General features: G+C 65.0%; 50 protein-coding genes and 1 pseudogene (1 of these 51 running past the window's edge). 31 read left to right on the top strand and 20 right to left on the bottom strand.

Features of this window, described 5'->3' with window-relative positions:
* Positions 1-453, top strand: partial view of a glutamate 5-kinase gene (proB, locus tag B0684_RS09550; RefSeq protein WP_018650434.1) — the final stretch only. It extends 681 nt beyond the left edge of the window; the window shows 453 of its 1134 coding nt (coding positions 682-1134); its start codon lies beyond the left edge, outside the window; the stop codon is at positions 451-453.
* A gap of 361 nt (positions 454-814) precedes the next feature.
* Here the strand turns inward: proB and xseA are convergent, their stop codons facing one another.
* Together xseA and B0684_RS09540 are read right to left on the bottom strand one after the other, a co-directional pair.
* On the bottom strand, positions 815-2224 hold the full coding sequence (gene xseA, locus B0684_RS09545; protein ID WP_018650433.1) for an exodeoxyribonuclease VII large subunit: 1410 nt from the start codon (positions 2222-2224) through the stop codon (positions 815-817).
* Positions 2225-2238: 14 nt separating this feature from the next.
* Positions 2239-3012: a DUF4197 domain-containing protein gene (locus tag B0684_RS09540; protein ID WP_018167972.1), complete on the bottom strand. Its 774-nt coding sequence runs from the start codon at positions 3010-3012 to the stop codon at positions 2239-2241.
* Positions 3013-3202: 190 nt separating this feature from the next.
* Between B0684_RS09540 and guaB the strand changes: the two genes are divergently transcribed.
* The 11 genes and pseudogenes from guaB to B0684_RS09480 all read left to right on the top strand — a co-directional run bounded on the left by guaB (position 3203) and on the right by B0684_RS09480 (position 19496).
* Positions 3203-4663, top strand: a complete 1461-nt coding sequence (gene guaB, locus B0684_RS09535; protein WP_018650432.1) for an IMP dehydrogenase — start codon at positions 3203-3205, stop codon at positions 4661-4663.
* 71 nt (positions 4664-4734) lie between these two features.
* On the top strand, positions 4735-6312 hold the full coding sequence (gene guaA / locus B0684_RS09530; RefSeq protein ID WP_018650431.1) for a glutamine-hydrolyzing GMP synthase: 1578 nt from the start codon (positions 4735-4737) through the stop codon (positions 6310-6312).
* A gap of 203 nt (positions 6313-6515) precedes the next feature.
* On the top strand, positions 6516-7814 hold the full coding sequence (locus tag B0684_RS09525) for a ferredoxin reductase family protein (RefSeq protein WP_018650430.1): 1299 nt from the start codon (positions 6516-6518) through the stop codon (positions 7812-7814).
* Entirely contained in the window at positions 7811-8620 is an 810-nt protein-coding gene (locus tag B0684_RS09520; protein WP_018650429.1) for a cytochrome b5 domain-containing protein, read from the top strand. Before B0684_RS09525 ends, B0684_RS09520 begins: the two co-directional genes overlap by 4 nt.
* A 7-nt stretch (positions 8621-8627) precedes the next feature.
* Positions 8628-9074 (top strand): annotated as a pseudogene (locus tag B0684_RS09515) (GMP synthase (glutamine-hydrolyzing)); the annotation flags it as partial.
* Between the two features lie 196 nt (positions 9075-9270).
* Positions 9271-12609: a PAS domain S-box protein gene (locus B0684_RS09510; protein ID WP_077277020.1), complete on the top strand. Its 3339-nt coding sequence runs from the start codon at positions 9271-9273 to the stop codon at positions 12607-12609.
* A gap of 20 nt (positions 12610-12629) precedes the next feature.
* The gene (locus B0684_RS09505) at positions 12630-15839 is read left to right on the top strand and encodes a PAS domain S-box protein (RefSeq protein WP_018650427.1); all 3210 of its coding nucleotides are present in this window, start codon (positions 12630-12632) and stop codon (positions 15837-15839) included.
* A 58-nt stretch (positions 15840-15897) separates the two neighbouring features.
* Complete coding sequence (locus B0684_RS09500) at positions 15898-16281, top strand: response regulator (RefSeq protein ID WP_018650426.1); 384 nt, start codon at positions 15898-15900, stop codon at positions 16279-16281.
* Complete coding sequence (locus tag B0684_RS09495; RefSeq protein ID WP_077277019.1) at positions 16278-17969, top strand: diguanylate cyclase; 1692 nt, start codon at positions 16278-16280, stop codon at positions 17967-17969. The genes B0684_RS09500 and B0684_RS09495 overlap by 4 nt, the downstream gene beginning before the upstream one ends.
* Before the next feature lie 967 nt (positions 17970-18936).
* Positions 18937-19221, top strand: a complete 285-nt coding sequence (locus B0684_RS09485) for an ElaB/YgaM/YqjD family protein (RefSeq protein WP_018650424.1) — start codon at positions 18937-18939, stop codon at positions 19219-19221.
* A 41-nt stretch (positions 19222-19262) separates the two neighbouring features.
* Positions 19263-19496 carry a hypothetical protein gene (locus B0684_RS09480; RefSeq protein WP_018650423.1) on the top strand — a complete coding sequence of 78 codons (234 nt, stop codon included), beginning with the start codon at positions 19263-19265 and terminating at the stop codon, positions 19494-19496.
* Between the two features lie 7 nt (positions 19497-19503).
* On the opposite strand, the gene B0684_RS09475 is transcribed toward B0684_RS09480, so the two are convergent.
* From B0684_RS09475 to B0684_RS09440, 8 genes are all read right to left on the bottom strand, one after another.
* Positions 19504-19953, bottom strand: coding sequence for a hypothetical protein (locus tag B0684_RS09475; RefSeq protein WP_018167967.1), 450 nt, complete (start codon positions 19951-19953; stop codon positions 19504-19506).
* The gene (locus tag B0684_RS09470; RefSeq protein WP_018176498.1) at positions 19950-21131 is read right to left on the bottom strand and encodes an AI-2E family transporter; all 1182 of its coding nucleotides are present in this window, start codon (positions 21129-21131) and stop codon (positions 19950-19952) included. Before B0684_RS09470 ends, B0684_RS09475 begins: the two co-directional genes overlap by 4 nt.
* 15 nt (positions 21132-21146) lie before the next feature.
* Positions 21147-21380: a DUF3185 family protein gene (locus B0684_RS09465; RefSeq protein WP_018167965.1), complete on the bottom strand. Its 234-nt coding sequence runs from the start codon at positions 21378-21380 to the stop codon at positions 21147-21149.
* Between the two features lie 163 nt (positions 21381-21543).
* Positions 21544-21951 carry a PRC-barrel domain-containing protein gene (locus tag B0684_RS09460; RefSeq protein WP_018167964.1) on the bottom strand — a complete coding sequence of 136 codons (408 nt, stop codon included), beginning with the start codon at positions 21949-21951 and terminating at the stop codon, positions 21544-21546.
* Positions 21948-22127, bottom strand: coding sequence for a CsbD family protein (locus tag B0684_RS09455; RefSeq protein ID WP_018146287.1), 180 nt, complete (start codon positions 22125-22127; stop codon positions 21948-21950). The genes B0684_RS09460 and B0684_RS09455 overlap by 4 nt, the downstream gene beginning before the upstream one ends.
* A 296-nt stretch (positions 22128-22423) precedes the next feature.
* The gene (locus B0684_RS09450) at positions 22424-23689 is read right to left on the bottom strand and encodes a phospholipase D-like domain-containing protein (RefSeq protein ID WP_018650422.1); all 1266 of its coding nucleotides are present in this window, start codon (positions 23687-23689) and stop codon (positions 22424-22426) included.
* Between the two features lie 323 nt (positions 23690-24012).
* Positions 24013-25320 carry a GGDEF domain-containing protein gene (locus B0684_RS09445; protein WP_018650421.1) on the bottom strand — a complete coding sequence of 436 codons (1308 nt, stop codon included), beginning with the start codon at positions 25318-25320 and terminating at the stop codon, positions 24013-24015.
* 356 nt (positions 25321-25676) lie between these two features.
* Positions 25677-26951, bottom strand: a complete 1275-nt coding sequence (locus B0684_RS09440) for a DUF2254 family protein (RefSeq protein ID WP_018167961.1) — start codon at positions 26949-26951, stop codon at positions 25677-25679.
* A gap of 315 nt (positions 26952-27266) precedes the next feature.
* Here B0684_RS09440 and B0684_RS09435 point away from each other — a divergent pair, with 315 nt between their 5' ends.
* The 8 genes from B0684_RS09435 to B0684_RS09400 all read left to right on the top strand — a co-directional run bounded on the left by B0684_RS09435 (position 27267) and on the right by B0684_RS09400 (position 35906).
* Positions 27267-28421 carry a baeRF3 domain-containing protein gene (locus B0684_RS09435; RefSeq protein WP_018167960.1) on the top strand — a complete coding sequence of 385 codons (1155 nt, stop codon included), beginning with the start codon at positions 27267-27269 and terminating at the stop codon, positions 28419-28421.
* A gap of 10 nt (positions 28422-28431) precedes the next feature.
* Positions 28432-28749: an HPF/RaiA family ribosome-associated protein gene (locus B0684_RS09430; RefSeq protein WP_018167959.1), complete on the top strand. Its 318-nt coding sequence runs from the start codon at positions 28432-28434 to the stop codon at positions 28747-28749.
* A 54-nt stretch (positions 28750-28803) separates the two neighbouring features.
* Entirely contained in the window at positions 28804-29520 is a 717-nt protein-coding gene (gntA, locus tag B0684_RS09425; RefSeq protein ID WP_231362621.1) for a guanitoxin biosynthesis heme-dependent pre-guanitoxin N-hydroxylase GntA, read from the top strand.
* On the top strand, positions 29517-30143 hold the full coding sequence (locus B0684_RS09420; RefSeq protein WP_018650420.1) for a DUF1989 domain-containing protein: 627 nt from the start codon (positions 29517-29519) through the stop codon (positions 30141-30143). Before gntA ends, B0684_RS09420 begins: the two co-directional genes overlap by 4 nt.
* Positions 30128-30580, top strand: a complete 453-nt coding sequence (locus B0684_RS09415; protein ID WP_018167956.1) for an MgtC/SapB family protein — start codon at positions 30128-30130, stop codon at positions 30578-30580. The genes B0684_RS09420 and B0684_RS09415 overlap by 16 nt, the downstream gene beginning before the upstream one ends.
* A gap of 93 nt (positions 30581-30673) precedes the next feature.
* Positions 30674-31960: a mechanosensitive ion channel family protein gene (locus tag B0684_RS09410; protein WP_018650419.1), complete on the top strand. Its 1287-nt coding sequence runs from the start codon at positions 30674-30676 to the stop codon at positions 31958-31960.
* Between the two features lie 129 nt (positions 31961-32089).
* Entirely contained in the window at positions 32090-34459 is a 2370-nt protein-coding gene (locus B0684_RS09405; RefSeq protein WP_233123425.1) for a catalase, read from the top strand.
* Between the two features lie 172 nt (positions 34460-34631).
* On the top strand, positions 34632-35906 hold the full coding sequence (locus B0684_RS09400; protein ID WP_026313085.1) for a DUF2254 domain-containing protein: 1275 nt from the start codon (positions 34632-34634) through the stop codon (positions 35904-35906).
* Positions 35907-36065: 159 nt separating this feature from the next.
* On the opposite strand, the gene B0684_RS09395 is transcribed toward B0684_RS09400, so the two are convergent.
* The 3 genes from B0684_RS09395 to B0684_RS09385 all read right to left on the bottom strand — a co-directional run bounded on the left by B0684_RS09395 (position 36066) and on the right by B0684_RS09385 (position 38600).
* Positions 36066-36578: a PRC-barrel domain-containing protein gene (locus B0684_RS09395; protein WP_018650416.1), complete on the bottom strand. Its 513-nt coding sequence runs from the start codon at positions 36576-36578 to the stop codon at positions 36066-36068.
* Between the two features lie 536 nt (positions 36579-37114).
* Positions 37115-37696, bottom strand: a complete 582-nt coding sequence (locus tag B0684_RS09390) for a BLUF domain-containing protein (protein WP_018650415.1) — start codon at positions 37694-37696, stop codon at positions 37115-37117.
* Positions 37697-37748: 52 nt separating this feature from the next.
* Entirely contained in the window at positions 37749-38600 is an 852-nt protein-coding gene (locus tag B0684_RS09385; RefSeq protein WP_018167949.1) for an HDOD domain-containing protein, read from the bottom strand.
* A 130-nt stretch (positions 38601-38730) separates the two neighbouring features.
* On the opposite strand from B0684_RS09385, the gene B0684_RS09380 reads away from it, so the two are divergent.
* Positions 38731-39327, top strand: a complete 597-nt coding sequence (locus tag B0684_RS09380) for an RNA ligase partner protein (RefSeq protein ID WP_018167948.1) — start codon at positions 38731-38733, stop codon at positions 39325-39327.
* A gap of 13 nt (positions 39328-39340) precedes the next feature.
* Here the strand turns inward: B0684_RS09380 and B0684_RS09375 are convergent, their stop codons facing one another.
* The 3 genes from B0684_RS09375 to B0684_RS09365 are packed head-to-tail and all read right to left on the bottom strand — an operon-like array spanning position 39341 to position 43521.
* Entirely contained in the window at positions 39341-40444 is a 1104-nt protein-coding gene (locus tag B0684_RS09375) for an RNA ligase (protein ID WP_018650414.1), read from the bottom strand.
* Positions 40441-42111 carry a Na/Pi cotransporter family protein gene (locus B0684_RS09370; RefSeq protein ID WP_018650413.1) on the bottom strand — a complete coding sequence of 557 codons (1671 nt, stop codon included), beginning with the start codon at positions 42109-42111 and terminating at the stop codon, positions 40441-40443. The genes B0684_RS09375 and B0684_RS09370 overlap by 4 nt, the downstream gene beginning before the upstream one ends.
* Before the next feature lie 9 nt (positions 42112-42120).
* Positions 42121-43521, bottom strand: a complete 1401-nt coding sequence (locus B0684_RS09365; RefSeq protein WP_018167945.1) for an MBL fold metallo-hydrolase RNA specificity domain-containing protein — start codon at positions 43519-43521, stop codon at positions 42121-42123.
* A gap of 156 nt (positions 43522-43677) precedes the next feature.
* Between B0684_RS09365 and B0684_RS09360 the strand changes: the two genes are divergently transcribed.
* Both B0684_RS09360 and B0684_RS09355 read left to right on the top strand, forming a co-directional pair.
* Positions 43678-44142, top strand: coding sequence for a YbhB/YbcL family Raf kinase inhibitor-like protein (locus tag B0684_RS09360; protein ID WP_018650412.1), 465 nt, complete (start codon positions 43678-43680; stop codon positions 44140-44142).
* 34 nt (positions 44143-44176) lie between these two features.
* The gene (locus tag B0684_RS09355; protein WP_018167943.1) at positions 44177-45721 is read left to right on the top strand and encodes a BCCT family transporter; all 1545 of its coding nucleotides are present in this window, start codon (positions 44177-44179) and stop codon (positions 45719-45721) included.
* A gap of 3 nt (positions 45722-45724) precedes the next feature.
* Here B0684_RS09355 and B0684_RS09350 read toward each other — a convergent pair whose 3' ends face one another.
* Genes B0684_RS09350 through B0684_RS09340 form a run of 3 tightly spaced genes read right to left on the bottom strand, consistent with a single transcriptional unit; the run spans position 45725 to position 47579 of the window.
* A complete protein-coding gene (locus tag B0684_RS09350) occupies positions 45725-46075 on the bottom strand; it encodes a hypothetical protein (protein ID WP_018176488.1) in 351 nt (116 codons plus the stop codon).
* 27 nt (positions 46076-46102) lie between these two features.
* Positions 46103-46432, bottom strand: coding sequence for a hypothetical protein (locus B0684_RS09345; protein ID WP_018650411.1), 330 nt, complete (start codon positions 46430-46432; stop codon positions 46103-46105).
* Between the two features lie 28 nt (positions 46433-46460).
* On the bottom strand, positions 46461-47579 hold the full coding sequence (locus B0684_RS09340) for a transporter substrate-binding domain-containing protein (RefSeq protein WP_018650410.1): 1119 nt from the start codon (positions 47577-47579) through the stop codon (positions 46461-46463).
* Positions 47580-47664: 85 nt separating this feature from the next.
* Between B0684_RS09340 and B0684_RS09335 the strand changes: the two genes are divergently transcribed.
* The 5 genes from B0684_RS09335 to B0684_RS09310 all read left to right on the top strand — a co-directional run bounded on the left by B0684_RS09335 (position 47665) and on the right by B0684_RS09310 (position 54711).
* Complete coding sequence (locus tag B0684_RS09335; protein WP_018650409.1) at positions 47665-48909, top strand: methyltransferase domain-containing protein; 1245 nt, start codon at positions 47665-47667, stop codon at positions 48907-48909.
* A 214-nt stretch (positions 48910-49123) separates the two neighbouring features.
* Positions 49124-51457, top strand: a complete 2334-nt coding sequence (locus tag B0684_RS09330) for a DNA translocase FtsK (protein ID WP_018176484.1) — start codon at positions 49124-49126, stop codon at positions 51455-51457.
* Positions 51458-51597: 140 nt separating this feature from the next.
* Positions 51598-52269, top strand: coding sequence for an outer membrane lipoprotein periplasmic chaperone LolA (gene lolA / locus B0684_RS09325; protein ID WP_018167937.1), 672 nt, complete (start codon positions 51598-51600; stop codon positions 52267-52269).
* 303 nt (positions 52270-52572) lie between these two features.
* Complete coding sequence (locus B0684_RS09315; RefSeq protein WP_018650408.1) at positions 52573-53949, top strand: replication-associated recombination protein A; 1377 nt, start codon at positions 52573-52575, stop codon at positions 53947-53949.
* Positions 53950-53958: 9 nt separating this feature from the next.
* Positions 53959-54711, top strand: coding sequence for a TVP38/TMEM64 family protein (locus B0684_RS09310; protein WP_018650407.1), 753 nt, complete (start codon positions 53959-53961; stop codon positions 54709-54711).
* Here B0684_RS09310 and B0684_RS09305 read toward each other — a convergent pair.
* Positions 54646-55203 carry a TMEM165/GDT1 family protein gene (locus B0684_RS09305; protein ID WP_018167934.1) on the bottom strand — a complete coding sequence of 186 codons (558 nt, stop codon included), beginning with the start codon at positions 55201-55203 and terminating at the stop codon, positions 54646-54648. The two genes, B0684_RS09310 and B0684_RS09305, sit on opposite strands and share 66 nt — an antisense overlap.
* Positions 55204-55367: 164 nt before the next feature.
* On the opposite strand from B0684_RS09305, the gene B0684_RS09300 reads away from it, so the two are divergent.
* From B0684_RS09300 to B0684_RS09290, 3 genes are all read left to right on the top strand, one after another.
* On the top strand, positions 55368-55610 hold the full coding sequence (locus tag B0684_RS09300; protein WP_018650406.1) for a hypothetical protein: 243 nt from the start codon (positions 55368-55370) through the stop codon (positions 55608-55610).
* Positions 55611-55701: 91 nt separating this feature from the next.
* Entirely contained in the window at positions 55702-56058 is a 357-nt protein-coding gene (locus tag B0684_RS09295; protein ID WP_018167932.1) for a DsrE family protein, read from the top strand.
* Positions 56059-56184: 126 nt separating this feature from the next.
* Entirely contained in the window at positions 56185-57510 is a 1326-nt protein-coding gene (locus tag B0684_RS09290; protein ID WP_018650405.1) for a nitrate regulatory protein, read from the top strand.
* Positions 57511-57527: the final 17 nt, after the last annotated feature.

The raw sequence follows: 57527 nt of genomic DNA, 5'->3' as shown, positions 1-57527 counted from the left end.
GCTGCCGAACGCGCGGCACGTTCGGGCACGCATACCGTGATTGCCTCCGGACGCGAGGCGCAGGTGATGGGGCGGGTACTGAAGGGCGAAGCACTGGGCACCTGGCTAAAGCCGGACCGCGAACCGCTGGCGGCGCGCAAGCGCTGGCTGGCGGACCAGCTGCACTCGCGCGGGCAGTTGCAGCTGGACGCCGGGGCCGCACGCGTGCTGCGCGAATCGGGCAGCAGCCTGCTAGCGGTAGGTGTGGTCAGCGTCGAGGGGGATTTTCGCCGCGGCGAGGTCGTGACCTGCGTGGATCCGGACGGGACCGCCGTGGCACGGGGGCTCACGAACTACGCGGCCAGCGAGATTCAGCGTATCCGCGGCCAGCGTGCCGATCGCATCGAGGCCGAGCTCGGCTACCTGCTCGAGCCGGAGCTGATCCATCGGGACAATCTCGTCCTGCTCTCCTGACCGCCACCGGATGCTGCTGTCCTGCGTGGGTCTGTGGAACCACAGCTGTGGGAGCGTGCTTGCACGCGAAGCCCCTGCCAGAGTCTGACGCGGGCAGGGGCTTCGCGTGCAAGCACGCTCCTACGGGATTTGGGGTGTGCTGACCAGGTATCCGGGTTCCCGGCGGTGGGGGCGGGCACGTTGGTGGGGGTGTGCGTGACGGAGGCCATCCCGGCTCTCCGCCGCGCTGCGGCATGGATGGCCTTGCAGGTGCTGACCCCAGGCTACCCACTTCCTTCTTACCCCTTCGCGCGCTTCCCGTCTTCCTGTTACACGCGATTGTCTGTGTGCCGTCGGTGGTTAAAGGCCGGGAGACCGCGCTTCAGTTTTCGCCGTGTGTGGCGGTGACTTCCAGGTCCAGGCGCCCGCGCGCCAGACGTGCATGCACGCGTTCGCCCCTGGCGGTCTGATCCGCGGCGCGCAGGACTTCGCCCTCTGTGGTCTGCAGGATCGCGTAGCCGCGTTCCAGTACTGCCTCCGGGCCCAGTGAACGCAGCTGGCGCGCGGTGGCGTCCAGCTGCCGCTGGCGGGCGACGAGGGCCTGGTGGGTGGCCGTTTGCAGTTGGCGTTGCAGGCGGGCGAGGGCCTCGCGCCGCTGCAGGATGTCGTGGTCCGGGCGTACCCGCACCAGGCGCTGGCGCAGGTGATCCAGGCGCATGCGGGCGGATGCCAGGCGGGTGCCGGGCGAGGCGCCGGCCAGACGCAACCGGGCGTGTTGCAACCGCACCCGGGCGCGTTCCTCGAGGCGTGACCACGCGCGCTGCAGGCGTTCGCGCTGGTCGTCCAGGCGTTGGGCATCGCGTTCCAGCATTTGCCGCGGGTGGCGGCGTTCCAGGCGCGTATGCAGGGCGGTCAGGGTCTGCTGGTGGCGCGCCACGCGCTGGCCCAGCAGCCCGCTCAGGCGTTCGCGGGCCCGCGCTAGCTGGTGGCGCAGGGTCGCGGCATCCGGGCTGACAGCCTCCGCCGCGGCGGTGGGCGTGGAGGCGCGCAGATCGGCGACGAAATCGGCGATGGTGGTGTCGGTCTCGTGCCCTACGCCGCTGACCACCGGGATCGGGCAGGCGGCGATGGCGCGCGCGACGCTCTCCTCGTTAAAGGCCTGCAGGTCTTCCAGGGAGCCGCCGCCGCGGGCGAGGATGAGCACGTCGACCCGGCCCTCGGCCGCAGCCTGTTCCAGGGCTGCGACAATCTGGCCGGCGGCCTGGGCACCCTGCACCGCGGTGGGGTAAAGCGTGACCGGTAGCAACAGCGGGAAGCGCCGCGCCAGGGTGCGCTCGATGTCGTGGCGCACATCGCCCTGGGTGGAGGTGATCACGCCCAGGCGGTGGGTCCAGGCGGGCAGTGGCTGCTTGCGCTCGGCGTCGAACAGCCCCTCGGCGGCGAGCTTTTCCTTCAGGCGCTGGAAGGCGGCCAGCAGGCGGCCCTCGCCGGCCGGTTGCAGGGCCTCGACGATCAGCTGGAACTGCCCGCGGGCGCCGTAGATCCCGGCACGCCCCTGGATCTGTACGGCGTCGCCGTCGGCAAAGCGCGCGGCCTGGCGGGAGCGCCCGCGGAACAGCACGCAGCTCACCGAGGCGTTCTCGTCCTTCAGCGAAAAGTACTGGTGCCCGGATGCGTATTGACGCAGGTTCGATACCTCGCCCTCCACGCGCACGAGGCCAAGCCCGTCACGCAGCAGGCCGTCGGCACACTGGTTGAGCTCGGTTACGGAAAAGACGGGGGCGTCGCTCATGGGGGGCTCGATGGTTACAGACGGGTGAAGACGCGCTGGAAGACATCGGTGCCGCGCCCGACGGGGTCGACCCGCAGGCGGGCCTCTTCTTCCGCGAGGGCGTGGAACAGGCCGTCCATGGTGTGGTCCAGCACATGCTCGGCCAGGTCCAGGCGGACGTTTGCCAGAAACGGGATGTCGCGCATCCGCGACTCCAGCTCGCGGTGGGTCGTCATGGCCTCCACGGCGTCCAGGCTGTGCTCGATCGCGGGACGCATGGCCTCAGTCAGGCGCGGCCGCATCTGTGTTTCCAGATGGCGGGTGGCGGCGTCCTCGGGCCCCAGCAGGATGCCGCGGGCATCGTCGAGATCGAGCGCGAAGATCGCCCGGATGAAGGGTTCCCGGGCCTGCCATACCGCATCCTCGGCCGCGCGGTTCATGCGCTCCTCCAGGGTGTCCAGCGGCGCGGCCATGCCGAGTCGGCCCAGCGATCGCCGTGTGGTGGCGAGCACCTCGGGCAGGGGGATGCGCACGTCCGGGTTGCCGTAGAAGCCGTTGCGCCGGCTGAGGGTCTCGGAGGCGGCGTGGGTCGCGATGACCAGGGCCTCGTGCACCGCCTCGATCAGCTCGGCGGTCGACAACCCGGCGAATTCCGGTGGCCGGGTGATCAGCGAGCGGAACATGTCCTGACCGAAGCGCCACCAGTCGGCGCGAGCGCTGGACGCAGTGGCCAGGCCGAGGCCGGGGGCCAGCAACAGGGCCAGCGCGGTGCGTCGGGTGATGCGGGCCGTAGGCGCGCGCTCGGGCATGGGTCTCGCCTGGCAGGGGGCTCGGGATGGATTCGCATCCTATCAGGGTGCTGTCCGGGCGTCTGCGCACGGCCCTTGCATGTGTGTCTGTGCTTGTCCCGGAAGGGCCCGAATTCTATACTGAACGGCTATTTATCCGCCCCCGGGATTTTCCCCCTTGCGTCCCGGCGGGCCTGGCCTGGAGTGGTGCATGCGGATACTCGGTGAAGCCCTTACCTTTGATGATGTACTGCTGATCCCGGGGCATTCGAATGTCGTTCCGCGTGATGTCGACCTGAGTACCCGGATTACCCGCGAGATCACGCTGTCCGCCCCGGTGGTGTCGGCCGCGATGGACACGGTCACCGAGGCCAACCTGGCGATCGCGATGGCCCAGGAGGGCGGGCTCGGGATCGTGCACAAGAACATGTCGGCGGAGGCCCAGGCCGCCGAGGTCCGGCAGGTCAAGAAATACGAAAGCGGTGTGATCAGCGAGCCGATCACCATCGGCCCGGATGCGAGCATCGGCGACGTGGTTGCGCTGACCGACGCCAATCACATCTCCGGCGTGCCGATCGTTTCCGGCAACGACCTGATGGGTATCGTGACCTCCCGCGATCTGCGCTTCGAGACCCGCATGAACGCCCCGGTCTCGGAGATCATGACCCCGCGCGAGCGCCTGGTTACCGTGCCCGAGGGGGCCGACCGCGAGCTGGTGCTGGAGCTGCTGCACAAGCACCGGATCGAAAAGGTGCTGGTCGTCAACGACGACTTCCAGCTGCGCGGGATGATTACGGTCAAGGACATCCAGAAGTCCACCGAGCACCCGCATGCCTCCAAGGACGAGCGGGGCCGTCTGCGCGTGGGTGCCGCGGTGGGTGTGGGTGAGGGCACCGATGAGCGCGTGGCCGCGCTGGTCGAGGCCGGGGTGGACGTGCTGGTGGTGGATACCGCGCACGGGCATTCCCAGGGCGTGCTGGATCGCGTCGCCTGGGTCAAGAAGCACTACCCGGACGTGCAGGTGATCGGTGGCAACATCGCCACCGCCGATGCGGCCAAGGCGCTGGTCGCGGCCGGGGCCGACGGCGTGAAGGTCGGAATCGGGCCGGGCTCGATCTGCACCACCCGCATCGTGGCCGGCGTCGGCGTGCCGCAGATCACGGCGATCTCCGATGTGTCCGAGGCGCTGAAGGGCACGGGTGTGCCGATGATCGCCGACGGGGGCGTGCGCTTTTCCGGGGACCTGGCCAAGGCGATCGCCGCGGGCGCCGATTGCGTGATGCTGGGCTCGATGTTCGCCGGGACCGAAGAGGCCCCGGGCGAGGTCGAGTTGTACCAGGGTCGTTCCTACAAGATCTATCGCGGTATGGGCTCTTTGGGCGCGATGCAGCAGGGCTCCTCGGATCGCTACTTCCAGGACCCGAACAGCTCGGCCGACAAGTTCGTGCCCGAGGGGATCGAGGGCCGGGTGCCGTACAAGGGCTCGATCGTCGCCATCATCTACCAGCTGATGGGCGGGCTGCGCTCGTCCATGGGCTATGTCGGCGCACACAACATCGAAGAGATGCGGACCAAGCCGCATTTCGTCCGCGTGACCGCCGCCGGCATGCGCGAGAGCCATGTGCACGACGTGGCGATCACCAAGGAAGCCCCGAACTACCGCATGGACTGACCCGGCCACGATGGCCGGGTATCCCTACCTGACATACTCCCGGCCCGCAGGCCGGGATACCGGATGACCTCATGACCCAGGATCTTCACGCCCACCGCATTCTGGTGCTGGACTTCGGTTCCCAGTACACCCAGCTGATCGCCCGCCGCGTGCGCGAGGCCAGGGTCTACTCCGAGGTGCATGCCTGGGACATGCCGGCGGCCGACATCCGGGCGTTCAATCCCACTGCGATCATCCTCTCCGGCGGCCCCGAGTCGGTGAATGTCGACCAGCCCCCGCGCGCCGAGGACGCGGTGTTCGAGCTGGGGGTTCCGGTACTGGGCATCTGCTACGGCATGCAGACCATGGCCGCGCAGTTGGGTGGTCGGGTCGAGCCGTCGGAGCGTCGCGAGTTTGGCTATGCCCAGGTGCGCGCCCGTGGCCATACGCCGCTGCTGCGCGACATCGAGGATCACACTACGCCGGAGGGCTATGGCCTGCTGGACGTCTGGATGTCGCACGGCGACCACGTGACCGAGCTGCCGCAGGGCTTCCGCTTGATGGCCTCCACCGATTCCGCACCGATCGCCGGCATGGCCGATCCGGATCGCGGCTTCTACGGCGTGCAGTTCCACCCCGAGGTGACCCACACCACCCAGGGCCAGCGCATCATCGAGCGCTTCCTGCACGATATCTGCGGCTGTGCGGCGTTGTGGACGGCCGACAACATCATCGACGACATGGCCGCGCGGGTGCGCGAGCAGGTCGGCGACGATCACGTGGTACTGGGCCTGTCCGGCGGGGTGGACTCCTCGGTGGTGGGCGCGCTGCTGCACAAGGCGATCGGCGACCAGCTGACCTGCGTGTTCGTGGATACCGGGCTGCTGCGCGAGGGCGAAGGTGACCAGGTCATGGCGACCTTCGCTCGCCACATGGGTGTGCAGGTGATCCGTGTGGATGCCGAGGAGCGCTTCATGAGCGCCCTGGCGGGAATCCAGGACCCGGAGGCCAAGCGCAAGATCATCGGCGGGCTGTTCATCGACGTGTTCGACGAACAGGCTGCAAAGCTCGACAACGTGCAGTGGCTGGCTCAGGGCACGATTTACCCGGACGTGATCGAGTCGGCCGACTCCAAGACCGGCAAGGCCCACGTGATCAAGTCGCACCACAATGTGGGCGGCCTGCCGGAGAACATGAAGCTGGGGCTGGTCGAGCCACTGCGCGAGCTGTTCAAGGACGAGGTGCGCAAGATCGGTGTCGAGCTGGGCCTGCCCACCGAGATGGTCTATCGCCATCCGTTCCCCGGGCCGGGCCTGGGCGTGCGCATCCTCGGCGAGGTGAAGAAGGAATACGCCGACCTGCTGCGTCGCGCCGACGCGATCTTCATCGAGGAGCTGCGCAAGGCCGATCTCTATGACAAGACCTCGCAGGCGTTCGCGGTCTTCCTGCCGGTGAAGTCGGTGGGGGTGATGGGCGACGGCCGGCGCTACGACTACGTGGTGGCCCTGCGCGCGGTGGAGACCATCGACTTCATGACCGCCCGCTGGGCGCACCTGCCGTACGACTTCCTCGACCATGTCTCGCGGCGGATCATCAACGAGATCCCCGGCATCTCCCGCGTCACCTACGACATCTCCGGCAAGCCCCCCGCCACCATCGAGTGGGAGTGAGTGGAAAGACCCGCAATGGCGGGTGCTGACCGGCGTCATAGCGGAGGCTTCAGGATCCTGCTTAGCCCACGGCCCGTAGCACGACTACCGGCCGTGGGGCTACGCCTTGCCTCGGAAGACACGGTGCACTAACGCGAGCGTGTGCATTGATCGGCGGTTACCTAGACTGTGCCGAGGTGGACTTCCTGGAATAAACGGATCCCATGTTCAGACGCATCAGAGCGGGTGACTGGATTGTCGTGGTGTTGCTGCTGCTGCCGGTGCTGGTGGCGTGGCCGCGTTGGTGGCCGCGGCCGGGCGCCGGCGCGGCCGAGGTGCTCTCGGCGCTTGGTCACCTGGCCGGGGTGCTGGGTCTGAGCGCGCTGCTGGTCGGGGCAATGCTGAGCGTGCGCCTGCCGGCCCTGGATCGCTGGTTCGGCGGTTTGCCGCGTATCTGGGCCCTGCACCGGATACTGGGTTTCACGGCGTTCATCCTGATCATGCTGCACGTGGTGTGGCTGGCCTTCGGGGCGCTGCCCATTTCTCCGGCAGCGGCCGTCCGGGTGATCTTTCCGCCCCTTGAACACGGGGCGGTATGGATGGGCTGGGGCGCACTGGCGCTGATGGTGATCTTTCTCGCGCCCACCTTTCAGTTTTTCGGCAGGCCGCATTACCAGCGCTGGAAGCGTCTGCACCTGTTGTCGGTGCCCGCGTTCCTGCTGGCGTTCGCGCACGCGGTCATGCTCGTGGAGCATGCGCTGCTCTGGTGGGGGCTCGCGGCCCTGGCGGTTGCCGCAGTGCTCTGGCGCAAGGTGCTGTCGCCCCGGCTGGGGCGCCATGATTATACCGTCGATGCCGTGACCGCCCTTGCGTCCAACGTGGTGGAGATCACCCTCGCCCCGAGGGGCCGGGCCATGTCGCATGCCGCGGGACAGTTCATGTACCTCACCCCCCACGACCCGGGCCTGGAAGCCGGCCGGGGGGAAGAGCACCCCTACACCATCTCTTCGGCGCCAGGCGAGGACGTTGTCCGGGTGGGCATCAAGGCCCTGGGCGACGCCAGCCGGGCATTGCAGACGGTGACACCGGGAACCGCCGTGCAGATCGAGGGCCCCTACGGGCAGTTCTTCGAGCGATGCGAGCCGCAACGCCGGCAGCTCTGGTTCGGTGGCGGCATCGGCATTACGCCCCTCGTGTCCGGCGCCCGGGCCCTCCAGCGGGAGCCCGGGGCCGGGCCGGAGGTCACCCTGATCTACCTGGCCAATCGACCGGACCGCGCCTATTACATGGACGAGCTTCGGGAGATCGCGCAGGGGCACCCGCATTTCGATGCACAGATCCATTATTTCCAGGATCGCGGCCCCGTGGACGAAGCGTTCATCCGCTCGCATTGCCCGGACCTGGAGGAACGGGAGATCTACATCTGCGGGCCGCCCGGCATGGTGCATCACCTGATGGGGCTTCTAAGCCGCGCCGGTGTACCCAGGGGCCGCATTCATACGGAGGCGTTTGATTTCCTATGACCGTGAACAAGATTGCCTACACTGCGTTCGTGGCCTTCTGCGCCGTGATCGTCACCCTTTGGGCCGTCAGCGCGCTGGTCGCGGAGACCCGCGAGACCGACGACGATCAGCGCCTGTTTACAGAACAGGAGCTTGCGGCCCACGACAGTGCCGAGAGCTGCTGGAAGGCCATCGACGGCCAGGTGTACGACGTGACGGACTATATTCCGCGCCACCCCACCTCCGAGGACGTGATACTGGAGTGGTGCGGCCGTGATGCCACCGAAGGCTGGTACAACAAGACGCCCGGGCGTCCGCACAGCCCCAGGGCCGCCGCCATGCTGGAACAGTACCGGGTAGGGCAACTTGCCGATGCACCGGCACCCCAGGCACGGCCCGAGGCTTCAGCGCCCACGCGGGAACCCGCCACCCATCCGCCGGGCCGGGTGCTGCTCGGCCTGTCGCCCGGGACGTACCTGGACGGGCGCTATCGAGGCGTGTTTTCGGACCGGGGCGCGATGCAGGTCAATATCCAGTTCGATCTGCGGGACCATCATTTCCACAACGTCCGGTTCCGGTACCTGAGCTACCAGGGAGTGGATTATCTGGCGCTTGAGGAGGAAGAGGAACTTCATGCCGTGATGCGCCAGCACCGTCAGGCCATCGATTACCTCGAAGGGCGGCCGCTATCGGCCCTATTCGATCTCTACGCGCCGGAGGAGGTGGTGGAGGACATCGACGCCTTTACCGGTGCGACGCTGAGAGGCAACAAGCTGATCTCGGCCATTCGTGATGCGCTCAACCGCGGCGTCTATCAGTGGCCGTGACATGGCCGAGCGGGTCCGCGAGCTGGGTGGCGATGGCCCTGTGGTGCTAGGTCTGCCCACCGGGAGGGTTTATCGCCACCGGTTCCCCGGGCCGGGCCTGGGCGTGCGCATCCGCGGCGAGGTCAAGAAGGCATACGCTGACCTGCTGCGCCGGGCCGATGCGACCTTCATCAGGGGGGCTCCGCAAGGCGGACCTGTACGACAAGACCTTGCAGGCCTTTGCGGTCTTCCTGACGGTGAAGTCGGTGGGCGTGATAGGCGATGGCCCACGCTACGACTACGTGGTCGCACGGCGTGCGTCGAGACCATCGACTTCATGACCGCGCGCTGGGCGCACCTGCCGTATGACTTCCTCGACCACGTCTCGCGCCGCACCATCAACAAGATCCCCGGCATCTCGCGCGTCACCTACGACACCTCCGGCAAGCCCCCCGCCACCATCGAGTGGGAGTAAACATCCGCCTGGACACGAATGCAGTGTTTCCCTGGAAGTACCCAGTAGGGTGGCACACTACACCTGTTGGGATGGGGGGCGAGACGTGGCAGTATCGTGGTCTATCGACCCCTAACCACGGAAAACCCGGTTGAAAACGCCTCCCCGCCCCGGAAACGAACAGGAACGGTTGCGAGCGCTGTGGGCAAAGGGGCTCCTGGATACCCCGGACGAGGAGCGGTTTGATCGACTCACGCGTCTGGCCAGGCGGATGTTCGGGGTGTCGATCGCGTTGGTTTCGCTGGTCGACGAGGACCGGCAGTGGTTCAAGTCCCGGCAGGGGCTCGAGGCCCCGGAGACCGGGCGTGACATCTCCTTTTGCGGTCACGCGATTCTCGGGGACCATATCCTCGAAATCCGCGACGCGCGCGCGGACTCCCGGTTTGCCGACAACCCGCTGGTTACCGGGGAGCCGCAGATCCGGTTCTATGCCGGCGCGCCGCTTGTCACCTCTGATGGTTACCGCGTGGGCACCCTTTGCCTGATTGACGGCCAGCCGCGGCAGTTGAGCGAGGACGAGCGCCGATCCCTGCGTGACCTCGCCGATGCGGTCGAGGCGGAAATCGACTCCACTGAACAGCAGGCGCTAAGCGATGCCCTCGGCGACCTGCGGCGGCTCGGCGACGTCATCACTCGTGCCCAGTCGGAGTTCATTCGCGATACCGAGCAGGACCGCAGTCAGGCCTTCGACGGACTGCTTGCGGACATCCTCGAGCTGACCCACAGCGAATACGGCTTTATCGGGGAAGTGCTGTACAACCCGGAAGGGCTTCCTTATCTCAAAACCTATGCCATCACCAATATCGCCTGGGATGATGCGACCCAGGCCTTCTACGCGGCCAATGCGCCCCGGGGGATGGAGTTTCACAACCTGGAGACCCTGTTCGGTGCAGCCCTCACCAGCGGCGGGCCGGTGATCGCCAACGACCCCGCCCGCGACCGGCGCAGCGGGGGGCTGCCCGAGGGACATCCGCCGCTCGAGGCCTTTCTCGGCATCCCGATCGAGCATGGCGGCGAGCGGGTCGCCATGCTGGGGATTGCCAATCGCCCCGGTGGCTACGACGACAGCCTGGTGGAGTTTCTGCAGCCGCTGCTGGTCACGCTGGGGCAGTTGACCGATGCGGCCCGGATACGGCGCCAGCACCGTGCCGACCAGGAGGAGCTGGCGCGGCTGTCGCGGGTGGCCAGCGAGACCACCAATGGCGTGATCATTACCGACGCCGAGGGCCGGGTCGAATGGGTCAATGACGGTTTTACGCGGCTGAGCGGTTACACCCAGGACGAACTGCGCGGGCGCAAGCCGGGCAAGCTGCTGCAGGGCGAGGGGACGGATCCGCAGGTAGCGGCGCGGATCGGGGCGGCAGTGGCGCGGGGCGATCCCTTTCAGGTCGACATGCTGAACTACCATCGGGATAACCGAGCGTACTGGGTTCGCATCCAGGGCAATCCGTTGCGCGACGAGCACGGCAGGTTGCAGGGCTTCATGGCGATCGAGTCCGATGTGACCCGAGAAAAGGAGGACGCGGAGCGCATTCGCGAAAGCGAGCAACAGTTTCGCTCGCTGGTCGACAATATCCCCGGCATTACCTATCGCTGCCTGCCGGACGACGACTGGACCATGCTCTACATGAGCGACCAGGTGGACCCGCTGTCAGGCTATCCCGCGAGTGAGTTCATCGACAACGCTGTTCGTAGCTACGCCAGCGTGATCCATGGCGACGACCTGGCACGGGTGAAGGGGGCGGTCGACCAGGCGCTGCGGGCCGGGACCGACTGGGTCGTCGAATACCGGATCCGGCATCGTGACGGCGGTATCCGCTGGGCCCAGGAGCGCGGCTCGGCGGTTCGCGACGACGCGGGGCGGGTGTGTTATCTCGATGGCTTCATCCTGGATGTGACCCGGGATCGGGAAAACCGCGAGCAGCGCCAGCGCCAGCTGGAGGCCTTTGCGGCCCTCAACGACATCGCGTCGATGACCACGCTGGGGCTCGGCGAACAGCTCGAGCGGGCATTGCAGCTGGGAACGGATTTCCTTGGGCTGGAACTGGGTATCGTCAGCCGCATCCGGGGTGACGATTACGAGGTGCACGCCTGTGTCGCACCTCCCGGTACCGCTCTGGAGCCTGGACAGCACTTTTCCCGGAGCAGGACCTATTGCGACCTGATCTTCGCAAAAGGGGAACTGGTGGCCATCGACCACATGGCGGCCTCCGGGCATCGTGGGCATCCGTGTTACGAGCAATTCGGGCTGGAGGCCTACATTGGCGTGATTGTGGAGGTGCAGGGTGAACGCTATGGCACCCTGAATTTCTCGTCGGTGCAGCCGCGTCCGGTTGGGTTCAGTGATGGCGAGCGCATGTTCGTGCGTCTGCTGGCGCGCTGGATCGGTTCGGCGATCGAACGCGACGCGGCGGCGCGCGCGCTGAGACTCAGCGAGACCCGTCTGCGCGGGTTGTTCGAGCTATCGCCGGTCGGCATTGCCCTGAACGATTACGCGACCGGGGCCTTCGTGGACCTCAACCAAGCCCTGTTGCACCCGACCGGTTATACCCGCGAGGAATTTATTGCCCTGAGCTACTGGGACGTCACCCCGCGGGAGTACGAGCCAATGGAGCGCCAGCAATTGGAGCGCATGGAGGCGACCGGTCGTTACGGCCCGTTCGAAAAGGAATACATCCGCAAGGATGGCAGCCGCTATCCGGTGGTCCTCAACGGGATGGTGGTCCACGACAACACCGGGCGCAAACTGATCTGGTCGATCATCGAGGATATCTCGGAGCGCAAGCGCATCGAGCGCATGAAAAACGAGTTCATCTCCACGGTCAGCCATGAGTTGCGCACGCCGCTCACCTCGATCTCCGGTTCCCTGGGCCTTGTGACGGGTGGAGCGGCAGGGGCGTTGCCGGAGCGGATGCAGGCGATGCTGGAGATCGCTCACAAGAACAGCAAGCGCCTGGAACTGCTGATCAACGATCTGCTGGACATGGAAAAGCTGGTGGCCGGCAAGATGCGCTTCGAGAGGCGCGAGCAGCCGCTGTTCCCGTTGCTGGAGCAAGGCGTGCGCGACAACCAGGGATATGCCGAGCGTTACCAGGTGCGCCTGGTGCTGGACGCGGAGGACGATGGGGCCCGGGTGGTGGTGGACGCCGACCGTCTGCAGCAGGTACTGGCCAATCTCCTCTCCAATGCGGCCAAGTTCTCGCCGGAGGGCAGCGAGGTGAGGCTGGCGGTGGATCGGGACGGGGAGCGGGTGCGTGTCTCGGTGAGCGATCACGGCCCGGGGATTCCGGAGGCGTTCCGCGAACGCATCTTCCAGAAGTTTTCCCAGGCCGATGCCTCCGACAGCCGCCAGAAGGGCGGCAGTGGTCTGGGGCTCGCGATTACCCGGGAACTGGTGGAGCGCATGGACGGCGAGGTCGGGTTCGACTCCGTCCCTGACGAGGGGGCGACCTTCTGGTTCGAGCTGGGATGCCACCTTGATGAGGCCCGCGGATGAGGCCTTTGTGGTCAGAGCCGGTGGGCCGTGGGCTTGCGACGTTGGCGCTGGCCCTGCTGGCGGTGGCCGGCAATTACTTCCATCTGCCGCTGCTGTTCGGTCTGGACTTCATCTTCGGTTCGATCGCTGTGATGCTCGCGGTGCTGCTGCTGGGGACGCTGCCAGCGGTGATTGTCGCGATCGCCGGGGGGCTCTACACCCTGGTCCTGTGGGGCGTTCCGTATCCGATGGTGGTGTTTGTGATCGAGGCGTTGGTGGTGGGCCTCGTTTACCGGCGCTGGCTGCACAATGTGGTTGTGGCGGACCTGCTGTACTGGCTGGTGATCGGCGTTCCACTGGTATTGCTGTCCTATCGCGGCCTGATCGGGATGGACTGGGAACCCACCACCATGATCGCCCTGAAGCAGGCGGTGAATGCGCTGTTCAACACACTGATCGCCAGCTTGCTGGTGATGCTGTGGCGGTTGTCGGGTCGCGGCGCGCAGGCCTCCCGGCTGGGCAGGCCGTCGCTCGCGAGTCTGTTGTTCCACGCGATGCTGCCGGTCACCCTGCTGGCGGGCCTGGTCCCTATCCTGCACGAGGGCTATCAGCAGCGCGACGGGCACGAGGCCTTCATGGTCGAGCGCCTGCAGGAACGCGCCGAGAATCTGTCCGAGCGGCTCGCAACCGATTACCGCGAGGGACGGGTCCGCTATGACTACCATCTGGGGCGGGTGCAGACGCGCGAGGACCTGGGGCTTGCGATTGTGTCCCCGGAAGGTCGGGTGCTGGCCAGTCGGGGCGACGTCCGCAGCGTGCTGGAGGCGTCGGACGGCCAGGTGGAGCCCCGGGATCGGGAGCTTTCGATCTGGTTGCCGGGCGGTTCGATGTCGGCCGTGGGTCGCTGGGGACAGGGTTCCTACTTCGTTGACGCGCCGGTGGGCCCAGTGCCGGATGTCGGGCAGGTGTATGCGGAGATGCCGGCGGCGCCGGTGGTCCGGGCGCTGGAGCAGCAGCGCGTCGAGCTGTTTGCTCTGCTGACGATAATCGTGGCCCTGGCCATCCTGGTCTCGGCCGCCTTGAGTTATGCCATCAGCCGTCCATTGCGCAAGCTGGATGCGGTCAGTGCAGGACTGAGTTCGGACATTGCCGCGGGGCGTTCGCCGGTACTGCCGGAAAGCCGGATTCTCGAATACGACGGCCTGGCCGGGACCCTGCGGGAGATGTCGCGGCAGCTGGTGGCCAGTTTCCGCCAGCAGGCACAGGCACGTAGTGAACTCGAGTCCGAGGTGCGCGCGCGCACCTCGGAGCTTGCGCAGACAGCCGATCAGTTGCAGGCGGTTCTGGCGGCCGCGTCGGAATTCGCCATTGTGGTGACCGACCGCGATGGTCTGATCACCCTGTTCAACCCGGGTGCAGAGAAGATGACGGGATATGCCGCCGACGACCTGGTCGGCAAGCAATCACCCGCCCTGTTCCATCTCTCCGAGGAGATTGCAACACGCTCGGCCGAACTGAGCGCCGCCTATGGACGGCCTGTCGAGGGCTTCCGGGCCTTTACCGAGGTAGCGGATCGCGACGGTGCGGAAACGAGGGAATGGACTTTTGTGTGCAAGGACGGTGTGCGCATCCCCGTCTCCCTGACGGTGACACCCAAGACCGACCAAAAGGGAAATATCACCGGCTACCTGGGTATCGCCGAGGATATCACCGAGCGCAAGGCCGCTGAACAAGCCCTGCGCGAGAGCGAACAGCGCTTCCGGGATACCGCCCAGCAGCTGACACTGGCTGCCGAGGCGGCACAACTGGGCGTATGGGATCTGGATCTGGCCAATGGTCGGCTTGACTGGGATGCAGGGATGTTCCGGATCTACGGTTTGGGAGAACAGGATTTCGGACATGCGGTGGAAGAATGGACCTGCAACCTGTTGCCGGAATCCCAGGAGCAGGCTACGGCGGACTTCGAGCATGGACTGGCCCACCCTGAAACCCCCTATGAGTCCGAATTCCGCATTCGTCGGGGTGATGGCCAGATTCGTCATATTCGCGCCATAGCCCAGGCCATATCCGGCCCGGGAGGGCGCGCAGAACGGGTGATCGGCATCAATGAAGACATCACCGAGCGCAAGGCGGCCGAAACGGCGGTAGTGGAACACGCCCAGCACACACAGGCCATTCTCGACAACATGGTGGACGGCATCATCACCATTGATGTGAACGGGATCATGCAGTCATTCAACCCCGCCGCGAAGCGCATCTTCGGTTATGGGGCCGACGAAGTACTGGGCCGCAACGTCCGCATGCTCATGCCCAGTCCTCACCGCGAGGCTCATGACAGTTACCTGCGCAACTACCAGAGAACCGGAGTGGCACGCATCATCGGCATTGGTCGCGAGGTGGAGGGCCAGCGCAAGGATGGCAGTCTGTTCCCCATGGAACTGGCGGTGTCGGAGATTACCCAGCATGGTCACCCCCTTTACGTGGGGATGGTGCGCGACATCACCGAGCGCAAGCGGGTGGAACGCATGAAGAACGAATTTGTCTCCACCGTCAGCCACGAACTCCGGACGCCCCTCACGTCGATCTCGGGGTCCCTTGGCATGGTTGCCAGTGGGACCCTCGGCGAATTGCCAGAAAAGGCGGGGGAAATGGTTGCGATTGCCCAGCGCAACAGCCAGCGTCTGACCCTGTTGATCAACGACCTGCTGGATATGGAGAAGATCGCGGCGGGCAAGCTGCACTTCGAGATGCGGCCGCAACCGCTGAAGCCCCTGCTCGAGCAGGCACTGGAGAGCCATCAGAGCTATGGCGAGCAACACCGGGTGGAACTGGTGCTCGAAGCCACCGCGCCCGGAATCGTGGTGCGGGCCGACGGCCGGCGCCTGATGCAGGTGATGGGCAATCTGCTGTCGAACGCCGTGAAGTTCTCGGTCCCCGGCGGCTCGGTTCGGGTCTCAGCGCAGGCCCTGTCCGCGCCGGACGCCTGCGTCCGGGTGAGCGTCGCGGATGATGGTCCAGGGGTTCCCGAAGACTTTCGCGAGTACATCTTCGAGAAATTCGCACAGGCCGATGCCTCTGACACGCGGCAGAAGGGTGGCACGGGTCTGGGCCTGGCGATCACCCGGGAACTGGTGGAACATATGGGTGGGCGCATAGGGTTCGACTCGGTAGAAGGCGCGGGGGCCACCTTCTGGTTCGAATTGCCCCTTGCCCTGGACTCGGGGTCCTTTGCATTAACCGCAGGACGGTAGCTGCGCGCGGGCCGAGACGCGCACAGCACTGGAGCCATCCAACCCGAAGGAGCCGAACGTGGCCGAGCTGCAACGCATTCTCTATGTCGAAGACGAACCGGATATTCAGGCGGTCGCCGAACTGGCCCTGGAGACGGTCGGCGGCTTTACCGTCAAGATCTGCGCCTCGGGCGAGGAGGCGGTGCGCGATGCGGAGGCCTTCGCGCCCGACCTGATCCTGCTGGATGTGATGATGCCGGGTATGGACGGACCGTCGACCCTAGAGGCGCTGCGCGGGATTCCGGCGCTGGCCGAAGTGCCGGTGGCCTTCATGACGGCCAAGGTTCAGCCCTCCGAGATCGAGCACTACAAGTCGCTGGGGGCCCGTGACGTGATTGCCAAGCCTTTCGATCCCATGGCGCTCTCGGATCAGGTACGGCGTATCTGGCAGGGGGCCGCATGACGCCGACCGATGCCGAGCAGGCCCTGACCACACGGCTGGAAGAACTGCGATCCCGGTATCTGGAGCGGCTCCCGGACGAGTTCGCCGAATTGAGCGCGCTCCAGGGCAGACTGTCCGGCCAGGAACAGGATCGCGACGTGCTCGATGAGCTGCAGCAGCGTCTGCACAAGCTGGCCGGATCCGGCGGCAGTTTTGGGTGCGCGTCGCTGAGTATCGCGGCGCGCTCTCTGGAGCAGCGGATCGGAGCCTGGCTGGAGGCGAAGGAGTTGTCGCTGGATGCGCCGACGCGCCGGTCTCTGATGGACGAGATCGAGGCTCTCTCTCGTACTGTGCCCGAACGCCCGGAGCGCCCGGAGCGCCCGGCTTTCCGGGTGGCTCCGGAAGCCCGGACAACCTCGGACAATACGCTCGAAGTCTGGTTGGTAGAGGACAACGCGGAGCTGTGCCGGCAACTGCAGCAACAGCTCGAGTCCTTCAACTACGAGGTTCGCGTGTTCCGGAGCATCGATGAGCTCAAGGGGGCGATGGAATCCCGGCAGCCGGATTTGTTGCTCGTTGACGTAATGCTGGAACAGGGGCGCGAAAACGCGACCGAGCGACTGGTGGACTGTCCGCAGGTCCAGGCGCTGGATTGCCCGCTGATCTTCCTCTCCGCGAATGATGACTTCCCGTCGCGTGTGCGCGCGGTACAACTGGGCGCGCAGGGGTATTTCCTGAAACCGTTGGATGTACCCCGCCTGGTAAGCCGCATCTCGCAAATCTTCCAGGAGCGCCACGCGCCGGCGCAGCGAGTGCTGATCGTGGACGATGATGCCGATCTTGCCGAGCATATGCGGCTGGTACTGACCGCGGCCGGGATGGAGGCCTGGGTGCTGGACGCGCCGCGCGAGATCATGGAGACGATCGCCGCGTTCCGGCCGGAACTGGTGCTGATGGATCTGTACATGCCCGAATACGCGGGCACCGACTTGGCGGGGGTGATCCGCCAGCACGAGGCCTACACCCATCTGCCGATTGTCTATTTGTCCGCGGAAACCGATATCGAGCGCCAGATCGACGCCATGGGCCGGGGCGCGGACGACTTTCTGACCAAGCCGATCTCCGACCTGCAGCTGGTGGCGGCCGCGCGTGCGCGGGTCGCGCGGGCTCGCCAGCTGGAGGAGCGGATCAACAAGGACAGCCTGACCGGGTTGCTCAAGCACGCCAGTATCAAGGAGGCCGCCAACCGGGAGGTGCTGCGCGCCCGCCGGATCGGTCGGCCGGTCACGCTGGCGATGCTCGATATTGACCACTTCAAGGTGGTTAATGACACATACGGGCACGCCGTAGGGGACGTGGTGATCAGCTCGATCGCAACCTTGCTGCGTCAGCGCCTGCGTCAGTCCGATATCATCGGCCGCTACGGCGGGGGAGAGTTCGTCGCGGTGCTGCCGGAATGCGAAGCGGAGCATGCCCGGCGGGTGCTGGAGGATATCCGCCGGAACTTTGCGTCACTGGATTTCGGCCGCAAGGGCGAGCGCTTCGGTTGCACCATCTCCATCGGCATGGTGTGTTCGGCCGACTACCCAGACCAGGACGGCCCCGAACTGCTGGTCGCCGCCGACGAGGCGCTCTACAAGGCCAAGCGCGGTGGTCGTAATCAGGTCCAGCAGGGGGTCCCGGCTCACACGCGCGAGGTCACGGACTAAACAGGGTGCGATGTGGCGACTTGCACGACGTGCTGCATTTGAACCCTACCCCGTTAGCAATCGGTGAGCCGCAGCCCCGATCACCCGGATCACGTTCGCGGCTGGGACCCGCCCAACGCCGAACAGCCGTTGATTGGTGCCGCGGGCGGCGTCTTCCGGGGGGCACACTCGCTCATTCGGGTTCGGAATAGGCGGTATCTCGCCTGTGGCGCAGCAGGTCCAGCATCGCGTCGATGAAGTCGTCGTCGAAGGCGAAGGGATCCAACCGGGCGCTAGCCGAAGCGTTGCAGCAGCCAGCGAACGTCCATGGCTGTAGCGACTATTTCATCGACCACTCGCCGGATCCCAGGCCCACCAGTGACTGCTCAGGCAGCACCCGGCCCCCCTAGTGGCGGTCAATACACGTCCAAATGGTGGAGCTGGGCGTCGCGTCTTCCTCGTAGGCGTGTCCTCAAAGTCTATATTCCGATGCCCACATGGCTAGGGAAACACTGATTAAGGTACACGCTTGCGTTGGTACCCCAGGTTTTCCGAGACCAGGCGCGTCGTGCAGCGGTTAGTGGTTCTACCCGCCCGTTTTGGATTTCTTCGGGGCGCAACGCAGGATCCGGCCATTCTCATTGAAACGGGGGGCACCAACCCGACAAGTGATTGAAAGAGTGGGCTCGGCCGCCCCTTGTTTATCAGAAGCGGGCGCGCGCAGGGCGCTGCGCCGCCCTTGTGCAGAATGACTGCACGGCGGTCACCGCGCCTTGTTCGCACGCCAAAGCGACTCGAGCGCGAACGTGCGATTCAATTAGCGTCTCCCTAGGCGGCTGAGTGTGCCGGTCCGTGAGGGTGGTAGCTTTTGTGCCTTTGTTCGCTACCGCGCAGACGGGTGGAGCTATTTCCGAGAAACTTTCCGTTGCTTGTCGGTGGATGCTGATCGGCATCCACCTTTATCCCACCACAGCAACGGGAAATAGCCATGAATACACCAGGCAGTAGCGAACACGCCACCACCGATCGCATCTCGGAGCGCGCTCACGAGACTGTAGACCAGGCCGCCAGGGGCGCCGGCAAGGCCGAAGAACGGATCCGCCATGGGGCGGCGAGCGCGGAGGAGAAAGCCAAGGAGGCCGGGGCGAAGGTCAAGGAGCAATCCGAAGAGGCCCTGCAATCGGTTAGTGGCTTCGTGCGGGAAAATCCTTTGCTTTCCCTGGGTCTCGCATTCGCGGCGGGGACCTTGGTGGCTGCTTTACGGCGCCGTTGATCGTGTTCCGTGGCCACCAGTTAAGGCAGGAGGCCGCGCACTTGCGCGGCCGAATTGATCACGGTGCCGGCCTTGTTCGCTGGCGGATCGACCGCTTGCTGCACCGGGCACGGGCCCTGGCCCGCCGGCCTGCTGTGCTGGCTATTGCCTTTGGGTGTGGCCTGTTGGCCGGTCGCCTGGATATGCCCGGCATCAAATATGCCTATGGAATCCTGGCAGGCCAGATGAAAGCCTGGCGGATTGCCTCCAGTCTGATCGGCTCGCCGCTTCGCTGACCGCGACCTATTTCTCGGGGCGCTGCGGTTCTGCTTCCGGGGGTTGCTGCTCTGCAGCGTCAACGAGCGATCTCGCCTGGACGAGCAAGCTGTTAACGCTCGCCCGGCTTTCACGGAACGTGAGGTCGCGGGTGATGTGCCGGAGTCGCCAGAAGGCCAGCGCCGCCAGCACCAGATGTGCCAGCGTTACCGTCAGCAGCGCGCCCGTCAGGCTGAAGGCCTGCAGGCTGGCCAGGGCGACCACCAGACTCGCCCCGGCAAACAGCCAGCCGCCCACCAACAGAAGCGCAATCATCACGGTGAGCCCGATCATCATCAGCACCGTGTGTCCGAACAGCCGCGCCTCTACCGCAAGAAGGCGAGCGATGTCCGCCGCCAGGGTCTTCAGGATTTGCGTGATGTCCTGGCTGCGGTCGTGACCGCCATCCTCGTCCTGACTGGGATCTGTTTCCTTCATGGTCGTGCGTCCTCCCGGCTACTCAGCGCGTGTTTCAGGCTGGACTTGATTTCACCCCAGATGGCCACAAAGAACGCCGTCAAAGGAATCGCGAGTACCATCCCGATAATCCCGTTCAGGGCGGTGCCCCAGAAGAACAGGGAAATGATGACAAGTGCGGGGTGCAGGCCAGAGCGGTTGGACATGATCTTCGGCGTCAGCAACCAGCTTTCGATCAGTTGTATCACTGCGAACGCGAGTACGGTCAGCATCAATAGCTCAATGCCGCCATCCGGCTGAAGGTAGGCCAGGGGCAGAATCACCAACAGTCCGATCAGGGTTCCCAGGAAGGGGACGATATTCAGCAGTCCCAGCACGAGCCCGGCAAGCACGCCGTATTGCAGGCCGATCAGCGTGAAGCTGAGCGCATACAGGGCCCCCATGATCATGGCGATCATCAGTTGGCCCTGGAAGAAGGCGGTGATGTATCCCACGAAAACATCCATGAAATAGAGTATTTTCTGCTGAGTGCGCCCTTGGAATATGGATAACAGTTCCGATGCCTTTCCCCGCAGCGAGTCACCCGAGAGCAGCGCGAAGAAGAGAAACAGCGGAACGAAGCTGATACCCGCCAATATCCCCAAATAGGACATAACGGTCTCTCCGGTGACTTCCAGAGAAGACTCGGACTCCCCCCCATTGCCGGCTTCCAGGCGTTCCGAAATCATGGCGCTAATTTCCGGAAAGTAAAACGAAAAATGATCCTCCCAGCGCGCCAGGGTCTCGGGCAAGGCGGTTACCAGCTGAACGATCTGGGCGGTCAGGGTGGGGACAAGAAAGAACAACAGGGCGCCGACCCCAAGAAAGAAGATCGCCATCAGCAGCATGATGGCCAGCCATCTGGGCAAGCGAAGCCGGGTCTCGAGAAAATTCACTACTGGATGAAGCACCAGCGCCAGGATGCCTGCGATCGAGAGCGACAGGAGGAGGTTGTAGAACGTGCTCAGTATCCAGCCTAGAGACCACGCAACAATCGCGATCAGCGCGGTCAACGCCACCAGGGACAGCAAGACCGCCGTATAGCGGAACAAGCGAAGCTCGGCGGCGTTGAACAGTCGTTTATGCGGGCGTAACCCGGCGCGGTCCTGAGCAGCCCTCCCGCCCCCTTCATCGAGGGATTCCTCCGTGTCGTGGGGCATTGTGGGGGGCCTGGCTCAGGTCCTTGACGATTTGCCGAAGAAGAACAACCCGACACCGGCCGCTGCGGAAGCCGCGCCCAAGACCAGAAACCAAATCGTGGAGTCCGTGAAACGGCCGGTAACGGCCTCGGTCACCTGGTCGCCGAGACTTTGGGAGGAGCGATACGCAAAGAACAGCAGGATCAGGCCCACAACAAGCAGAACAACTGCGAGGATCTTGTTCAGTGCCAGAGTTTCATTAGTCGCCATGGTTAATCGTCCTAATGGATGAGGGGTCGTTAATCCGTTATTCAATGATGGCGTTCGGGAAAAGTCGCGGTGCTGGAAACCGCGACCGTTAAGAGTGTCCACCATGCATGGGGCCGCCTACACGGTTAAGCCGGCCACAAGGTTCCACCGGTACCTCGCGCGATCACCCTGCAGCGTGATCCCTGGCGTAGTAGGAATCCACAGTTGAATGCCAGGTGGCGTCGGCCATGTTGGGCCATTCATCCTTGGGAAACCCTGGTGCGTTCTTCAACCACTCGGGATCGGCGTCAAGCAAAAATCGCTTGTGCTCCTTGTCGTGCTTCAAGGCCTTCCACGGGATCGCGAATAAACGGTCACCCATGCCTAGAAAACCGCCTGAGGCCAGGACCGCGTACCGTATTTCGCCCTCGCTGATGTCAAGCATCACGTCCAGGATCTTGCCGAGCTTCTCTTCCCGAAGGTTGCAGACCTCGTCACCGGTAATGGTGCTGGCGCTCACTAGCGTGGGTCCGACATGTGTGTCGTTGGAGGCTTCTTGGCCACTTTCCGCGCCGGGTGCAGAGCCGATCATTCGGTTTTCTTCTTGGCGTCGCTCTTTAGGTCCCCGTACTTGGCTTGAGCCTTGCCGGCATGCTTTTCGGCCTTACCCTTGACCTCGGTGCTCTTGTCGCCGGTAGCCTTGCCAGCAACTTCTTTTAGCTTCCCTTTGGCTTCTTTCCCATGACCTTTGGTTTGATCCTTGTTCATCAGATAATCTCCAGGCAGTGGTAGCGCTCGTTGTCGGCCTCTTCCACGCGGTCAGTAGAGGCAGCTTGAAGCTTCCAAACTAGGGCAAGCCCGGGGGTGGGTCTGTGCGCTGCCCAACATATACAGAAGCCCTGGAAGGCCTCGGGATCAAGAGCCCGCGTGCAGGGATGCTGGAGGCGCAGTGGGATCATGAGCGGTGGGAGGGGCGTGGCGCGCAGGGGGCCTGCGAGGGCTTCCGCACGAGCGAGGCGGGTTCCGATGGCGATGCCTGCACGCCGCGTGGAGGCATCGCCGGATCAGAGCTGGGACTTGATCGGTAGCAGGAGCTTCTCGGAGAGCTTTTCCCGCAGCGGGCGGTTATTCCAGCGCCCAAGGGAATACGGCTCTGCGGCCAGCAGGTCTGTCTCGAAGACGTCCGTCATCTGCCTGGCGAATGCGCCGTTGTAGATGTTCAGACTTGCTTCGTCATTGAGCCGAAGCGATCGCATGTCGAAATTGGTCGATCCGACCGAGACAAACTCGGTATCGATGACCAGGAGCTTGGTATGCAGCATGGTGGGCTGATAGACGTGGATCTCGACCCCCGCGCGCAGCAGCTCGCCCCATTCGGCCTTGGAGGCGATTTTGACGGTAAGCGCGTCGATGTGTGGTCCGGGTAACAGGATACGGACGCGGACGTCGCGACCGCGCGCAGCCACCAAGGCGTCGAGCAACAGCTTGTCGGGCACAAAATACGACGCGGCCAGGTCGATTGTCGCCTCGGCCGCTGCGATGGCAAGCAGGTACATTAGATGCATGCTCTCGCTGCCGCCGGAGGGCGAAGCGATAAACACGTGCGCGTCGATCTCGCCCTCCTCCTGCAGGGCCGGAAAGTAGCTCGGGCCGTTTCGCACCTCGCCGGTGCTTTTGATCCAGTTATCGTTGAAGGCTGCCTGCAACTGCGCCACTACGGGCCCTTCGACCCGAAAGTGCGTATCACGCCATTGCTCGGGGTCCCCTCCGTCGCCGGTCCATTGGTCCGCGATGCCCACCCCTCCGGTAAAGCCAATGCGACCGTCGACCACCAGAAGCTTGCGATGGGTGCGGTTGTTCATGCGTCCGAGGTTGTACCAGCGCAAAGGCCGATAGCGATGCAGCTGCACCCCGGCGGCCTGCATGGAATCCAGCAGCGACTGATCCATCTTGGCGCTACCGACCCAGTCGATGATGACGCTCACCTGCACGCCCGCGCGCGCACGCTCGGAAAGGGCTTGCGAGAACTCTGCTCCAATCTCGCCTGACCAGTAGATGAATGTCTCGAAGGTGATGGAGGTTTGTGCCGAGCGAATCGCCAGCAACATTGCCGGGAAAATCTCGTTGCCGTTTTGCAACGCGGTCACTTGATTGCCGCGCACGATGGCGGGGCCCAGCATCACGGACATCTCGCGCCGAAACTGCGGGTCGGAGACCGCGTAGCGATGTTCGATCTTGCGATCGACCACCTCCCCGGATGTGGAGAAGTTTTGCAACAGGACCAGCGTCAGGGTGGTGGCGAGCGCGGTGATGCCAATAACCCAGAACATCGATCGTCGGCTCCCAGCCAGTGACATCGCGGAGGTACTCCAATCGGGTGTAGCGGCCAGGCATTGCGAAGTGGCTCCCTGGCTGGCGCCAAAAACGCCAGGGGGGCACTTTCATGGTCGGTCCACGACGCGCGGGGTGACCGAGCGCAAGTGGTCAGCTCACCAACCATGCCAACGGCGCAAGTGGGATGATGCGACGCTTGTAGACGCGCGTCCGTGCGAAACCGCACGTAGCGTGCCGGGGAGGGGATGGTTCATCCCGAAGGTGCGGATGCCATCCGCCCGGTCGCTGGAAGCGAGTGACGTTCGTGAGCAGTGTTTACCTAGGCAGACATCCAGCGCGAACCGCTCTTTTTGGCTTGATACATGGCCTTGTCGGCCGCTTCCAGCAGAGAGACCGGAGAGGTCGCGTCCTTGGGGTAGAACGAGATGCCAATGCTCGCGGAGATGTGGACAGAGGTTTGCCCGATGTCGATGGCCCTGGCGAGTTCCCGAGTAATGGTTCTGGCCACACGCTCGACATCCTTGAGCTGTTTGACGCCCGTCACCAGGACGGTAAATTCGTCGCCGCCCAGGCGGCTAACCGTATCCTCCTCCCGGATGCAATGCGTGAGTCGCTCGGCGACCTCCGAAAGTAAGCGGTCACCCGCTTCATGTCCAAACGAGTCGTTGATCTCCTTGAAGCCATCAAGGTCCATGAAGAGGACCGCAAGGGACTGGCCGCTGCGTTTCGCATGGTTGACGCCCTGTTCCAGGCGATCAAGAAAAAGACGTCGATTCGGAAGCCCAGTCAACAGGTCATGATTGGCGTTATGCCATATTTTTTCCTCGGCGACGGCTTGTTTTGTAATATCCCGAGAGGTGCAGACAATTGCTTCGGTGTTGCGATGCTCGTCGAGTACGGGCGCAAGCACATACTCGAATCGATCACCCTGACCAGAGGGAAACATGTGGACGAATTTTCCTCGTTGCGTGCACTGGTCGGCAACGACTTTGTCGATGCTGTGCTGGAAGGCCGGGGCGAACGGGAAGCCGAGGTCAAAGCCGGACTTTCCGATGATCGCCTCGGGCGCGAGAGCGAAAAGATCGGCGGTGGCCTTGTTTGCGTAAACAAATCGCCCCTCGGGGTCCAGCACATGAATCGGATCTGGCGACGCGACCAGAATGGCCCCGAACAGTCGGGTTTCCATCTCCTTGACGGTCGCATATTGTTCCAGCGATTCGGCGACGGCCTGGTCTATCGCTTCATGAAACCGGGTGAGATCCTCAAGCTGTTGGCCAGCGATCGTTGGGTAATCTTTCGTCCAGTGTGAGACCACGCTCGCGCGCAGGGCGCGAAATTCGGAAACGGTCTCAATGACGCTGAAGCCGCTGGTCTGTCGATCACCGCCGTGGATTTCTGCCCAGGACTCGTCCCCCGTCTTCGGTTCGCAGCCTTTCGATTTGTCGGCCTGTTGCAACTCGCTCTGGTGGGACTCGAGGTCGTCGGCAATGGTCAGCAGCATGTCCCTGGCGTGGTCACGCAGTCCGCTCGTCCCCATCTTGCTGGCATGAAGAAGGGTTCCGGCAAATTCTTCCCAGTCCTGAAGAATCGGCTCCATTTCTTTCCTGATAAATTCAGCGAGGCGCATAGGGGTATTCATGGATTGGGTTGGTAATAATAACAGAAGGGCTTGGCAGGGCCGTTCGTGTGGGTTGGGATATTGGTGTTTTTGGAGCCATGTCAGGAATACGAGATAACTTCCCAAGAAGTCTGAACTGGTTTGCACTTGTTATCATGCCGCCGCGGGTTCTGATGAGTTTTATTTTGCATGATGTCCCGCGCTCGCCTGTTAATCAGCGTATCCCTGACGCCGACGTCGTGGGCTTCGCCGCAGGGGGGGGTGCGCCAGCAGCGCTGCGGCCCGGTCATGGCGTTCTTCGGGGTCGCTTGCGGGGGTGTCGATTGCATGATGTGCTGTCCCACAAGACGTCGCTCCGAGCCCCGTCAGTGACCTTCGACAAAAGCCTCGGCCTCCCGCTCAAGTCGCTGACGGTCGCGAGCCAGCATTCCGTTGGCGTCTGCCAGAGCCAGCACCATCTCCACCTGGCGTCGGACCTCCGAGAGGACCGCGAACGCCTCGCGTTCCTCGGCGGCCTCGCGGACCCGATCGAGCATGTGCATCAGGTGCCGGGCCGTTTCCGGGTCGCGGGCGGCGGGCTCCCGCAGTCGTTCCGCGCATAACTGCACGAGGTCGGCAGGGTCCCAGCCGAACTCGTCGTAGATACAACGGCCGTCCTGGTCCTTGTCGTGCAGCCGCGGCAGCCCACGCTCGACGATCTCCACGAGGACGGCTTCCAGGTGGACCAGCACCTCGTGGGCGGTCGCGGTGTCCGCGTGTGCCTGCAACGCGAACGTCCCGACGTCGACCAGCTGGCTCACGGCGAACGCGAGGTCCAGGTCAGCGCTGCGGGTGCGGGCAAGGCTGATCGCTTCGGCCACGCTGTCGAGGTTGGCATCGGCGGGGGAGACGAGCGCGACCGTGCAGCGGGGGGTGACAAACTCGCCAACGCGGCAACGGAGATGTACGACCCCGCCGGCCGGCAGCGCCTTGCGCATCCGGTCGATGTCGATGGCGGTAACCCAGCCGGTGCCCGGGGCCAGGACCGTCTGCGCTGCGGACGTGGGTGGCGGCACCCCGGTGATCTCGAGCCGTGCCCCGGGGTGGCGATCGAGTACCTTGAGGGCGTTATCGGCGAGATGGCTGACCAGCTCCGACAACGACAGACTGCGCGTGGCGTGCTGGATCGCCAGCAGTACGCCCGCCATCGCGGCCAGTGCGATGATCACCGCCAGCACCGTACTCACAATGGGCGCGGCCGCCTGTTCGTCGGAGGGCATCCTTACCAGGATGACCAGCACGGCCACGACGCCTGCCGACATGAATGCGAGCAGATTCCGCTGGAAGCGGTCGTCCAGAAAGGTCAGCAGCGTCCGGGGCGAGAAGTGCGCGGCCATCAGGCCAACCACGACGGTGCGCATCCAGAGGCCGAACACCGCGACCGTAATCAGGCCCCCGGTCACTGACCCCAGCAGGACCCGTGCGCTACCCACAGTGCCGAGCTCGACGGGTGGAGGCCACAGCCATACGGTGTCCACGGCCAACGCCGCCAGGCCCACGCCCAGACCGGCCGCCATCGCCATGCCCATCGCCACCGTGATCTCGCCTAGGCGGAGGGTGGCCCAGCGGGGCCGTGGCCTGCCGCGGTTCGTCTCCCCCATGCTGTCACCTCCAAGTGGTGACCGATTGGCGTGTAGAGGCCCCTCGGCAATTCCTGACGAATCAGTTCGGGCGGATGTGCTCCGTAGAGTCACCGGGCGGGACCGTTGTGTCGGTGCGTTGCCACACCGAGTGGCGCACCACTCTGATCATCTGGACCCGCGAACAGAAGCCCGGGGCAGCCATGTCGGCATGAGCTGGAATCGGGGTGCGCTTGTGCCATCGGCCGTGCGGAGCTAAGCGCGACGCCGCACATAAATGGACGTGCCGGCGTGCTATACGGATGGTGTGCCTTGTTGGAGAGATCCGGAATGTCAGTGAACCGTGTCGACCAGGACGCCGCGGCGGGCCTCTGGGATGACTGTGACCCGCCGTGCCTTTCGCTTTATCAACCGACTCATCGGGACCACCCGGACAATGAGCAGGATCCAATACGCTTCAAGAATCTGGTGAAAGCGCTGGAGGACTCGCTGCGACAAAAGTTTGCGAGCGACGAGATCCAGCCCTTGCTCGAACCCTTGCTGGCCCTCGCGGACGATCGCGAGTTCTGGAACTGCACCTTCGACGGCCTGGCCGTGTTGCGCGACAGGAATCGGTTTCGGGTCTACAAGCTCCAGCGCCCGGTCCCCGAATTGGCGGTTGTGGCGGACAGCTTCCACACCAAGCCCTTGCTGCGCATCCTGCAATCGGCGGATCGCTATCAGGTGCTCGCCTTGAGCCGGCACGAGATGAAGGTGTTCGAGGGCAACCGTGATGCCCTGGACGAGATCACGCCTGCCGATGGCGTGCCGCAGACGATCACCGAGGCGCTCGGTGACGAACTCACCGATTCCCGCCAGACGGTGTCGGCCTATGGCGGCAGCGGCGGCGGCCAGGCCCCCATGCACCATGGCCATGGGGGCCGAAAAGCCGAACTGGACGATGACGCGGAGCGATTCTTCCGCGCAGTCGATCGCGCGGTCCTTGAACACCATTCCAAGCCCTCCGGCCTGCCGCTGCTACTCGCCGCCCTGCCGGAGCACCACCACATGTTTCACGCGCTCAGCCACAACCCTTTCCTGATTTCCGAGAGCCTGGACGTGCATCCGGATGCGCTTGCGTCGAGCGACGACTTTCGCGAGCGGGTCTGGCAAACCATCGAACCTCGCTACCTCGAGCGCCTGGCCGGGCTGGTGGATGCCTTCGGCAGTAACCAGCCGAAGGGCCTCGGCTCCGACGACCTGGCCGAGGTGGCCCGGGCCGCCGTGGGCGGGCGCGTGGCGACCCTGCTGATCGAAGCGCGCCGGGAAATCCCCGGTCGGGTCGATGCGACGACCGGCGAGCTTGAGTTCGACGATCTCTCCCACCCCGAAACGGACGACGTGCTCGATGACCTGGGCGCCCTGGTGCTCAAGATGGGCGGCGAGGTGGTCGTGGTGCCGAAGGAACGGATGCCGACCGGTACGGGAATCGCCGCAATCTACCGCTACTGAGGCAAGTGACATGCAGATTCAGATCAACACGGATGACAACATCGACCAGTCCGGTGCACAGCCGGAGCAGACCGAAGCCACCATCAGAAACGTCCTGGAGCGCTTTGCGGATCAGGTGACGCGCGTGGAGGTTCACCTCAGCGACGAGAACAGTGACAAGAAATCCGGCAACGCCGACATACGCTGTCTGCTGGAAGTCAGGGTCGAAGGTCTCCAGCCCGTAGCCGTGACCGATGAAGCCGCGACCGTGGGGCAGGCGGTCGACGGTGCCGCACGCAAGATGAGGCGTTCCCTGGACAGTACGCTTGGAAAGCGGAAGAACCACTGAGGTTACCGGCCAGCACCGATCGCCGTTGGCCATTGGTGACCTGTCGAAAAGCGGATGAAACACCCTGGAGATCCTGGTACTAACGAAGTGGGCCTCCAGCCCTTTCCGGACCTGGGCGGGCGCTTTCTGGCGTTGCTCGCCGAGGCTACATATCCCTGTGTGGGCGCCAAGTCCGCTTTGGCCCGTGGCTCGATCGAAACTCATGAGTTCGGCGCACTAGGGGACTCCGGCAATGATCGACCGATGCTGGATGATCTTTCTCGATTCGTTGCCCTGATCGAGGCCAGTGCTTGCAACGAGGACATCGTGCACTCTTATGTCGCCCTGTTCAGTGGCCCAGGCGATATGAGCGAGCTTCGTTTCGAGTCCTTGATGTGGGCGCAGTTGTGGCGAATCCACAAGCTGGACATTCTGGCGGGCAATCCTCCCGCCGACGATGTCAACAGCGATAGTGACAGCCCGCTGTTCAGCCTGAGCATAGCGGGGCATCCGTTCTTTGCCATTGGGCTTCACGCGAACGCTTCGCGCCTCGCCAGACGGTTTACCAACCCGGTATTGGTGTTCAATTCCCACCGCCAGTTCGAGAAGCTAAGAAAGGACGGACGTTTCGAGAAGATGCAAGTGGCCACTCGAGCACGCGATATCGCCTTGCAAGGATCCCAGAATCCCAATCTGGCGGATTTTGGAGAAGTGAGTGAGGCCAGGCAGTACAGTGGCCGTGAAGTCGAAGCCAACTGGACATGCCCATTCCATTTCAAGGAAAAGCCGTGAACACGGACGTACCGACGGTGAGAATATCTCCCTGCTCCGCGCAGGCGGTCGAGCTTGGCCCTGGAGACGAACTGGTGGTGATCGATCCCGAAGGCCAGCAGGTAAGCGATGTGGTCGCATTCGGGAATCCGGATCATGGGGAGTATCTGTCTTCAGGGCGCTCTCTTGACTATGCCTCACGACTTTGGCTGACGACGGGCGACGTACTCTACTCGAACCGTAGCCGGCCAATGTTCACCATCATGGAGGATACCTGCGGTCGACATGACTTCACTTTGACACCTTGTTCGAAAGACACCTTCAGGATCATATACGGGGAGCACGAGGGTCGTCCGGGCTGCGAGGGCAATCTGGCGGCGGCGCTGGCCCCTTACGACATCGGTGTCGATCGCATTCCCATCGCATTCAATGCGTTCATGCATGTGTCGATCGATGCCACAACGGGGGCGTTCGGCGTTCTTCCTCCGCTCAGCAAAGCCGGGGATTTCGTTCGCTTGCGAGCCGAGATGCCCCTCGTGGTGGCGATGTCCGCATGTTCCGCCGGGCAGTCGAATAATTTCTCCTTCAAGCCGATCGATTTTCAAGTTGTGCGCAGAAATCCGCCGTCATGCTCGAATGGCTGATACCGGAGTTCGATGGGTCCCTCATGCTCCGTCACCTGCGCGATCTTGTGTTGGCCTATCTGCTCGCGATCCCGAGTGCCTGGGACCGGGAAGTTCGCGATCGCGCCATTGGACTGCGGACGTTCCCGTTGGTCGCCGTTGCCGCCTGTGGCTACGCCCTGATCGGCTTCTCGGTGCTGGAGTCGCCCGACGCACAGGCCCGGATCATGCAGGGCCTGATCACCGGCATTGGATTCATCGGTGGCGGAGCGATTCTCAAAAGCGGTGGTAGCGTGGAAGGTACGGCCACGGCTGCCAGCCTTTGGGCAACGGGCGCGATCGGCCTGGCAGTCGCCGCGCACCGGTTCGAGATTGCGATCCTCATCAGCATCGCGACGTTTTTGACGCTGCGCTATCTCAAGCCGCTGATGCATGCTCCCGAGAAATCCGGGGAATAACCGGCTGGGTTCGGTACCGCACGGAACGGTTCCGGGTCGGGTGGCTACTGTCTCGGGATGATGCGGATTGCCGTTGTCCTGGCTGTTATAGGCATGGCCCTGCCGGGATGGGTCATCGCGGCCGAGCCACCGCTCGTCCTGACGCCACCGGAGTCGGAGGAACGCCTGGAGGCCCCGGCGAGTGTCGGCATTGTGCCGGAAGCGACCGACGAGGCCATCGCGGCCCGGCTGGAGCGGATTCTGGTTGCAACGGGCTGGTACGAGCAGCCGATGGTCACGGTCGATGAAGGGGTGGCATTCCTGTATGGCCAGGTCCGCCGCCAGACGCACCGCCAGTGGGCCGGCGATCTGGCACGCAGCACCCAGGACGTGGTCGCGGTGGTCAATCATCTCGAGTTGATCGAGCCGTCGATCTGGGACCTGAGCCCGGCGCTCAGTGGTTTGAACGAGCTCGGCAGAACGGTGCTGAGAAGCCTGCCTTACGTTCTTTTCAGTTTGTTGCTCCTCGCGCTGGCCTGGTCTCTGGGCGTGCTCGTCACGCGGTTGCTGCGCTGGACCACAAAGACCAGTAAACGGAACAATCTGCTGAAGGACGTGGTCGCCCGGGGCGGGGGTGTCCTGGTGTTCGTTGCCGGCTTGTACAGCGTGTTCCACGTGGCCGGGCTGACCAACGTCGCGCTGGCCGTTCTGGGTGGTACGGGGCTTGCCGGCATCGCGCTGGGTATCGCCTTTCGCGACATTACCGAGAATTTTCTGGCGAGCATCTTTCTGAGTGCACAGAACCCCTTTCGGACCGGTGATCTGATCGAGGTCGGGGGAACCCGCGGGTTCGTGCAAAGCATGACGATTCGGGCCACGGTGCTGATGACCCTGGACGGCAACCACGTGCAGGTACCCAACGCGACCATCTACAAGAGCGACATCACCAACTTCTCGGCCAACCCCAATGACCGCATGGAGTTCGGCGTGATGATTGGTCTCAACGACTCCATCACCGACACCCAGGCGATTGGCCTGGCCGTACTTGCGGGTCACCCGGCGGTGCTGGAGAACCCCGAGCCATGGGTTGTCGCCGAGGAGATTCGCAATGCGGCCGTGCTCATCAAGCTGTCATTCTGGTTTGATTCACGAAAAACCAATGGCCAGCAGTTGCGCTCGGCGCTCATCCGGCTGACCAAGCGCGCGCTGATGGAGGCCGGCATGACGATTCAGGCCGAACAACGTCAATACGTGGAACCGATTGCCGACGGTCCCGCGGAAGAATCGGGGGCAGCCATGACCGTGTCCGAGGCCGAGACCCGCCCGGAAGGCGAGGTCATTCGCAACCAGGCCGCGCTCGCGCCCATGCCGGAAAAGGGAGAAAACCTGCTCGACCAGTGATCCAGTTGCGCCTCCGTCGACGTCTCCGGGTATTTCTTGCCACTGCGTTTGTTGCCGCACAGAGCGTTCCTGTCCCCCGTGGTATCGATGCCAGGGTGCGTCCATCCCCCGACGCCCTGGAGAAGAATCATGGCTAAGAAAAAAACGGGTCGTTCATCACAGGCGTCAGGCAAAGGCGGTAAATCGGCCCCAGCCGCGCTCAGAACCAACGACATCGTTGCGGAGCAAGCCGCAGCCAGCGACGATTTCGTCGCCGCGATGCCCTACAACACCATCAAGGAGCAAGACCACGGTCACGACAACGCGGTGGCGCCGCCGGCCGGTCCTACTACGGAGCCGGGGTCCAGTGCGTTGACTGCGAGCACGATGACCGAGGAACCCGGTACGTCGAAAACTGGCGGGCCGGCTCGGCTCGGAACGAACGCGACGGTCGCCCCGCTCGACCGGGTCCGGGTCGATCCCGGCGATCAACCGTTGACCACCAACCAAGGTGTTCGGATTGGCGACAATCAGAACACCTTGAAAGCGGGGCTGCGCGGGCCCTCGTTACTCGAAGATTTCATCCTGCGGGAAAAGATCACCCATTTCGATCACGAACGTATCCCGGAGCGGATCGTCCATGCACGCGGCTCCGGGGCGCACGGATATTTCGAAGCCTACGACGGGCTGACCCAGTACACCCGCGCGGCGCCGTTCGCCGAGAAGGGCAAGATCACGCCGGTGTTCGCGCGATTTTCCACGGTGGCGGGTGAGCGCGGTTCGAAGGACACTGCGCGCGACGCCCGTGGCTTCGCGGTGAAGTTCTATACCGACGAAGGCAACTGGGACCTGGTGGGTAACAACATCCCGGTGTTCTTTATTCAGGACGCGATGAAGTTTCCCGATCTGGTCCACGCCCTCAAGCCGGAACCGCATCATGGCATGCCTCAAGCGGGGTCCGCGCATGACACGTTCTGGGACTTCGTCTCGCTGTCGCCGGAGTCCACTCACATGCTGATGTGGGCCATGTCGGATCGCGCGATACCGCGCAGCTACCGGATGATGCAGGGCTTTGGCGTGCACACCTTTCGCCTGGTCAACGAGCAGGGCGAGTCCGTGTTCTGCAAGTTCCACTGGACGCCGCTCCAGGGAACGCACTCGCTGGTCTGGGACGAAGCCGTGAAGATCGCGGGCGCCGACGCCGATTTTCATCGGCGTGACTTGTGGGAGGCCATTGAATCGGGCGAATTCCCGGAATGGGAACTGGGTGTGCAGATCTTCACCGAGGAACAGGCCGACGGCTTCAGCTTCGACGTGCTCGACTCCACGAAGATCGTGCCGGAAGAGCTGGTCCCGCTGACGCCCGTGGGGCGCATGGTGCTCAACCGCAACCCGGACAACTTCTTCGCGGAAACCGAGCAGGTCGCGTTCTGCACGGCGCATGTCGTCCCCGGCATCGACTTCTCCAATGATCCGTTGCTCGCCGGTCGGATCCATTCCTATGCGGATACGCAGATCACGCGACTCGGGGGGCCCAATTTCCACGAGATCCCGATCAATTCGCCGCTTGCTCCAGTGCAGAACAACCAGCGCGATGGCATGCACCGCCAGGCGGTGCATCGTGGGCGCGTGGCCTACGAGCCGAACTCACTGGCGGGGGGCTGCCCGTTTCAGGCCGGGACCGCCGGCTTCGTGTCGTTCCCGGATGCCCATGCGGAGGACAAGGTCCGTGGCAAGCCGGAGAAGTTTGCCGAGCACTATGCGCAAGCCACGTTGTTCTTCGAGAGTCAGACCGACGTCGAGAAGGCGCACATTGCAGCCGCATTCCGCTTCGAGCTGAGCAAGGTCGACGTCCGCGCGATCCGCGAACGGATGGTGTCCTCGCTGGTGAATGTTTCACGGGAATTGGCCGCAGAGGTCGCCACTGGCTTGGGCATGGAGGTGCCGGATGCCATGCCGAAGGCCATCACCGATCCGGAACCGCCGGAGATCACCGAGTCGCCAGCGTTGTCGCTGATGGCGCGGCCCGGCGAAACCGGAATCCGCACACGCCAGATTGCGGTACTGGTCGAGGAGGGCGTCCACCATGCCTCGCTCGTCGATCTTCATGGCGCGCTGACGGACGCGGGTGGCATCGTGCATTTTGTGGGTTCACGAGTGGGCACGTTCGTCGGCGATTCCGGCGAAAAGATCGAAGCCAACAAGTCCATGGAGAATTCTCCGGCCGTCCTGTTCGATGCATTGGTGCTGCCCGATGGGAGCGATGCGGTCCAGGCGCTCGCAGCCAACGGGCACACCATGGAGTTCATCAAGGACCAGTTCAGGCACTGCAAGACGATCCTGGCCTTGGGGGCTGGCCGCGAGCTTCTGGAAATGGCGGGCATTGGCCCGGCCATGCAAGAAGATCCGGGCATCCTGTTGGCGGACGCTGGCGGCGTGACCGAGGGCGCATCAACATTCATCGACGCGCTCACCGCTCATCGTCATTTCTCCCGCGACAGCGATCCACCCGCGAAGTGATGCAACCCAACCTTCGGCGATCTCGCGACTACGCGGTCTTCCGAAGACGTTACCGTGCCTCGCCAAAGCGGGGTGGGGCCTCGCCTGGTTGTGGGGGCTCCGCCGCAGACCCGATACAACGTAGCCGTTTCATCGAAAACCCGTGTTTCCCTCGCGGTCGGAGAGCGAAATCATGCCCCAGTTACGCCGGTTGACGACCGACCGGCTGCGCGTCTTTTTCAGTCGGCTCAAAGATCGTTTATGGGTCAGGCCACTGTTCCTTAGCGTGCTTGCCGTGGGCGGTACGTTCGTTGCCCGGCTCGCTGACGGCACGGGGCTTGCCAAGGTATTGCCCCGCATCCAGCTGGACTCTGTCGAATCCTTGTTGACCATCATGGCGTCCAGCATGCTGGTTATTGCAACCTTTGCAGTAGGCGCCATGGTCGCCGCTTATGCGTCCGCCAGTGTCAGTGCGACCCCTCGATCCATCCCGCTCGTGATTTCCGATGATGTTACCCAGAACGCATTGTCGGCGTTTATAGGGGCCTTCATCTTTAGTATTGTTTCTCTAATATCCGTGCAAAACGAAATATTTGGCCACGCTGGCCTGTTTTCGATTTTTTCGCTGACCCTTCTTGTGTTTGTGATTGTTATCGTCACCTTCGTGCGCTGGGTCGACCGAATTGCCCGACTGGGGCGGGTGGTCAACACCATTGAGAAAGTGGAAGAGGCGGCCACGGATGCACTCGATCGGCGTCGTCATGCGCCCACGCTGGGCGCTTTGGCAGGCCCCATGAATCCGACCAGGGACCTTGGGGCCCCGGTATTCTCGCCAACGGTTGGTTATGTCCAGCATATTGATCTGGAGACGTTGCAGTCGGTCGCCGAAGATGCCAACTGCCGCGTTTTGGTGACGGCTCTGCCGGGTACGTTCGTCAGCGCGCGCCGTCCTCTTCTTCGCATTGAAGGATGCGAGTCGTTCGACCCGGAGGCCTTTGCTGTCGCCTTCAAGATTTGTCCCAACCGTGCGTTTGATGATGACCCGCGGTTCGCGCTTGTCGCGTTGTCGGAGATCGCCGACAAGGCGCTGTCGCCTGGCACCAATGATCCGGGGACCGCGATCAATGTAATCGGGTCAATGGTCCGACTGTTTACACTTTGGGTGTCACCGCTGGAGAAGGACCGGGTGGCGGAAATCACCTATGGCCGGGTATTCGTGCCGAGCTTGGAGATCGACGACTTGTTCGACGACGCATTTACGGCTCTGGCTCGTGACGGTGCCGGTTTCGTGGAAGTTGCGATCCGACTGCAGAAGGCTTTTCGTGCGTTGGCCGAGACCGATGACCCGGCGATGATCGCGGTCGCCAAGAGGCATTCACGCATGGCACTGGCCCGTTCCGAGCACGCCATGTCATTGCAGGACGATATCGAGGTGGTGCGCAGGGCAGCAGCATTTTCGGCCGTGTAGTACAGGACGAGTAGAACGCGGCCGGGCGGAAATCGATACAGCGAACAATGTCCCGTGCAGGTATGCGGTACTGGAGATGCGGAGTCCAGGCATAAAAAAAGGCAGGGGCTTTCGCCCCTGCCGTCTAGTCATCCCACTAGATCTGGGTTGTGCTTACGATCAATCGCGGCGTTCGAACTCCGGCGCAGAGCGCAGCTCTTCACGGGTTACGTCAACGCGAAGTTCCCGATCATCCGCAGTGCCGGAGGTGGTCACGTGACCCCAGCCAATGGCGACGTCTTTCTCGCCCATGCCCAGGAATCCGCCAACACCGATCACAATAGCGACGACCTGGCCGTTCTCGTCAATGATCAGGTCATCGACCGAACCGAGATCTTCATCGCTCGTGGTTTTGACATCAGTGCCGATCAGCTCGCTCGCGTGCATGCTGTTGGCCGGTGAAGAGTCCATATAGCCGCGGCTCTGCATGCGGGCCTCGTCGCGGGTGGCACGGTAATCTTCCGCACTTTTCGAGTCAGACTGCCCGGCGCGCTGGCCTTGTTCACTCTGGGTGCTCTGCGCGTCGCGATCAACGTCCTGCTCATCGTACTGCTGTGCCAGCACAGAACCTGCGCCGAGGGTGATGGCTGGGGTGACCAAAGCGTAAAAGGCAAATGAATGTAGCTTGTTCATGTGAATCTCCTTCGAAACGGATATCCCGGCTTGGAAAAATGTCCGTTTTAACGGCTTCATCAAAACCTGTCCTTCCTAGCGACATTGCCGGGAAGGGACTGAATCGCCACGTTGCAGCGGATTCAGGATGAGGGTTCAAGATAGGCTCAGGACGTTAACGGGTCTGTTCGCTGGCACACTGACGGGAGCCGTTCGCGTTCTTTGTGGTCGCTGAGTGTTGAAAATGTGAAGGGATTGGCGGTTCCAAAAAAGCGATGGGTCAAGATGCCCTGGCGTGGCGGGTCGGACGACAGGACCTGGACGTACCCGGGAGGGAGGGGGGCGTGAAGCACCATGGAAATGGCGCTTGCAGATTGCGTATTCGAACGTCGGGAGCCGGTGGTGAGGTGGACCGGGGGCTTTGGCAACAGGTGGGGTGCGTGCGCCACCCGAGGGCGTATGCGCGCGGGGTGCATGAGGGCCGGGCGAAGGGCGCCATCGGGGTGGGTTGCGAATTCGCGCATGTCGCGAGAGACGAGCGCTCGCGGAGTGTTTCCCTAGGTGGCCAGCAGCAGGTAGGCGGCCGCCCCGATCACGCCGGCCAGAATCGCGACTGCGACCAGCCCAACGCCGAACAACAGGCGATTGGTGCGGCGGGCGGCGTCTTGGGGACTGGCCGGCGCCGGTCGCTCGGGTTCGGCGTGCGCGGTATCCCGCCCGTGGCGCAGGAGGTCCAGCATCGCGTCGATGCGGTCGTTGTCGAAGGCGAAGGGGTCGAACCGGCGTTGGCCGAAGCGTTGCAGCAGTTGGCGAACGTCCACGGCCGCCGGGACGTATTTCATCGACCATTCGCCGAATCCCGGGGTATCCAGTGACTGCTCGCGCAGCACCCGGACCTCTTCGTGGCGACGATCACGGCGGATGCGGTCGACGGTTTCGCGCACTGCATCCGGGTCACCCTCCAGGCACTGGAAGAAGTGCCCGTCGCCGTAATAGAGCGCGCCGACAATCCCGCTGCGCGGGTTGTTCTGGCGCGACTGCATCAGGATGCGACTGACTTCGGGCTCAATGCCCTGGTTGGACGTGTTTTCGCGAAACGTGGCGCGCGAGGCGTAGACGAGCTGGAGAATGGCGGGCATGCGGACGTCCTTCCTGGGAAGTAAGGAGAAGACCGCCCCCGCTGCGTGGGGTTCACTCAATCATCTGGTTTACGTGTTCCAGACCGATCGCGTCGTCTTCCCAGTTCAGCTGGGTCGTGCCGGGCTTGGCGGCCAGGCGTCGGATGGCGGCAACCGCGTTGCGGTCGATGGAGGCCAGGCGATGCCGCGTGGCGTTGTGACTCTCGATGTTGGCCGCCTGCAGGATGTCGCTGTAGTTGACCGGTTCGCCATCCTCCGGCTCGCGCTTGAGGTTCTCGTGTTCGGCTACTGCGCGGATGATCTCCGGCTCGAAATTCCAGTTTTTCAGCATCGCGCGGCCGATGGGGACATGCGCGGCGTCGGCCGCGGCCTGCAGGGCGCGCGGGTCCTCGTAGATCTCGGGTGTCTTCTCCGCGCGGCGCAGGATCGGGATCATGCCGATGTCGTGCACCAACCCGGCGAGTAGCGCGGTATCGGGGTCCAGGTGCGGGTGCCGGCGGGCCAGAAGATAGCTGATGATCGCCACCTCCAGGCTGTGGTTCCACAGTTCTTCCATGCGTGCGCGGATCATCTCGTTCCCGCTCTGGAAGACCTCCTTCATCGACAGCGCAATGATGGTCTGGCGGGCACGTTCCATCCCCAGGCGCGTGACGGCGGAGCGAATGGTCGCGCAGCGGGTGAGTCCACGATAGGCCGGGCTGTTGGCGTGCCGCACCAGACGCGAGGCCAGGGCCGTGTCGCGCGAGATCAGATTGACCAGGTCAACAATGGAGCTGGACTCGTCCTGGGTGATGAACAATGCCTGCACCGAGACATCGGGCAGGGTCGGGATCTCGATCTGGTGACGTTCGAGGTCCTCGCGCAGGCGTTCCAGAAACTTTTCGACTTCCGCTCGGGTGGCCAAGGGCAATCCATGTCCGGCTGGGAAATGACGCGCCGATTATGCCATACCCGTCCTCGCGGACGGGGGATCCGCGCCGGTTGACGGGCCGCTGGCCCCTGCCGATGATGAAGGGAGCCGACAGGAGGTCGTGATGCGCCGATTCGTGCTGGATACCAGTGTCTTTACCAACCCGCATGTGGCCGGGCAGTTCGGCGAGGATCCCGAGGATATCCTGCGGACCTTCCTCACCCTGGCGCGCCATTGCCCCGCCGAGTTCTACATGCCGTTGTCGGTGTACGAGGAGTTTCGCGGCATGCGTGACCTCGAGGCCATGGCGGCCGATTTCGAGACCGTGGTCTGGGTGCGTTCGCCGCGGCGCTTCGCCCTGATGCTGCCGAGCGACATCCTCTACGAATTCATCGACGAGGTGCGTACGCGGATTGACCGCGGCCTGCGCATTGCGGAGGAGCATACCCGCCAGGCGGGGGCGGCCGAATCGCTCAAGCCCGAGCTGATCACCCAGCTGCGCGAGCGTTTCCGCGAGGCGATGCGCAAGGGGCTGGTGGATTCGCGCGAGGACGTCGATGCCGTGCTGCTGGCGATGGAGCTGGACGCCGAGCTGGCCAGCGCCGACGAGGGCATGCGCAAGCTGGGCAACCGCATGGGCATCAAGCTGGTCACCGCCGACTACCTGCGTCGGGTGATGGAGAACCTGGCCGAGTCCGGCGGCCACTCGCGCGAGCTCTGAGCGCTTCCCGGGTTCAGTCGTACTGCCGGTCACCGGCCAGGGCCGAGGCCAGGGTGCCGGTGATCCGGTCGAACAGGCGCTCGAACTCCAGCAGCCAGTAGCCGTTCGCCTCCTGGCGCGGCGTGTCCGGCAGGAAGCGCACATGGCGCCCGCCGGTGGCCTGCATGTGATCGATGAAGCGCTGGGCCCCGGCACGCTCGCGGAACCGACAGCGGTAGGTGTGGCCGACGCGTCCCTCGCGCCGGCTCTTGTCCACCGCGGTCGCCAGCCCGGACAGCAGGGCCGCGCCCAGTTCGCGTTCCACGGCGACGCGCTCCGCGGGCGGGTGTTCGGCGAGGAAGATGGCCAGGCGGGTCAGACGGTTGGTGAAGTACTCCGGCGGCAGGTCCAGCAGCTGCTCGGAACACACGCGGATATCGTTGATACAGGAGCCGCCGGCCACGTACTTGGCGCGGTGCTCGCCATCCGCGGTCTTCAGTACCAGGCCCTCGGCACCCTCGGCATCCAGTTGCCGGATCAAGCGGCCCAGGGCCTCGGTGTCTGCGGGCGTGAACCGTCCATGCAGCGGCGCCGGTGGCAGGTCATGGCGCTCCATCAGTGCAAACTTTTCGTCCTGCGGCACAAAGCCCGGCTGGCCGAGCCGCATCAGGTCGAACACGAACAAGCCGACGTCGTCCGCGACGCGCGGGGTGGAGCCCTCCAGATAGGGCGTGTCCGGCCCGGCGATTTCCGTGCAGAGCACCAGATCGGGTTCCGCCTCGAACACCGCGAGGTCCACGAAATCCGGCACCCGGTCAGTACTGAATGCACAGACAAACCCGCCCCGGCTGAAGGCGACGACCCGGCCTTCCCAGCGCAGGATGCGCACGTTGAAGCCGTCGATCTTCTCCTCCGCCCAGAACGGCTGATCGAACTGGCGCGGCAGCCCGGCCTCCAGCGACTGGATGCGCCCGATGGCCGGGTAGCCGGGGACCACCGAGCCATCCGGAAGCACCACGGAACCGCGCGGGTAGTGATTCACCGGCTCCAGCAGCCGGGCGTATTCCAGCCCGTCGAACATCAGCGGCTCGGCCCGGTGGTTCGTGATGGCGTCCTGCATCGCTTCGGCGTCGATCATGCGTTCTCCGGTTCCAGCGTCTTGCGCAGCCCCTGGATCTGGTCCTCCAGGGCCTCGGTGTGGCGGCGGGCCTTGTCGGCCTGGGTGACCAGGCGTCGCGCCATACTGATGATGCGTAGTTGGCGTTCCATCTCGGTCATGCTCAGCGAGCCGAAGGTGCCTTCGCGCAGCAGGGCTGCCTTCAGTTCGGCATAGGCCGTCTCCACCGTGCTTACGGCCTCGGTGGCCGCCAGGTCTCTGCCGTTCTCGCTTTCCAGGTTGGCGAGATCCAGGGCGCGGATCGCTTGCTCCTGCCAGGCGCGGCGCTGTTCGCTGACGATCGGGCGTTCCTCGCCGGTCGAGTGGCGGCGAAGCTCGGCGATCTGGTCGGCCAGCACCGCAGTCTCGCGATGATAGCGGGCGATACGTACCGCCTCGGCGATGCCGTGCCCGACCGCCTCGGGCATCGGGTGGTTGGCCGTGCGGGCGGCAAAATCGCTGATGGCAGCGGTCAGCTGTTCCACCGCGGCCCGCCGCGCGTCCAGGGTGCCCGCGGCCGGCGGGTCCGGGCGCAGGGCCTCGCGCGCCATGGAGTGGCTGATGTCGGCCAGGCGCTCGGTTTCCTGTAACAATGACTGCAGCGCCAGATCGGGGACGCCCCCGCTGTGCTTGTCGAGAAAGCGCGGCTGGGCGATGTCTTCCTCCCGGGTGCGGAAGCGCGTCTGCAGAAAGCGGATCATCGGCGGGGCGACCGGGACCATCAGCGCCACGCCCAGCAGGTTAAAGGCGGTGTGGAACAGCGCCAGCAGCACCGCGGGGGCCGGGGCCTCTCCGGTGCTGCCCCAGATCCAGGCGATCACGGCCAGGAACCACGGCAGGATCAGCAGCGCAACGAGCGCGGTCAGGCCGTTGAACATCACGTGCGCGGCCGCGACGCGCTTGGCGTTCGGGGTGGCACCGATGACGACCAGCAGGGCCTTGACCGTGGTGCCGAGGTTGGCGCCGATCACTGCGGCGGCTGCGGCCTCTAGCGGTACCGCGCCGCTCATCGCGGCGGTCAGGGCCATCGCCATTGACGCGGACGAGCTCTGCATCAGCACCGTCAGCAGCGCACCGATGCCGACCATGATCAGGAGCCCGACAAAGCCCGGTCGCGCCAGGGCGCCGAGGTCGAAGGTCGCGCTCAGGCCCTCGAAGGCCTCGCGCAGCACGTCGATCCCGAAGAACAGCAGGCCGAAACCGGCCAGGGCCAGACCCAGGTAGCGCGGGCGTGCGGCCTTCATGAACAGGTAGAGCAGGGCGCCGATGCCGATCGCCGGCAGGGCGAAGGCCTCGATCCGGATATTGAAGCCAATCAGGGCGACCAGCCAGCCGGTCATGGTGGTGCCGACGTTGGAGCCGAAGATCACCCAGACCGACTGGCCGAGGGTCAAAAGCCCCGCGTTGGCGAAGCCGATGGTGGCGACGGTGACCGCGCTGGAGGACTGGACCAGGGCGGTCACGCCCATGCCGGAGGCGAGCGCGCGCGGGCGAGTGCGCGTCCACACGCCAAGAATATGCTGCAGGGCCTTGCCGCCGGCGGTCTTCAGGCCGTCGGTCAGCAGCGTCATGCCGAGGAGGAACAGCCCGAGCCCGCCGAGGAAGCCGGCGATCAGGGCGTAGGTGCTGACGGCTTCGGCCTCCGGCATGCGAGCGGATTACAGCGTGATGGTCTCGCCAAAGGCCGGCACGTGGGCCTCGGCGCCCAGCTCGTCGCGCAGTCCGGCAGCCAGCGCATCACGCGCCTCCGGCTCGCCGTGAACCAGGTGGAACACCGGCTGGTCGCGGAATCCGCGTGCCCAGTCCAATAGCTGAGTACGCCCGGCATGGGCGGAGAAGCCGCCCAGGGTGTGGACCTTCGCGTTGACCGCGACCTCGTCGCCCAGCAGCTTGACCCGCTCGGCGCCATCGACCAGCCGCCGTCCCAGCGTACCCGAGGCCTGGAAGCCGACGATGACCAGGTGCGCCTCGCGCCGCCACAGGTTGTACTTCATGTGATGACGGATGCGCCCGCCGTTGCACATGCCGGCCCCGGCGATGATGATCGCGCCGCCAGTGATGCGGTTGATCGCCATGGATTCCTCGACCGTGCGACAGACCTGCAGCCCGGGAAGGTAGCCACTCGGGTCGCCGTTTGCGGCCTTGTGCAGGCGCTCCATATCCTCGCTTTTCAGGGACTTGTGCAGCCGGGCGTAGAGTTCGGTCACCTTGATCGCCATCGGGCTGTCGAGGAATACCTTTTGCTGCGGCAGACGCCCGGCGTGGTGCAGCATGCCCAGGTGGTAGAGGATCTCCTGGGTGCGCCCGACCGCGAAGGCCGGGATCATCACGTTGCCACCGCTGGCGGCGGCCTCCGCGAGGATCTGCGCGAATTCCTCGATGGTCTCGTCCATGGGCCGGTGGTCGCGATCGCCGTAGGTGCTTTCCAGCAGCACGTGATCCGCGTGTTCCATCCGCGCGGGTTCGTGCATCAGCACGGCGTCGGGGTTGCCCAGGTCGCCGGAGAAGACCAGGTGCCGGTCGCGCCCGCCGGACGGCACGATCAGGTCGACGATCGCGGAGCCGAGGATGTGCCCGGCATCCCGGAAGGTCAGCCGGATGTCGCCGGCAATGGTTTGCGTGTCACCGTAGGGCACGGCCTTGCAGAGTCCCAGAGTGGTCGCGACGTCGTCGATGTCGTAGACCGGCTCGACCAGGGGCTTGTCCGCGCGCCGGCGCCACTTGTTCTCCCACTCGATGTCCTTGCTCATCACGAAGGCGGCGTCCTCGAGCATGATCTCGAGCAGCTCCTCGGTCCCCGGTGTGCAGTAGATCGGGCCGCGGTAGCCGTCGCGAACCAGCTTGGGCAGGAGCCCCGAGTGATCCAGGTGGCCGTGGGACAGGACGACGGCGTCGAGTTGCCCGGCGAGTTCCGCGAGCGATTCGCGGTTGGCCTCGTCGGCGTCATTGCCGCCCTGATGCAGGCCGCATTCCAGCAGGATGCGGGCGTCGTCGGTCTCGAGGAGATAGCGCGACCCGGTGACCTCGCCGGTCGCGCCCTTGAAGGTGAGCTGTGCCATGTCTCGAAGTGTACGCACGGAGCGGGCTCTGTGTGCAACCGTGCGGGGGTGGTTCGTTGACCGGGATCAATTCCGGTTGCGATCCGGTCTCGTGGCGGTTGACCCGCTGGCGGCGGCGGGGGAGGCTGAGGATCTGTGGATACAGGAGACGAGGGGATGCGGCTGATCAGTCCTGCCTTCCGTGACGGCGAAGTGATGCCGGTCGAGGTGTCGGCCCGCGATGCCAACGAGCTGCCACCACTGGAGATTCATGAGGTTCCGGATGGCGCACAGAGCCTCGCGCTGATCCTCGAGGACCTGGATTCGCCGCTGGGCGAGGTGACGCACTGGCTGGTCTGGAACCTGCCGCCAGACACGCATCGGGTGGACTCGCTGCATCTGCCGAGTCAGGGGCGCGTGGGCCTGGATGCCTTCGGCAAGGCCGGGTATCTGGGCCCGATCCCGCCGGAGGGCTGCCACCACTATCGTTTCCGCCTGCTCGCCCTGGATGAGGCGCTGGATCTGGCGCCGGGTGCGACGCGCACGCAGTTCGACGTCGCGGCCGAGGGGCATGTGCTGGCCAAGGCCGATCTGACCGGCGGGCTTTGTGCGGGCACCCCGGACTCCGACGCGTCGAACTGATGCCCATCCCCGGACTGAAGCCAGGCCGTTCATCATGAGCCAGTATCGCCCGGAAGCCTTTTTCTCCACGGTCAATCCCACCGTGTTTACCGCCTCCGCGATCATGGTGGTGGTGTTTGTTGCCTTCGGGGTGGCCTTGCCGTCCACCGCCAGCATGGTGTTCGACGGCATCCACGGATTCATTACCGAATACCTCGGCTGGGGCTACCTGCTGGTGGTCACGTTCTTCCTCGGGTTCCTGGTCTGGCTGGGGTTCAGCCGCTACGGCGCGATCCGGCTGGGGCAGCCGGACGACCGGCCGGAATTCGGGTTTGCCGCCTGGTTCGCGATGCTGTTCTCGGCCGGCATGGGCATTGGCCTGGTGTTCTGGAGCGTGGCCGAGCCGGTCCTGCACTATCAGAACCCGCCGATCGGTGATGGCGAGACCGCTGAGGCCGCGCGCCAGGCGATGGTCTACACCTTCTTCCACTGGGGGCTGCATGCCTGGGCGGTGTACGTGGTACTGGGGCTGTCGGTGGCGTACTTCAGCTTTCGCCACCGCCTGCCGCTGACCATCCGCTCGATCTTCTACCCGCTACTGGGGGACCGCATCTACGGCCCGATCGGGCACGTGATCGACATCCTCGCGGTGTTCGGCACACTGTTCGGGCTGGCCACCTCGCTGGGTTTCGGGGCGATGCAGCTCAACACCGGGCTCAACGTGCTCGTCGACATGCCGGTCTCGCACTGGTACCAGGTCGGCATCATCACCGCGATCACGGCGGTGGCCGTGCTGTCGGTGCTCTCCGGACTGGATCGCGGGCTCAAGTGGGTCAGTGTGTTCAACCTGGTGCTGGCGATCAGCTTCATGCTGTTCGTGCTGTTCGCCGGCCCGACGCTGTTCATCCTGCGCTTCCTGCTCGACTCCACCGGCGGCTACTTCCAGCAGCTGATCGAGCTGAGCCTGCATACCGACGCGATCGGCGGCTCCGAGTGGCAGAAGGACTGGACCATGTTCTACTGGGCCTGGTGGATCGCCTGGTCGCCGTTTGTGGGCATATTCATCGCGCGCATCTCGCGCGGGCGTACCATCCGCGAGTTCATCGTCGGCGTGCTCGCGCTGCCCACACTGTTCGTGTTCGCCTGGATGGCGATCTTCGGCGGCACCGCGCTGCACATGGAGCTGTTCGACGAGGGCGCGGGCATCGCCGCTGCGGTCGCCGAGGACACCACCGTGGCCCTCTACGCGACCCTGGCCCAGCTGCCGTGGACGACCTTCGCCTCCGGGATCGCCACGCTGCTAATCGCGACCTACTTCATCACCTCTTCGGCCTCCGGTACCTTCGTGGTGGATGCGCTGATCTCGCGCGGCTCGAAGCACTCGCCCAAGCGCCAGCGCGTGATCTGGGGCATCACCGAGGGGGCGGTGGCCGCCACGCTGCTGATCGTCGGCGGTGAACGCGCGCTGGACAGCCTGCAGACCGGCTCGCTGACCGCCGGGCTTCCGGTCGCGATCATCCTGGTCTTCTGCTGCTTCAGCCTGATGCGCGCCCTGCGCCGCGAATACCGCGTCGAGGGCGTGGAGCCGCCCTGGCGCTGAAGGCTACGCGGGGCCGTCCGGGAGCGTGCGGAGCAGGTGTTCGATCTGCTCCGGCTTGATCCCGGCGATGTCCTTGATGGGCAGAGTGACGGCAAAGCCGTTGCCCAACTGGCTCAAGTCCAGTTCCGTGTCCAGCTGCTCCAGCATGCGTCGGGCCAGTCCGGTCTCCAGGACCATCAGTAACACCTTGCGGCCGGACGAGTCTTTCAGGTCCATCACCGGGTTGCGCCGCAGCTGGGCGATGCCCTGACCGTCCAGCAGAGTCAGTCCGGCGGCTCCGACACGCTGAACAATCTCGATGGCGCGATCGGCCTGACTGCGAGGGACTACGGCGACGAGCAGAACGAATTGCATGGCGAAGTCTCCGGCGTTCGGAACGTGTCAGGGCGTATGCGTCAGGTGGCCGACGAATTCCATGCCCTGCAGCGCGGCGGTATCCAGGGTAAAGGCAAGTCCGTTGTAGGGCTGAAACAAGTCCATCTCCAGGTTCAGACGGCGGGCGATGCGTTCGGCCTGCTCGGTCTCCAGTTGCCATACACAGACCGATTCGTTGCCCTGGTAGGTCACACCGAGGAAGGTCATGTGCTCGGGGAAGCCGAGGCCCGAGCCGTGCAACACCGTGCCGTCCGCGCCGCCTTCTTCGTTGGCGATGGCCAGGGCCTGTTCTTCGCGGTCCTGGTCGATGATGGCCACCAGAAAGGTCTCCGCCATGAGGCGTCTCTCCCTGCTGCGGTTCGCGTCAATTACCGAGGTAGCGGCGCAGCACCCGCTGCCACTCGTCGGATTCCAGAATCTCGAGGATAGCCACGTTCATCGGGGCGCGCAGCGGCGAGCCCTGGGGCAGGGCCAGGGCATAGTCCTGGCGCAGGAACTCGACGGGTAGCACCTCCAGTTGACCGGCGAAGTGTTCGCGCACCTGGTAACGAAGCAGCGGGGCGTCATAGACCATCGCGTCGGCGTGCCCGTTGGCGACCGCGTCGAGGGCGGAGCTCAGGTCCGCGTGGTCGCGGTAGGCGAAGCCCTGGTCGTCCAGCCAGGCGGCGGCACTGGAGCCGCCGATGGTGGCGATGCGCTGGCCCTCCAGGTCGGAGACATTCTGGATGCCGGTATCCAGTGAGCTGACGGTCAAGGTGGTGGCGATTGCGGCGGTGAAGGTGGAAACCAGGATCAGGGCCGCGAACATCCAGACCAGCGCGATCGCGCGGCCGGGCAGGGTGCGCGGGGCCTTGTCGCCGTAGCCGACCGTGGTCATGGTGACGGCGGCCCACCAGAAGGCCGAGCCCAGCCCCTGTGCGGAGCTGCCGCCGAACTCGTCGGCGTTGCGGTGACGCTCGAACAGCCATAGCAGTGCGCCGACCAGCAGGAGCAGGCCGGCGAGCGCCAGTATGATCATCAGGAATGGCACCGAGATGAATGCCCGCAGGGCGCCGGCGACCGGGTTGCCCTGCTGGGGCACGGCAATGGACAGCCCGGTGCTGTAGTACGGATGGGTGAAGTCGACGCGCTCGGCGCGCTCGGCGGTCGCGGTGAGGGCCGCGACCGAGACATCGATGCGGTCGTCCCCCAGGCCTGTGATCAATTCCTCGAGGCTGACCTCCTGGTACCCGTAGTCCAGTTCCAGGCGTTCCGCTACCCGTTCCCAAAGCTCGATCGCGATACCGGTCGGGGTCGCGTCGGCCGCGTCCGGGGCGATCACGAACGGCGACACAAAGCGGGTGCCCACGCGCACGCTGGAATCGAGGTCTGCGGCGCCCGCCCCCGTCTCCTGGGCCTGGGCGGCGGGGATCGCCAGCAAGGTGGCGAGCAACCAAAGGGCCGTGGCGAGCAGTGCGGAGGGCGCGATCAGGGAACGGGGCATGCGAGCTTCCGGTGGGGGCTTGGTCGTACCATAACCGGTACGCTGTCACCGTGGCAGTCCGCGTTGCCCTGTCAGGAGAGAGCTCATGCGGGACCCGTTTGCCAACTGGATCGAGGCGCCATCCCGGTCGAACCCGGGCGACGCAGCGGATATCGGGTTCATGCTGGACTGGGCGAGTGCCGAGGCCCGTCACCGCGAATGTCTGTTTCTGCCGAGCCTGTTGCCGGAACGGGACCACTGGCCGGGTGATTTGGGCACAGCCCTGCACGCGCTGGGAGTGGGGGCGGTACACGAGGCCTCCCGGGCGACAGCCGCGGCCCTGGTCCCGCCGTCCGAGATGGATCGGGTGCGGGAGCTCCCGGGGTCGGCATTCAATCGCGGCCTGCGCAGGCATCGCCGGGTGGAGCCCCATGCGGGTCGTTTTTATCCGAGGGCGTTCATTGCCGGCCATGCGGGCATCGAGGCCGGGGATCGCGAGCTGTTTCGGGTCGGGGCGCTGGAGGATGACCGCCTGGTGGCGGATCTGAACCATCCACTGGCGGACCATGAGCTGCGGTTGCAGGCGCGGGTCATGGCCCGCCACGCCCACGGGCGTGATGACGACCGGTCGGTGGATGTGGCCCGGCTGCTGACGGCCCGCGGGCCGGGCATGCAGGCGCGCTGGCGCGGACGGCCGACCGACTTCTGGACCGACGGTGCGCTGGAACGCGAGGATCCGGACCCCGATGCGGCGTTCTACGCCGAACCGCGCCGGGTACACCACCTGGATGCCACCGCGCGCGCCGAGATTGCCGCGCTGTATGGCGCCTGCATCCCGGCCGGTGCGCGGGTGCTCGACCTGATGAGCAGCTGGGAGTCGCACCTGGACCGGGTGGAGACGCCGGAAGCGGTGATCGGGCTGGGCATGAACGCGCAGGAGCTGGCGGACAATCCCCGCCTGGCGTCCGCTCATGTGCAGGACCTCAATGCACGGCCCGGGTTGCCCTATGCACCGGGGAGCTTCGACGCCGTGGCCTGTACCGCGTCGGTCGAGTATCTGACGCAGCCGGAGGCGGTGTTCCACGCGGTCTTCGAGGTTCTGCGCCCGGGCGGGGTGTTCGTGGTGACCTTCTCCGACCGCTGCTTCCCGACCAAGGCGATCGCGGTCTGGGAACGCCTGTACGACTTCGAGCGCATGGGGCTGGTGCTGGACCTGTTCCTGCGCGCCGGTTTCACGGATCTCGCGACCTTTTCCCTGCGCGGCCTGCCGCGGCCGGCCGATGATCCCTATGCCGGACGGCTGGAGCATGCGGACCCGGTGTTTGCGGTGTGGGGTTATCGATGGGACTGAGGGATGGGCCTTTGCCGACACGGGCGGGGGCTTCGCGGGCAGGCCCGCTCCTGTAATGGCAGGGCTCGCTGAGCCGAGGCAGCCTGCCGGAAAGCGATCGGACCGGACTCGGTTCTCAGGCTGGGCAGGTCTGGCCCCCCGAAGAACGTTTTAACCGGTAAACTGCGACGTGATTCGAGATGCCCGCGCCGCGGGCCGGACCAGTGGGGAGCGCATGGCCGCAAGCAAGGCCAAATCCGGGGGCAAGGGCAGCAAGACGGCAGAGCCGGCCGCACCGCCGAGCCTGAGTGGGCAGCTGCTGCGTGGTCTGCGCGAGGGTGCACTGCTGATCTTCGGCATGCTGGCGCTGTATCTGCTGGTGGCGCTGGCGAGCTATCACCCGGGCGATGCCGCCTGGTCGACCACCGGCGACGGCGAGGGTCTGCGCAATCTGGGCGGCACCACGGGCGCCTGGTTTGCCGATATCGCTTTCCATCTGCTCGGCTATCTGGCCTACCTGATCCCGCTGGCCGTGGGCGGTATTGGCTGGTGGCTGTTCCGGCATCGCCGCGAGGCGCAGATCGCCAGCCCCATGGAGCTCACCGTGCGCGGGCTGGCGCTGATCGTGGCGTTGATCGCCGGTTCCGCGCTGGCGGCATTGCACCTGATGCCGGGCGGGATGCCGGTGCATGCCGGCGGCATCCTCGGCGATCTGTTCGGCGGCTGGGCGGTCGCCGGGCTGAGCCTGGTGGGCGGGACACTGGTCCTGCTGGCGCTGTTCCTGGCCGGGGTGACCCTGTTTACCGGGCTGTCCTGGTTTCTGCTGATGGATCGTCTCGGACAGCTGGCCGTGCGTGGCTGGGAGCGTGCCCGCGTGGCGATCGACTCGGCCCGTGACCGCCGTATCGGCGCCCGCGAACGGGCCGAACGCGAGACCCGGGTGGAGAAGGAGCGCAAGCGCACCGAGAAGCGCATGCCCTCGCGGGTGGAGCCGCGCATCGAGACGCCCCCGCCCAGCCCGCGGGTGCAGAAAGAGAAACAGGTCCCGCTGTTCACCGAGGGGACGGGCGCCGATCCACACCCGCCGCTGGCCCTGCTGGACGAGCCGCCGCCGCCGCCCGACGGATTCTCCGAGGAGTCTTTGCAGGCGCTCTCCCGCCTGGTGGAACTGAAGCTGAAGGATTTCGGTGTGGAGGTCGAGGTGGTCGCGGTGCAGCCGGGGCCGGTGATCACCCGCTTCGAATTGCAGCCGGCGGCCGGGGTGAAGGCCTCGCGTATCTCCGGGCTGTCCACCGATCTCGCGCGTTCGCTGTCGGTCATGGCCGTACGCATCGTCGAGGTGATCCCGGGCAAGTCCACGGTGGGGCTGGAGATCCCGAACGAGAACCGCGAGATCGTGGCCCTCTCGGAAATCCTGCGTTCGGATCTGTTCGACTCGAACAAGTCGCCGCTGACCATGGCGCTGGGCAAGGACATCGGCGGCGGCCCGGTGATCGCGGATCTGGCAAAGATGCCGCATCTGCTGGTCGCCGGGACGACCGGTTCCGGGAAATCGGTGGGCGTCAACGCCATGCTGCTGTCGCTGCTGTACAAGTCCACGCCGGAAGACGTCCGCCTGATCCTGATCGATCCGAAGATGCTGGAGCTGTCGGTCTACGAGGGCATCCCGCATCTGCTGTGTTCGGTCGTCACCGACATGAAGGATGCCTCCAACGCCCTGCGCTGGGCGGTGGCGGAGATGGAGCGGCGCTACAAGCTGATGTCGGCGATGGGCGTGCGCAACATTGGCGGCTTCAACAAGAAGGTGCGCGATGCCCAGGCCGGCGGCGAGCCGCTGAAGGATCCGTTGTTCAAGCCGGAGGAGGCGATCACCGAGACCGAGGCGCCGGAACTGGAGCCGTTGCCGTTCGTTGTGGTTGTGGTCGACGAATTCGCCGACATGATCATGGTGGTGGGCAAGAAGGTGGAGGAGTTGATCGCCCGGCTGGCGCAGAAGGCACGCGCCGCCGGCATCCACCTGATCCTGGCCACCCAGCGTCCGTCGGTGGACGTGATTACCGGCTTGATCAAGGCGAACATCCCCACCCGTATCGCCTTCCAGGTCTCCTCGCGCGTGGACTCGCGCACCATCCTCGATCAGATGGGTGCCGAGCACCTGCTGGGTCACGGCGACATGCTCTACCTGCCACCGGGCAAGGCGATGCCCGAGCGCGTGCACGGCGCGTTCGTCAGCGACAACGAGGTGCATCAGGTGGTCGAGTACCTCAAGTCCACCGGCGAGCCGGACTACAACGACGCAATCCTCGACGAGCCCGAGGCCGGTGCGGCCAGCATCCCGGGGCTGGAGTCGCCCGAGGGGAACGGCAACGAATCGGACCCGCTCTACGATCAGGCCGTGCAGGTGGTCATCGAGTCACGCAAGGCCTCGATCTCGTTCGTCCAGCGCCGGCTGAAGATCGGCTACAACCGCGCCGCGCGCATGGTCGAAGACATGGAGGCCGCCGGCCTGGTCAGCCAGGTACAGTCGAACGGCAATCGCGAGGTCCTGGTTCCCGGCCCGAACGACTGAGCGCCCCGAACCCGAGGGCCTGGTTGGTGTCCATGTCCCTGATCGCGTGACGCGGTTCGTCACCCCTGTGCAGCACATTCACGCCGGGTTAAGCCTCGCGGCGCATCATGAATCGCATACTCATCCATCCTGGAGACTGCATGAACGCTCGTCCCCTTACGTGTCCGGGCGCCCTCTGGCGGGCCCTGTCCCTTGGCCTGGTACTGGCCTTGACCGCCGTTCCGGCCCTGGCCGCCGACCGCGGTATGGAGGATGCCCGCGCGGCGCTGGATCGCTTTGTCGATGGCCTGGAAAGCTTCTCCGCCGAATTTACCCAGACCGTGCGCGACGACACCGGCTACGTGCTGCAGGAGTCCGATGGCCGCATGCAGCTGGGGCTGCCCAATCGCCTGCACTGGGAGGTGACCGAGCCGTTCCCGCAGACCATCGTCTCCGATGGCGAGGACCTGTGGATGTACGACCCGGACCTGTCGCAGGCCACGGTGCGCCCGCTGGGGGATGCCTTCGACGCCACGCCGATCGCCGCGATCACCCAGCCGGAGCGTCTGGACGAGCACTTCCGCATGTCACTGCGCCCGGTGCCGGGCGGCGATGCCCTGCGCCTGGTGCTGGTGCCGCGCAACGAACAGGCCGACTTCACCAGTCTGGACCTGGACCTGACCGCGGATGGCGACCTGACCCGCATGGCCTTCCGCGACATCTTCGGCCAGGAGACCGTGATCCTCTTCCACGAAACCGAACGCAATGGCGAACTCGACCCGGGCGTGTTCACCTTCGACCCGCCGGCCGGGACCGACATCTATCGGCCTTGAGCGAGGTCCGCTCGCGGGTTATCTGCCACAAAGCGCACAGAGGCCACGGAGAAAACAAAGGCTTTCAGGGAGCGTAGGATGCGTTGAGCGCAGCGAAACGCATCGGTCGGAAGGCGGCGATATTCCGGGTGATCGATGTTGATGCGTTTCGCTTTGCTCAACGCATCCTGCACATGGGCTGTGATACTCCCCTTGGGTTGTCTCCGTGCCCTTCGTGGTTCAATAGTCCTTCTTCGTACCTTCGTACCTTCGTGCACTTCGTGGTGAACAAGGCTCTTCGGCTCGAGGGGTTACAATCCCTCCATGAGTGATTCCCCCGAAGGCGATCTGTTCGGCCCCGATCCGGACGTGGCCTCGCCCGAACCCGAACCGGCCCCGGTAGCCCTGGATCCCTCGGCGCCGCTGGCCGAGCGCATGCGTCCGGCGCGGCTCGACGAGATGGTCGGCCAGGACCACCTGGTCGGCGCCGATGCCGCGCTGCGCCAGGCGATCGAGCAGGGTCAGACCCCGTCGATGATCCTCTGGGGCCCGCCCGGCTGCGGCAAGACGACGCTCGCGCGGCTGGTGGCGGCGGCCGGAGCCCAGCGCCTGGTCACGCTGTCCGCCGTGCTGGCCGGGGTCAAGGACGTCCGTGCGGTCGTCGAAGCCGCGAAGACCCGCCGCCGCAATGGTGTCGGGACGCTGCTGTTCATCGACGAAATCCACCGCTTCAACAAGGGCCAGCAGGACGCCCTGCTGCCGCACATTGAGGACGGTACGCTGACCTTCGTCGGCGCGACCACCGAGAATCCTTCGTTCGCACTCAACAGCGCGCTGCTGTCGCGCGCGCGGGTCTATCGCATGGAGGCGGTCGGGGCGGAGGCCATCGAGGCCCTGATCGACCGGGCCCTCAATGACCCCGAGCGCGGTCTGGGCGGGCGCGGCCTGACGCTGGACCCGGAGGAGCGTCAGCGTCTTGCGCGCGCCGCGGACGGCGATGCCCGGCGTGCCCTGAACTGGCTGGAGACCGCCTCGGACCTGGCGCGCGATGGCGCCATCACCGGCGACGCGCTGCGCGCGGTGATGGGGGCGCAGTCACTGGCCTTCGACCGTCAGGGCGATGCCTTCTACGACCAGATCTCCGCCCTGCACAAGTCAGTGCGCGGGTCCGATCCGAACGCCGCGGTGTACTGGCTCACCCGCATGCTGGATGCGGGCTGTGACCCGGACTACCTCGGTCGCCGCCTGCTGCGCATGGCCTACGAGGACATTGGCCTGGCCGCGGTTGGCCTCGGTGCGCGGGTGCTGGCGGCCTGGCAGACCATGGAACGTCTGGGCCGGCCGGAAGGCGATCTGGCGCTGGTACAGGCAGTGATCGAACTGGCCTCCGCACCCAAGAGCAACAGCGCCTATGCCGCGCTGAACGGCGCGCGGGCCGCGATCCGCGACAGCGGCAGCGCGGGCGTGCCCCTGCACCTGCGCAATGCCCCGACCGAGCTGATGCGTGCCGAGGGCTTCGGTGCCGGGTATCGCTACGACCACGACGAACCGGACGGGTTTGCGCGCGGACAGGTCTATCTGCCCGAAGGGCTGGAAGAAGCGCGCTTCTATAGTCCGCGCCGGGATGGTACCGAGCGCGCGCTGGCGGAGCGTCTGGAGCGTCTGCGCGGCGGCGGTGAAGACCCCGGGGACGGGGGCTGACGGGGTGACATGAGGATTCGACATCACAAGAGCTGGCTGACGGTCGCGGCGATCCTGTTCGGGGTCTCGCTGGCGTGGATCCTGTTGACCACCGAGTGGCCCAGCCTCGGCGTTCCGCTGGGCGAGCTGGAGGTCTGGCTGCTCAGCTGGGGCCCTGGGGCCTACCTGGTATTCGTGCTGGCGTTTGTCGTGCTGGCCCTGTTCCCGCTGCCGAGCACCTTCTGGATCCTGCTGGGCGGGGCCTTGTTCGGTCCCTTCACCGGTGGCGCCCTTAGTCTGCTGGCGGCCACCGTGGCGGCGGTCATCGCCTTCATGCTGGCCCGTACCTGGCTGCAGCCCTGGCTGGTTCCGCGCATGGGGCCGCGCAGTACCCGGCTGCGCGAGGATGTGGAGGCCGAGGGCTGGCGCGTGGTGGCCCTGACCCGGCTGGTACCGGTGTTTCCGTTTGCACCCACCAACTATGCCCTGGGACTGGTGCGCCTGCCGCTGCCCGTGTTTGCACTGACGACGGTGGTGGCGCTGATCCCGGGCCTGTTCGCCTATGCCTGGCTGGGGCATGCCACCCGCGAGGTGGCCAGTGGTGCCGACAGCGGGGTGCAACTGGGTCTGGCGCTGCTCGCGGTGCTCGCATTGCTGCTGTTGCTGCCGCGCCTGGTGCGGCGCATCTGGCTGGGACAGAAGATGCTGCACTCGGATTCAGACCCAGGCCAGCAGTACCCCGAGGCCCAGGGCGAAGAACAGCAGCGCCGCGAGCGCGCGTAGCAGCCGCAGCGGCAGGTGACAGGCGAAACGCTGGCCCAGCCATACGACCGGGGCATTGGCCAGGACCATACCGATGGTCGAGCCGATCACGACCAGGATCAGGTTGTCGAAGGTCGCGGCCAGCGCGGCGGTAGCCACCTGCGTCTTGTCGCCCATCTCGACCAGGAAGAACAGCACCGTGGTGGTCCAGAACACGCCGTGTTTCGAGGGGGCGGGCAGCTCGTCCTCGCCATCCGGCACCAGCACCCAGGCGGCCATGACGATGAACCCGAGCCCCAGCCCCCAGCGCAGCCACTCGTCCGGCACGCTGGCGCCGATCCAGACGCCGGCCAGCGCGGCGAGGAAGTGATTGGCCAGGGTCGCCACCACGATGCCCCAGATGATGGGCCAGGTCTGCTGGTAGCGGCAGATCAGGAGCAGCGCGAGGAGCTGGGTCTTGTCGCCCATCTCGGCGATGGCGACGATGACGGTGGAGACGAGCAGGGCTTCCATGATGGTCTTCCGGGCCAGGCGGCCAATGCGGGCAGCGGTGAGGCCAGGGGGTTCCCGGGCCTGCCGCGTCGCGCCCCCCTGAAGCAGGCAAAAGTGTAGAAGGCGGCCCCGTTACCGGCAAGAACGGGCTGCGCCGTGCGCGGGCCTTGGGTAGGATGCGCGCGATGAGAGCCTTCGTACGCTGGGTCGATCGCGCACCGCTGTGGCTGTTTGCCCTGCTGGTGGCCACGCTGGGCCTGGCCCCCTGGATCCCCGAGCCGCATGTCGCGGAGAAGCTGCGCTGGTTGCTCGCCGGCGAGCTGATCCGGGTGCGGGACATCCTCGACCTGGTCATGCACGCCATCCCCTGGCTGCTGATGGCCTTCAAGCTCTACCGGACCAGCGTTACGGCGAGGGGCAGGCCCTGATCCGAGTGTTTCTCCGCGGCTTGTGGGAAATCGACGCCGGGCGTGCCTGCCGCTACGGTTGCAGCACGTTTCAAGCACTCAGGAGAACCCCATGCGTTTTATTGTTGCTGTCACCGCCGGTACCGACGACCCCACCCGTGCGACGCTCGGCATGATCGCCGCCAACGTGGCCAAGCAGCAGGGCCATGACGTGACCGTCTGGCTGCAGGGCGAGGCCGTGAACATCGCCAACCGCAATGTCTACGACAAGATCGTCGGCCACAACATGCCGGCAATGAAGGACATCGTCGATTCACTGGTCAGTGAAGGCGTCCCGTTCTGGGCCTGCGAGGCCTGCGCCAAGGGCCGCGACGTCGGCGAACACAACTTCCTGCCGAACGCCGAGATGGCCGGCATGGGCCAGTACGTCCAGGCCGTCGCCGACTTCGACCGCTCGATGAGCTTCTAATCGTTCATCGTTGCTCGCGGGCGGGGGTGTGATCCCCCGCTCGTTCTGATCTCCCGCCCCTGCCAGTGCCCCGAACTGGCACATTGCATGCTTGTTTGTTCCGCGAGGCATCCGCGGATCATGAGCATGAGTCAGAATCTCCCCCCGAATACCCTGTCCCCGAGCGTTTCGTATGAAGAGGCCATTGGCGACTTCCTGGTCGCCTCGCGCAAATGCGAGGTAGTGAGCCTGGAGCGCCTGCTGGAGGCCGTGCAACTGGTCGGGTGCATCCGTGCCCTAGTGCATCAACTGCAGCGTGAACGCGGCGCTTCCAGCCTCTGGATCGGCTCGGCTGGCCAGCGTTATGCCGAGGAGCTGGGGCAGTATCGAACCGAATCCGACACCACGGCGGCGGCCTTTCGCGAACACCTTGATGGCTGGTTACAGCCGGGGGCCTGTGCCCACGCGCGCAGCCGGTTGCTGGGGCGCATGGCACTGGCCCTGCACGGGCTGTCCGGGCTGCCCAGCCTGCGCGAGGAGGTCAACGAGCGCACGCTTTCGCCGATGGAGGCGATGCGCGGATTCAGCGAACTGATCCGGTCGCTCCTGGCCGTGGTATTCGAGGCAGCGGATTCGGCTACCGACCCGGAGGTCTCCGGTGCGTTGGTCGCTCTTTTGAACTTCATGCAGGGCAAGGAGCTTGCGGGTCAGGAACGCGCGATCGGTGCTGCGGGCTTTGGCCAGGGCGTGTTTGACGGCGAGCTGCGCCAGGCCCTGTTACACCGTATCGATGCCCAGGAACGTTCGTTTCGCATCTTCTCGGAGTTTGCCCCGGAATCGGCCTGCGGCGCCTGGCGTCAATTACAGGGCGCGAGCTTCGCCGCCGAGGTCGAGCGCCTGCGCCGTCAGGCCTGCACCCAGGCCGATGGCCAGCCGGCCCCGGCCCGGGCCGAGGCGTGGTTTGCCTGCACGACTGCGCGTATCGACGCGATGAAGGAGATCGAGGATCGGCTGGAGATGCACCTGAACGAGTGCTGCTCCGCGCGCATCGTGGCGGATCGCGCGGACCTGGGTGCGGTGCGTGACCGTATCGCGCAATTGGCCGAGTCGGAGTTGCGCGACAGCGTGCCGTATGCGGTGTTCTTCGGTGCGCCCGAGGGGCTGGATTCCGACGGCGTGGGCGGCGATAACCCGCTCAATGTGCCGATCGTCGGACATTCGGTGATGGACCTGGTGCAACGCCAGGCCAGTCGTCTGCAGTCGGTGGAGGACGAGCTGCAGGCGGCGCGCCAGGCCTTGGCCGAGCGCAAGACGATTGAGCGAGCCAAGGCACTGCTAATCCAGCATCGCGGCCTGACGGAGGACCAGGCCTACAAGCTCCTGCGCCAGACTGCGATGAACCAGAACCGGCGTCTGGCCGAGGTGGCCGAGGCGACCGTCGCCATGTCTGACCTGCTGGGGAAGGGCCTGTAGGAGATTCTATGTCTCTC

It is taken from the genome of Thioalkalivibrio versutus (assembly GCF_001999325.1).
Taxonomy (GTDB): domain Bacteria; phylum Pseudomonadota; class Gammaproteobacteria; order Ectothiorhodospirales; family Ectothiorhodospiraceae; genus Thioalkalivibrio; species Thioalkalivibrio versutus.
This window is presented reverse-complemented; position numbering and strand designations above follow the sequence as displayed.

Bases quoted from the DNA above. Each gene is read 5' to 3' on its own strand.
- B0684_RS09375 (WP_018650414.1), bottom strand. From the start codon at position 40,444: ATGATCGACGCCGAAGCGATGCAGGACGCCATCACGAACCACCGGGCC.
- B0684_RS09290 (WP_018650405.1), top strand. From the start codon at position 56,185: ATGAGTCAGAATCTCCCCCCGAATACCCTGTCCCCGAGCGTTTCGTAT.
- B0684_RS09450 (WP_018650422.1), bottom strand. From the start codon at position 23,689: ATGTTCTGGGTTATTGGCATCACCGCGCTCGCCACCACCCTGACGCTG.
- B0684_RS09370 (WP_018650413.1), bottom strand. From the start codon at position 42,111: ATGCCGGAGGCCGAAGCCGTCAGCACCTACGCCCTGATCGCCGGCTTC.
- B0684_RS09380 (WP_018167948.1), top strand. From the start codon at position 38,731: ATGCGCCGATTCGTGCTGGATACCAGTGTCTTTACCAACCCGCATGTG.
- B0684_RS09495 (WP_077277019.1), top strand. From the start codon at position 16,278: ATGACGCCGACCGATGCCGAGCAGGCCCTGACCACACGGCTGGAAGAA.
- B0684_RS09470 (WP_018176498.1), bottom strand. From the start codon at position 21,131: ATGCCCCACGACACGGAGGAATCCCTCGATGAAGGGGGCGGGAGGGCT.
- B0684_RS09335 (WP_018650409.1), top strand. From the start codon at position 47,665: ATGCGGGACCCGTTTGCCAACTGGATCGAGGCGCCATCCCGGTCGAAC.
- B0684_RS09405 (WP_233123425.1), top strand. From the start codon at position 32,090: ATGGCTAAGAAAAAAACGGGTCGTTCATCACAGGCGTCAGGCAAAGGC.
- guaA (WP_018650431.1), top strand. From the start codon at position 4,735: ATGACCCAGGATCTTCACGCCCACCGCATTCTGGTGCTGGACTTCGGT.
- B0684_RS09340 (WP_018650410.1), bottom strand. From the start codon at position 47,579: ATGCCCCGTTCCCTGATCGCGCCCTCCGCACTGCTCGCCACGGCCCTT.
- B0684_RS09300 (WP_018650406.1), top strand. From the start codon at position 55,368: ATGAGAGCCTTCGTACGCTGGGTCGATCGCGCACCGCTGTGGCTGTTT.
- B0684_RS09345 (WP_018650411.1), bottom strand. From the start codon at position 46,432: ATGGCGGAGACCTTTCTGGTGGCCATCATCGACCAGGACCGCGAAGAA.
- B0684_RS09400 (WP_026313085.1), top strand. From the start codon at position 34,632: ATGCCCCAGTTACGCCGGTTGACGACCGACCGGCTGCGCGTCTTTTTC.
- B0684_RS09430 (WP_018167959.1), top strand. From the start codon at position 28,432: ATGCAGATTCAGATCAACACGGATGACAACATCGACCAGTCCGGTGCA.
- B0684_RS09310 (WP_018650407.1), top strand. From the start codon at position 53,959: ATGAGGATTCGACATCACAAGAGCTGGCTGACGGTCGCGGCGATCCTG.
- B0684_RS09520 (WP_018650429.1), top strand. From the start codon at position 7,811: ATGACCGTGAACAAGATTGCCTACACTGCGTTCGTGGCCTTCTGCGCC.
- B0684_RS09330 (WP_018176484.1), top strand. From the start codon at position 49,124: ATGGCCGCAAGCAAGGCCAAATCCGGGGGCAAGGGCAGCAAGACGGCA.
- xseA (WP_018650433.1), bottom strand. From the start codon at position 2,224: ATGAGCGACGCCCCCGTCTTTTCCGTAACCGAGCTCAACCAGTGTGCC.
- gntA (WP_231362621.1), top strand. From the start codon at position 28,804: ATGAAACACCCTGGAGATCCTGGTACTAACGAAGTGGGCCTCCAGCCC.
- B0684_RS09445 (WP_018650421.1), bottom strand. From the start codon at position 25,320: ATGCGCCTCGCTGAATTTATCAGGAAAGAAATGGAGCCGATTCTTCAG.
- B0684_RS09390 (WP_018650415.1), bottom strand. From the start codon at position 37,696: ATGCCCGCCATTCTCCAGCTCGTCTACGCCTCGCGCGCCACGTTTCGC.
- lolA (WP_018167937.1), top strand. From the start codon at position 51,598: ATGAACGCTCGTCCCCTTACGTGTCCGGGCGCCCTCTGGCGGGCCCTG.
- B0684_RS09360 (WP_018650412.1), top strand. From the start codon at position 43,678: ATGCGGCTGATCAGTCCTGCCTTCCGTGACGGCGAAGTGATGCCGGTC.
- B0684_RS09540 (WP_018167972.1), bottom strand. From the start codon at position 3,012: ATGCCCGAGCGCGCGCCTACGGCCCGCATCACCCGACGCACCGCGCTG.
- B0684_RS09525 (WP_018650430.1), top strand. From the start codon at position 6,516: ATGTTCAGACGCATCAGAGCGGGTGACTGGATTGTCGTGGTGTTGCTG.
- B0684_RS09365 (WP_018167945.1), bottom strand. From the start codon at position 43,521: ATGGCACAGCTCACCTTCAAGGGCGCGACCGGCGAGGTCACCGGGTCG.
- B0684_RS09350 (WP_018176488.1), bottom strand. From the start codon at position 46,075: ATGCAATTCGTTCTGCTCGTCGCCGTAGTCCCTCGCAGTCAGGCCGAT.
- B0684_RS09410 (WP_018650419.1), top strand. From the start codon at position 30,674: ATGGCCCTGCCGGGATGGGTCATCGCGGCCGAGCCACCGCTCGTCCTG.
- B0684_RS09455 (WP_018146287.1), bottom strand. From the start codon at position 22,127: ATGAACAAGGATCAAACCAAAGGTCATGGGAAAGAAGCCAAAGGGAAG.
- B0684_RS09395 (WP_018650416.1), bottom strand. From the start codon at position 36,578: ATGAACAAGCTACATTCATTTGCCTTTTACGCTTTGGTCACCCCAGCC.
- B0684_RS09475 (WP_018167967.1), bottom strand. From the start codon at position 19,953: ATGAAGGAAACAGATCCCAGTCAGGACGAGGATGGCGGTCACGACCGC.
- B0684_RS09465 (WP_018167965.1), bottom strand. From the start codon at position 21,380: ATGGCGACTAATGAAACTCTGGCACTGAACAAGATCCTCGCAGTTGTT.
- B0684_RS09305 (WP_018167934.1), bottom strand. From the start codon at position 55,203: ATGGAAGCCCTGCTCGTCTCCACCGTCATCGTCGCCATCGCCGAGATG.
- B0684_RS09355 (WP_018167943.1), top strand. From the start codon at position 44,177: ATGAGCCAGTATCGCCCGGAAGCCTTTTTCTCCACGGTCAATCCCACC.
- B0684_RS09315 (WP_018650408.1), top strand. From the start codon at position 52,573: ATGAGTGATTCCCCCGAAGGCGATCTGTTCGGCCCCGATCCGGACGTG.
- B0684_RS09415 (WP_018167956.1), top strand. From the start codon at position 30,128: ATGCTCGAATGGCTGATACCGGAGTTCGATGGGTCCCTCATGCTCCGT.
- B0684_RS09485 (WP_018650424.1), top strand. From the start codon at position 18,937: ATGAATACACCAGGCAGTAGCGAACACGCCACCACCGATCGCATCTCG.
- B0684_RS09460 (WP_018167964.1), bottom strand. From the start codon at position 21,951: ATGATCGGCTCTGCACCCGGCGCGGAAAGTGGCCAAGAAGCCTCCAAC.
- B0684_RS09440 (WP_018167961.1), bottom strand. From the start codon at position 26,951: ATGGGGGAGACGAACCGCGGCAGGCCACGGCCCCGCTGGGCCACCCTC.
- guaB (WP_018650432.1), top strand. From the start codon at position 3,203: ATGCGGATACTCGGTGAAGCCCTTACCTTTGATGATGTACTGCTGATC.
- B0684_RS09295 (WP_018167932.1), top strand. From the start codon at position 55,702: ATGCGTTTTATTGTTGCTGTCACCGCCGGTACCGACGACCCCACCCGT.